The following is a 52954-nucleotide window of genomic DNA, read 5'->3' as shown; positions in this document are numbered from 1 at the left end:
CTTACGCACCTTTAATGTAATAATAATTTATACTATAAATTGTTCGGTGCTAACGCACCTTTTTGCACTTTGATCAGCCATAAACTACACGACACACGACACGCAACACGCAACACGCAACTCGCAACACGCAGCACGTACCGCCAAAAGCTAAAATCTAAAAACCTCTTCAATCTTCAAGCCATCCCAATTCCCACCGCTCGCTCGATTTTGCAAATCGAGCGCGGTAAACATTGGCTTTTAAGGTTTCAATCTTTTTATATTACGTCTCAAAATTTTATTTCGGGATAATCATCCTCATCCAATCCCCAAAATGATTGATAGTCCAAGTTAATTTTTACCACCTGTATATTTGCATTTGTGTTATCAATTGCGTCTTTTTCCATAACATTAACTTGTTCTTTGTTTAGTTTGCCAACATATTTTGCCCAATAAATAACAACTATAAAGTCAGCATTATTATCTACGGTTATTGTGGTTGGGTTACCTTCTAAGTCGCACAACCCTGTGTTAATATCGTCAAAATTAAAATTTTCGTTTATCTTATATGTTTTATTTTTATCTAATCCTAAAATGGCTCTAAAAGCAGGCGCATTACAATCTAGAATAGTATCGCGATAAGTGATATTATCTAAATTTTTACTAAATATTAAAACTTCTGGTACACCTCCACCTGAAAGAGACATTTGATTTTGAAAACTATCTAAATTCTGAGTTGTAAACACATTATCCGATGTCATATCTTTCTTTTGCATGTATTTGCGTAAAGACTCTGTGGTTTCAATTCTCGGCTCATGCGCTCCTGAGTATACCAAGAGTAATTTGGTGCCTATTTTTTTGCAACCGCCTGTCATTAACAACACTAATACTAGGCTAAATATTGTTATCTTTGATTTCATAGTAAAACAACTGTTTAATGATTCATGATTTAATTAATTGACACAAAATTAACAAATTAACATTAATTTACAAATCATTTCAAATTATTTTTTCGTTATGTGATTATGAAATATCTAAAAAATGAAAGCACAACACAAACCACTTCAACAACAGCTAACAGCCAACGGCTAAAGGCTAACAGCCAAAAGCTAAAAGCCAAAAAACTCTTCAATCTTCAGTCCATCCCAATTCCCCGAACTCATCATCAACAAGTTGGTATTGTTGTAGTTTTGGTTTAGTAAAAATTGTTTTAAATCAGTCGGGTTGGTTACGACGTTAAGGTCGTTTCGTCCGAATTGCTCTTTTACATATTCCGCATCTAAATCGGGTAATCGTTTGAGCTGTAGTGCGTGTGGCGAAAAGTACACAAGTGCGACATCGGCTTTTTGCATGGTGTTTTTATAATTTACCAAAAACTCTTTGCTCAGACTGCTGTATGTGTGGAGTTCAAAACACGCAATCAATCTGCGTTCGGGATATTGCTCCTTGACAGCATTTAGCGTTGCCATAAGTTTTGAAGGCGAATGAGCAAAATCTTTATACACCACCGATTGAGAATTTTCATACACTTTTTGCAATCGGTTTAAAGCTCCTTTAAAATCGGAAATAGCATTGTAAAAATCTTCTTCGCTTACGCCAAGTTGCGAACAAACATTTTTAGCCGCCTCTATATTAAGCAAGTTGTGTTTACCAAAAACCGATATAGTATATTGATTTCCGCTGTCGCTGGTAATGGTTGTTTTTCCGTTTCTGACTTCGTGTTTTGGTAAATTGTACGAAATAATGTTTTTGCAAGCAAAATCATTATTTTCAATCAGTTTTACGATATTTTCGTCGTCGTTGCAGTAGATTAATGTTCCGTTTTCGGGAATAAGTTGCATAAATATTTCAAACTGCCGCAAATAGTCTTCAAAAGTTATAAACACGTTGGCATGATCCCAAGCTATACCGCTAACAACTGCGACATCTGGCATATATACGTGAAACTTTGGACGTTTGTCCATGGCTGAAGTCAGGTATTCGTCTCCTTCCAAAACAATGTATTTATTGTCAGTGGTGAGTTTAACCATAACTTCGTAACCTTCTAATTTAGCACCAACCAAGTAATCGACATCTATGTTCAGTTTGTTTAGCACGTGAAGTATCATAGCTGTAATTGTGGTTTTGCCATGACTTCCACCAATAACAACACGGGTTTTATCCAAACTTTGTTTGTAAATATATTCGGGAAAAGAGTAAATAGGTATTCCAAGCTCCTTTGCTTTATGCAACTCGGGATTATCGCCTTTGGCGTGCATGCCAAGTATTATCTCATCGATTGAATTATCGATTTTATCGGGAAACCAGCCCACATTTTCAGGTAGTATGCCGTGTTTGCTGAGATTTGTACGAGCCGGATCAAAAATCTCGTCGTCGCTACCTGTAACGTCGTATCCTTTAATTTTAAGAGCAATAGCCAAGTTATGCATGGCACTGCCTCCTATTGCAATAAAGTGTACTTTTTTACTCATTACTAATTTCTTTCTCCAAAAATAGATGAACCAATTCTGACCATTGTACTGCCTTCGGCTATTGCTATTTTGTAGTCGTTGCTCATACCCATAGATATTTCGGCAAACGAATCTCTGTCTGAGAAGAACTCGTTTTTTAATCTATCAAAATAACTTCTCAATAGTTTAAACTCTTTTGCAATGGCAATTTCATCGTCTGTAAAAGTAGCCATTCCCATAACGCCTTCAATATCAACGTTTGGATATTTTGCAAAAAAATCTTTATCAAATAGTTTCAAAACTTCATCAATATCAAAACCTTGTTTGGTTTCTTCTTCGGCAATATGAAACTGTAATAGGCATTTTGCCTTAAAATTATTATTCGAAGCAACTTTATTTATCGTGTTTAACAATCTAACATTGCTTACACTATGTGTTAGCGTGATTATTGGTAGAATTTGTTTTACCTTGTTGGTCTGAAAATTACCAATAAAATGCCACTGAATATCCTCAATGTTGATATTTTCGTTTTTAACAACCAACTCCTGAGCTCGAGACTCGCCAAATATGCGATGTCCGGTGTTGTTGTACAAACAAAGAATATCTTCAAGGGGTTTTAGTTTTGAAACTGCAACAATCTTAACATCAGACGGTATAGATTGTCTGATGTTAAGAAAATTATCTACTATTTTCATTTAATAAAAATTTAGTCCAAAGTATGAACAACCAAACCGCTTCTTAATTTAGGTTCAAACCAAGTAGTTTTGGGTGGCATAATATTGCCGCTATCGGCAATATTGATAAGTTGTTGCATAGTAACAGGATAAAGTGCAAAAGCAACTTTCATTTCGCCCGAATCGACTCTGGTTTTAAGCTCGCCCAAACCTCTGATACCGCCAACAAAATCGATACGCATGCTGGTACGTAGGTCTTTAATGCCAAGTATTTCGTCTAATACTAAGTTCGACAAAACAGTAACATCAAGCACGCCAATAGGATCGTCGTCGTTGTATGTTCCTTCTTTTGCAGTCATACTGTACCATTTTCCGCTTATGTACATTGAAAAGTTATGCAATTTGTTTGGTCTGTAAATTTCGGTTCCAACTTCAACAATATCGAAGTTCTTTCTCAATTTCTCAAAAAATTCTTCCTCTGTAAGTCCGTTCAAATCTTTTACAACTCTGTTGTAATCAATTATTTTAAGTTGGTCGGCGGGGAAAATAACAGCCATAAAATAGTTGTATTCTTCATCACCTCTGTGATTAGGATTATTAGCCCTTTTTTCTTGTCCTACTAATGCAGCTGCAGCTGTGCGGTGGTGACCGTCGGCTACATACAAGTAAGGAATATCTTTGTCGAAAATATCAACTATTTCGTTTATAACATTGTCGTCGTCTATAATCCAAAAGTGATGTCCAAAACCGTCGTCGGCAACAAAGTCGTACAATGGTTTCTTGGTATCAACCACGTTGGCTATAATTTCATCAATTCTTTTGTGAGGAGGATAAGTAAAGAAAACAGGCTCGACGTTGGCATTTGTAATTCTAACGTGAATCATTCTGTCTCTTTCTTTATCTTTACGAGTAAGTTCGTGCTTTAAGATTTTTTCATTAAAGTAATCATCGATATTTGCACAAGCAACCAAACCGTATTGAGTACGACCATCCATTGTTTGAGCATACAGATACAAATTCGGCTTTGTATCTCTAACAAGCCATTTGTTATCCTGAAACATTTGAAAGTTTTCAACAACTTTTGCATATACCTCATCACTGTGTTCGTCAACACCTTCGGGTAAATCGATTTCAGCTTTTGTAACCCTTAGCAATGAATAAGGATTTCCTTTAGCTTCAATTCTAGCTTCGGCAGAGTTCAACACGTCGTACGGACGCGATGCAAGTTTTTTAGCAATTTCTACAGGTGGTAGTAGTCCTTGAAAGGCACGAATTTTTGTCATATTTGTTTTAATTTATTTAAGTTAAAAATTTATTTATTTTTACTCACATGAGTTTGAGTTATTGTTATTATTATTTCTTCGTAATGAATTAATTAAGGCTCCTATCATCTTAACCAACTCTATTAATTGATTTCTTAATTCTGTTTCTACATCTGACGTGATATAGTTCAAATTGGCAGCAATGGTAACATGTACCACGCTTTCAACCAAAGTGTATTTTGCACGTTTTAAACCTTTTATAAATTCCATTTTACTTTTCAAACAGCCTGATGCAATGTAAACAGGTATTGCTACCGAGGCTTCCAAAATTTTATTGATAAATTCGGCATCAGAGCTTACCGAACTCGACAATACTTGTTTCGCAAAAACACTATGTTCAATAGCTTTGTTGTATACTCTTAGGTTTTCAAACCTAAAGAGATTTTGTTCATTGGGAATTTCGGTATCTGTTGTTTTCATAATAATAAATATTTAATAAGTGTGATAAAATAATTTGCTAATTTAACATTTTCCTAAAATAAATTTATTTTAATAAAATGTTTTTTAAAATTTATTACATTTGTCAACTTGCAACAAAGTTATACATATTAATAATATTATATAAAATTATTGTTAAATAATGAATTTGATAAAAAACATATTTGTCAATTATTACTTAAAAAAAACATCTGAAGTCATTGATAAACCTATAAACTTCGACTTCAACGAAGTTTCAGATGTTTTGTTGATTGGGCAAATTAATAATGCTACCAATTTGGGAATGTTCAATAACATAATAAATCAATTTAAGAGTTTGAATATTAACGCCATGTGTATTGTTTTTTCAGAAAAGAAAAAATTGAATGCACTAAATTCTAACGAAAATATACACACAATCGGATTATACGATTTTTCATACAAATTGCAACCAAAAATTGATAGCATAAAAAAAATCCTATCCGATTCATATTATTTAAGCATATGCTACCCTATTGATTTTACTCCTTTTCAGAAACTTATAATAAAAAAAATAAATTCCAACTGCAAAGTGGGTCCCTTCACCGAAAACCACGATTGTTTTAACTTAATGATACACTACGACAAAAATGACGACACTTTTGCAGAATATACACAAACGACAATAAATTATTTACAAAAACTAAAAACTGAATAAAATGAATAATGTATTTAAAGGCACCGGTGTTGCCATAGTTACACCATTTCACAAGCACGGCACTGTCGACTTTTCGTCCTTAGAAAATTTAGTCGAGCACATAATTAAAGGCAAGGCTTCATACATTGTAGTACTGGGTACGACAGGCGAAGCGGTAACTTTGTCGAAAGAAGAAAAACTAGCCGTTTCTTCATACATAGTTGAAGTTGTTAACAATCGACTGCCTCTAGTTTTGGGAGTTGGAAGCAATAATACCCAAGAAGTAATAAACACGTTTCATCACTCCACGTTAATAGAATCCTTTCAAGCTATTATGTCGGTTACGCCTTGTTACAACAAGCCTCAGCAAAAAGGTTTGTATTATCACTATAAAAATATTTCGGCTGCTTGTCCTTTGCCAATCATTATGTACAATGTGCCGGGACGAACTTCGGTTAATATGACTGCCGAAACTACACTTAAAATTGCTCAGGAGTTTCCGAATATTATAGGCATTAAAGAAGCCAGCGGAAATATGGCTCAAGTTATGAGTATTATTAAAAACAAACCCGATAACTTTTTGGTAATTTCCGGCGATGATCTTTTGGCGTTGCCTATTATCGCCGCCGGTGGCGATGGCGTTATATCGGTTGCTGCAAACGCATTTCCCGATATTGTATCACAAATGGTTAACTTTGCCTTAGACAAGAACTTGGAAAAAGCTGTTCCGCTACACTACAAAATGTTAGACTTTGTCAATGCTATTTTCGAACAAGGAAATCCATCGGGAATTAAAGCTGCTCTGGAAATATTAGGACTTATACAACAATATGTCAGACTACCTCTCGTTAAAGTAGAAAAAACTTTATACAATAATATTGCAAGCATAATTGAAACTTTAAACAAAAAATAATTACACAAATCTATAACACACAACCATGCGCAAAAATTTATATTTACTATTCTGCTCCTTGTTCGTGTCGCTATTGATGTACACAAACAACTCCAATAGCCAAAGTTTAACCGAATACCAAAAAGCTCAAAACTATATTTCTCAAAGAGGTGAAGTGTTTTTCTGCTTCCCTAATAGCGATGTAGAGCTGACTAAACAAATCTCAAAATACATTTCTATAGACAAGATCGTTAATGATACGGTTTTCGCCTATTCTAATCAAAAAGGATTTGATAAAATACTCGACTATAATATAGATATAAAGACTTTGACACCGCCTTCATTGCTTTACAGCGTAAAAACTGCCGATTATGTCAAAGGAAGCTATGCTTGGGACTACTACCCTACTTACGAGGGCTTTGAGACTATGATGCATGATTTTGCCAACGACTACCCCGATATATGTAAACTTCTGATTATAGACACTTTACAAAGCGGTAGAAGGCTCATAGGTGTCAGAATTTCAGATAATGTTAACGAACAAGAAAACGAGCCGGAGTTTTTATACTCAGCTACAATGCATGGCGACGAAACAACAGGTTATGTGCTTATGCTCCGACTCATAGATTACCTGCTGTCTAATTACGGCGTATTGCCGCGTGTTACCGATATTGTTAACAACACCGACATTGTCATTTTCCCGTTGGCAAATCCCAACGGCACGTACCGCGCAGGTAACCACACCGTTAACGGAGCTACCAGATACAATGCCAACAACGTCGACCTTAACAGAAACTACCCCGACCCAAAAGACGGTCCGCACCCCGACGGAAACCCATGGCAAGAAGAAACTATTGCGTTTATGAACCTTGCCGATAATAATAATTTCGGCATGGGAGCTAATTTTCACGGTGGAGCCGAAGTTGCCAACTACCCATGGGATACATGGTCGAAACTTACTGCCGACGACAACTGGTGGAAGTTTATTTCGAGAGAATACGTCGATACCGTCCACAAATACTCGCCTTACAACTATTTCAGCGGCTTTAATAACGGTATAATAAACGGATACCAATGGTATAGCATAAACGGCGGAAGGCAAGACTATATGAATTATTTTCAAAATTGCAGAGAATTTACTCTAGAAATTTCAAATACTAAGCTACTGCCAACAAGTCAGCTCAATAACCATTGGGAATATAATTATCGCTCGTTTTTAAATCATATAGAGCAAGCCCAATACGGACTGCACGGTGTTGTTACCGACTCCATCACCGGCGCCCCTTTATACGCCAAAGTTAATATAGCTTTGCACGATAAAGATAACTCGTTTGTGTATACCGATAAAGATGTAGGTGATTATCATCGATATTTAAAAGCCGGTACTTACGATGTTACCTATTCGGCTTTCAGTTATACCCCTAAAACTTTTCAGGTTACCGTTAATGATTTTGAAACTACAATTCTAGACGTACAACTGTACAATGGCGCGTTACACGCCAATTTTACTTCCGATACAAACAGAACCTATATTGACGGCAGCATTGCGTACGAGAGTTTGGTTGCCGGCAACCCCGACAGCTTAAGATGGCACTTCGAAGGCGGAATCCCAGCTACATCAGTGAACTTCAATCCTGTTGTTACGTATCCCGAAAGTGGAAACTTTTCAGTAAAACTCATTGCTTACAAAGGTTCTTTCACCCATAGCGTTTTTGAAGATAATTATGTTGAAGTCATGCCTTGGCATATATCCAACAACAAAACTTATAGCTTATGCGAAGCTAAATTTGTTGACGACGGCGGCTTGGAAAATAACTACAGCAACAACCAAAATAGAACAATCACTTTTGTTGCAGACAGACCCAATCATAAAATTTGTGCTAAGTTCAACAGTTTTAATACCGAAGAAATTGGTGGCAACTGCATTGACAAACTTATTGTTTACAACGGAGCTGACACAAATGCTGCAGTTATTGCAGAACTTTGCGGAAGTACATTGCCCAACGATATTAGCTCATCAAATTCGGATAATGCACTAACCTTTCAATTTATATCTAATGATGCTGTAACCGAAAGCGGATGGGATATCGACATTACATGTGTTGATTATACTAATATCAATGACTTTGAAAATCCGGAAGTAAACATTTATCCTAATCCTGTTACAGGAAACATTATAAATATTGAAACCCTGTCGCCTATAAAATCGGTAATATGTTTTGATGTTTCAGGCAGATTTGTTTTCGGAAGCAAAAATATTAGCAATAACTGTTTATATCATAACTTAGATAACGGAGTTTACAGTCTGAAAATTGAAACGCAAAACTGTACGGTTACTAGGAAGGTTATTGTAAATAGGTAGTTTTTTATTGTTATCTAATAAATATCTTTAACTACAAGGTGGCTGTTGGCTATTGGCTCTTAGCCTTTGGCGGCACGAGTTGCGTGGTGCGTGGTTCGGGGAGTTTCTAGTTATGAGTTTCGAGTTTTGAGTGTTTGCGATTTTGTTTGGCTGTTTTGTGATAAACGAACTTCACTCTTTTCGTTTAGATTACCTGTTATAGTAAGAAAAGCAATAGCCAAAAATTTAGCTTTTAAAAGATGGCATACATTTCTTCTGAATGGAGTTCGAAATAAATCCTTAGTGAGAACGGGAAATTCCGAGCTTGCTCGGAAATCACCCGCACGAACTTAGGATTTATGAGAACGTAATTCAGAAAAGAAATGTCAGCCTTGACTTTTTGGTTCTTTTGTGTCACCCGAGTACCGTATAAACGGTACGAGAGCATTGAGTACCTTTAAAATTAATACTGAACGAAATAACACAAAAGAACATAAAAGGAAATAGAATAAAATTGCCAAAAGAAAGGCTGTAATGAATTGGTATACCGACTATTTAATGACCTGTTAAGCCTTATTATCAATAATAACAAAAAAAAGAGCCGTCTCACATCAAGACAGCTCTTTTGGGGAATTAACATTAACAATTTTATTAACTAAAATTTGGTAGCACTGTTTTTAGCCAGTTATCAACCCTACCTTCAGTTAAATCGCTTTCATTGTCTTCATCAATAGCCAATCCGACAAATTTGTCGTCGATAACCGAATCCGACTCATCGAAAGAATAACCTTCAACAGAAACTCCTTCAATAATTTTAGGACCGTTCTCTTTTATTGCATTGTACAAATGACTCATGCTTCCGCAAAACGAATCGGAGTTGCTTTGCGAATTGCCAACTGCAAAAAGAGCTACGTTTTTTCCACTCAAGTCCAATTCTTCCAAATCAGATAGTAACACTTCCCAGTCGTCTTGCAAATCGCCAAAACCCCAGGTTGATGTTCCTAAAATTAAGTTGTCGAAATTTACTAATTCGGCTATATCTATATCAGCTACATTAAATACTTCTACTTTATCTCTGCCTATCTTGTCGGCTATAATATTTGCAACGTTTTCGGCATTTCCGGTTGTTGACCCGTAAAAAAGTCCAATCTTTTTCATAATGGTTTATAGTTTTTAAATTAATATTTACAAATTATTTCATTGCAACTTAAACAAATACTTTGCCAAATTTTGACGAAAATGTTTACAGCACAAAACAGATTTGTTAAAAAAACATAATCATATATTTATATGTATCAAAATCGTAGTAATTTACAGTTGTAGCATGCTATCGCGAAACAAATTAAAATATTCCTTGTCCAATGGTTTTGAAGTTATGCTAACTTCTTGCTTGCTGACCGGATGGATAAATTTAAGACTATACGCATGAAGCGAAATTGAACCATCGCCGTTTGTACGTTTTGAGCCGTATTTAACATCGCCTTTTATAATGCAGCCAATGTTGGCAAGCTGACAACGTATTTGATGATGACGACCGGTAAGCAACTCAACTTCCAATAACGATAGTGTTTTGCCTGTAGCTAGTAACTTGTATTTCAATTTAGCTTCTTTTGAATTTGGAGTTCCCGACGATACAACAAAGCTCTTGTTTTTATCGCTGTTGCGAAGCAAATGATTTATAAGCATATCCTCTGTTTTGGGTGGAGTTCCTTCTACAACAGCTAAATATTTTTTCGACACTTCCGAACTTCTGAACATATTATTCAATCGGGTTAATGCTTTTGAAGTCTTGGCAAAAACCACAATACCGCTTACAGGACGGTCGATACGATGAACTACTCCCAAAAATACATTGCCGGGTTTGTTATACTTAACTTTCAGATAATTTTTAACAAAATCGCTTAACGAATCATCGCCGGTACGGTCGCCCTGCACAAGTTGCGACGATTTTTTATCTATAACGATAATATGATTATCCTCAAAAAGTATTTCTAATTCTTTATCTATTCTATTGTTATTTGATGTATTGCTAACGCTATTAGTATTGCTCATCGGCATTAGGAAAATTAACTGCTTTTACATCGGCAATGTATCTTTGCACTGCGTCTATTATATCAGTATTAAGATTGGCATATCGGCGTAGGAAACGTGGAGAAAAATCTTGAGTAATGCCTACCATATCCTGAAAAACTAAGACTTGCCCATCTACACCGCTACCGGCTCCAATACCTATAATAGGAATTTCGGCATTGCGAGTTACTTCTTCAGCCAATATTGCAGGAATTTTTTCTAAAACAATTCCAAAACATCCAAGTTCTTCCAACAGACGCGAATCTTCTATTAATTTTTTACTTTCCTTATCGTCTTTTGCTCTAACGGTATATGAACCGAATTTGTTTATCGACTGCGGTGTGAGTCCCAAATGTCCCATAACAGGAATTCCTGCATCAATAATGCTTTTAACAGAATCGGCTATTTCAACGCCACCTTCTAATTTTAAAGCACTTGCACCGGTTTCTTTCATTATTCTGATGGCTCCGTCTAAAGCCTTTTTCCAATTTCCCTGATAGCTTCCAAAAGGCATGTCAACTACAACCAATGCCCTACTTACGGCACGCACAACTGATTTAGCATGATAAATCATTTCGTCTAAGGTTATAGGTAGGGTGCTTTTATAACCTGCCATAACATTTGCAGCCGAATCGCCAACCAAAATAGAATCTATTCCCGCTTTATCCATAAGCTTCGCTGTTGCATAATCATAAGCAGTGAGCATAGAAATTTTTTCACCGCTGTTTTTCATTTCTTGTAGTACAAGAGTTGTTATACGTGGTAGTTGTTTGAATTTACTTTCCATTTTTATTCTTTTTAGAAAACGCCACAAAGTTAAACTTTATTTTTAATCGGCATTATGCTTTTGGTTTTAGATTTTTTTTAACTTTGCAGGTTTGTTACTTAAAACATTAAACAAGCTACACTGACCGTATATTATGAATAGAATTTTTTTTAAAATCTTTGGCATAACCCTTATTATTTTTACATTTTTATCGTGCAAAAACGACTTCGACCTTAATGCGGAATATAAGGAAATAAATATTGTTCATGGCATATTAGACTATCAAGATACAACTCACTACCTTAGAATTAACAAAGCATTTTTGGGAGAAAATAGCGCTATTGAATATGCCAAAATTTTAGACTCTTCGTTTATAAACAACGCCGTTGTTAAAATTATGGATTCTTCGGCTAATGGTGTTGTTGAAATTATCTTCGACACTATTACTCTGTACAACAAAAAAGAAGGCGATTTCTACGCACCAAAACAAATAGTATATAAAGCCGACTTCTTAATCAATAATGACCATACGTACAAACTTATTGTCGATAATTCTGCCAGCGAAAACATTACTTCTGCCGAAACAAAACCCCTTGGCAACTTCAACTTCACATCGTATAATGTTACCGGCTACACATTTAGCATTAATAATAGCAAAGACAGAAGAACCGATATTGAATTTTCAAATTCAAATCATGCTAAACGCTACAAACTTGATATAGTTTTTCACTACAAGGAATTAAGAAGTAATTTTGACACAAGCTATTCGAAAATTAAATGGAGCCTACCCGAAGTTATGGGCTCTAATACTTCCGGAAGCGGACGTTCGCGTGTCTCATTTTTAGGAATAGAATTCTATAATTACTGTTTATTCGCTATTCCCTACTCCGACCCAAACATAGAAAATGCTATAAAAAAGCGTTTGGTTCACAAATTTGAGCTTACGCTAACTGCTATTGACGAAAATTTGAGCATATACTTAGATGCCGCTAAAAACAGCGGAAACTCAATTATTGAAACACCAATGTACACTAATATAAATAATGGATATGGTATTTTTGCTTCGCGAAGACAAATAGTCAGAACATACGATGTAAGTAAAAGTACCGAATTTATATTAACATCCGAAGAAGCTATGCAACCTCTTAAATTTATCCCTTATTAATTTAAAGTAATAACTGTTTAAAAGTCGTATTATTTCACTTGTCAAAATCGGAAAGTGTCATTTTGTCATTTGCCGTATTTTTCTCGTTTTTTACTTCAATACACTGATTTTCAATCTGTTGAAATTAACACAGCCTTAAAATTTCAGTTTTTAGGTTAAAAAATTGCATCGTGGCATAATGATTGACAACATAAGGGTACGAAATCGAAATAATAAACTTTTAATAAAATTTTAAATAATATAAATAAAATGGGAAAAATAATAGGAATAGACTTAGGAACAACAAACTCGTGCGTATCGGTTATGGAAGGCAATGAGCCTGTAGTAATTCAGAATAGCGAAGGAAAACGCACGACACCTTCAATAGTTGCCTTTACTGACAACGGCGAAAGGAAAATCGGAGACCCGGCAAAACGTCAGGCTATAACAAACCCAAAAAAGACAGTTTTTTCAATCAAACGTTTTATGGGCGAAACCTACGACCGTATAGCAAGCGAATTGCCACGTATCCCTTACGAAGTTGTTAAAGGCGAAAATAATACTCCACGTGTTAAAATCGACGACCGCAATTATACTCCGCAGGAGTTATCGGCAATGGTTCTTCAGAAAATGAAGAAAACCGCCGAAGACTACTTAGGACAAACCGTTAACGAAGCTGTTATTACAGTACCGGCTTACTTTAACGACTCACAACGTCAGGCTACAAAAGAAGCCGGCGAAATTGCAGGACTTAAAGTCAGACGTATCATCAACGAGCCTACAGCAGCTGCATTGGCATACGGTCTTGATAAGAAAAACAAAGATATGAAAATTGCCGTGTACGACTTAGGTGGCGGTACTTTTGATATATCTATATTGGAATTAGGCGATGGAGTTTTTGAAGTAAAATCTACTAACGGCAACACTCACCTTGGCGGTGACGACTTTGACCATAGAATTATGGATTGGCTTGCCGAAGAATTTATGAAAGACGAAAACATAGACCTCAGAAAGGATCCTATCGCTTTGCAACGATTGAAAGAAGCTGCAGAAAAAGCTAAGATAGAACTTTCAAGTTCAACTACAACGGAAATAAATCTTCCGTACATTATGCCTGTTGACGGTATTCCAAAGCACCTTGTCAGACAATTAACCAGAGCTAAATTTGAACAACTTATCGACGATTTGGTAAAAGCTTCTATAGAGCCGTGCCGCATAGCCGTTAAGGATGCAGGCATTGATGTGAGCGACTTAGACGAAATCATTTTGGTTGGAGGTTCTACACGTGTTCCGGCTATACAGAACGCAGTAGAAAAATTCTTCGGAAAAGCTCCTTCAAAAGGCGTTAATCCCGACGAAGTTGTGGCTATAGGTGCTGCTATTCAAGGCGGCGTTCTGACAGGCGAAGTAAAAGACGTACTTCTTCTTGACGTTACACCTCTATCGCTTGGTATTGAAACCTTAGGCGGAGTTATGACAAAACTTATTGACGCTAACACTACCATCCCGACAAAAAAATCGGAGATATTCAGTACCGCAGCTGATAATCAGCCTTCAGTTGAAATACACGTGTTACAAGGAGAAAGATCTATGGCTAAAGACAATAAGAGTATAGGTCGTTTCCACTTAGACGGTATTGCTCCGGCTATGAGAGGTATTCCACAAATTGAAGTTACCTTCGATATCGACGCAAACGGTATTCTAAACGTTTCGGCTAAAGATAAAGGAACAGGCAAATCGCAACAGATTAGAATTGAAGCATCTTCGGGACTTTCGGATAATGATATCAAACGTATGAAAGAAGAAGCCGCAGCAAACGCCGAAGCTGACAAGAAACTCAGAGAAGAAGCTGATAAGATTAACCAAGCCGACAGCATGATTTTCCAAACGGAAAAACAACTTAAAGAGTTTGGCGATAAACTTCCAGCCGACAAAAAAGAAGTTATACAAAACGGTGTAAATAAACTTAAAGAAGCTCACAAAAACAGAGATATTGCTGCTATCGACGCTGCTATGGCTGAACTAAACCAAATATGGCAAGCAGCCAGCGAAGAAATGTACAGAAATACTGGCAGTGCCGATGCAGGTCAGCAAGGACCTACCGACAGCTCCGCAGGCAGCGATAGCCCTAACAACGACGAAGTAACCGATGTGGACTTTGAAGAAGTAAAGTAATCTGTAAGCATAATCGATAATTAAAAATAGCGGAAAGACAGAGTTTTACCGCTATTTTTGTTTCTACTCTGCGTACAGAGATTGGTTTTTCAAATTTATAACTATTAACCGTAATGTTAACTAATCACCTTCTCTCCATTCGAATGCACAAACAGAACATTTCCAACATTGTCGTATCCTTCGAAAAATGAAATATCATCGTCTTTCTTAAATGCGTTTTCATTAAAGCCAAGCATGGTTAGTCCGGCATCCAACGACCTTTTGTTTATGATTTCCTTTACCGAAACGTTTTCGTCACGCTCAATAATTTCTATATTGGTTTCGGTAATTGGCAAACGACCGCTGCTAATCAGCTCGTTCATGTTTTTCCTGATTTCTTCAGTCTCATGAGGGTAGCAGATATTAAAGATTTTAATATTGGCTTTTTTCCAGCTTGGGTGACCCATTATAATAAAGCCTAATAAAATCATCAGGTTGGTATTTTCGGTATCGAAGCTGGGAACCCAAATGTGAATACCGTTCTTGTATATAATTGGCTTGCGACTTGTACCCAAAATACAGACATCAAATCCTCCTGCATTTACCATGCGGAAATTGGTTATTATATCTTTCAAGTCTGCTTCAGGGTCGCTTTTCAAATACTCGAAAATAACCATGTTATTTTCCATTCCTGCAATTCCGGGAGTTTGTATAGACTGCGATATAGCCGAAGTGGTCGAAGGCGAAATAAGTGTATCGATATACACCTGATTTGATGTGTCTAGATTATTAAGCAAACGCTCTAACTCGGCTTTAGCCTGTTCGTTAGTCTTTTTTGAGTAGTAGCCGTCTATCAGATGCAAATATGTGCCAAATCCGTATTTGTACGAAATCCAGTTGAGTAGTTTTAAAGCAGCATCGCGTCTAAAAGTGTTTCTGGAAATACATATTGCACTAGGACGCCACTCTTCTTCCGTTGTAGATTCTTCAGAGGCTCTTTTTCTCTTGTTTTGAAGATATATTTGCAAGCCTCTATTCATTTGGAAAAGCGTATTGGCAAATATAGCCGAAAATCCTTTGCGGTCGCTGTGATAATGCTCCATGTAGATATACAAACCTATTATGGCTATATACGCTATAACTGTGTATATAAAGCTGATTTGGAACATTGCCCATATAGAAATAATAAATCCTGCAAGCGAGATATACCATTTCGACTTAAATGTAGGACGGTACGACGGAGAAGAACCGAAGTGGTGTAGAAAAGATATCAAACACAGACTTCCGTATGTAACTAAGAAGAACATAGATATGATTTGCGCAACCGAGTCAACACTTCCGAATGCAACAAAAACTATTGCAATCAAGCAAGTAACTATTGAAGCATTAACGGGTTCATTATCTCTTTTTCGGGTTTGGCTAAGCCATTTATTGCTTTTCCTTATAGGTAGCGAATCGTCTAACGCGAGAGCCTGCAAGGTGCGAGGTCCAACCATAACGGAACTTAAAGCCGACGTAAAGGTACAAGCAGCTAAACCAAGAGGAATTAGAATTTTGCCGCCAATAGCGATATTAGCCATAATCAATTGATTATCCGATAAAGCGTCCGGCGAAGCCGAGGATGCAAGTTTTATACAAATAATCAGATATAAAACAAATCCGGTAAGAGTAGCCAAAGTTGTACCTATAGGAATGGATTTCCCTGGATTTTTCAAATCGCCTGACAACCCCACTCCTGCGGTTATACCCGTAAATGCAGGAAATATAATGGCTAAGACCAAAAACATACTTCCCGTATTCTTTAAAGTGGCATTAGCTTCGTATAAATCTACACCTGCTCCACCAACGGGTTTACCTATGAAAAACATAAACAAAGCAAGCAAAACAAGTGAGCCGGCTATGTACAAAACTTTCAAACCCATATTTGCTCCCTTTGTCAGTACAATTACCGACAATATTAGCATAGCGGGTATGCTTATTACCTGTTTAGGAAGGATGATACCGTAACTAGCTTGAAAGTAATTAAACAAAAACTCAAAGGCTTCGGTAAAAGCCACAATATAAAAGGCTACGCTAATTGTTTGCGAAAGATAGAGTAACATACCCAAAGTTGCGCCAATATTGAGCCCGAACGAGCGCGAAATAATAAAATACTCGCCTCCGCCTTCAACGCGTTTGTTGGTAGCTAATTCGGATATAGCCAAAGCCGTAGGAATGGTAACCAAGTGCCCGATTATAATTAATATAAATGCTCCCCACAAGCCGACAGTACCCACAGCAAATCCAAAACGTAAAAAAACAATAGCGCCAACAATTGTAGAAAGGGCTGTGAAATAAACAGCAGATGTACCGAATTTTTTAGTTTCATTCATAATTATATTGTTTTTGGGTTTAGTTAAAACAGTTTTCAACTTGGGTATTTATTCAGAACACAATATTAATGTTTTTTTATAAACCAAGTCATATGCAACTTAAAATTTAACAATTTATTTATTTCGAATACTTTAATGCTTTTAGACATCTATGTGAAACTAAATGCCATTTTTAGGGAAAATTAGGGGAAATTAAGGGAAAATTTCCTCTAATTTGAAAAAGATGATAAAAAATGAGTTTGCAGGATTGCTGTTTTATACTTTAAAAGGTGCTACCTTTGTACTTTACTTTTGAATATATATATAATGAATTAAAATATTAAAAAAAACAGTTTTAAATATCTATTTGTAAACTTCAAAGAACTATTAATAATTTATACTTAAAAATTCTACAATTTAAAAAAAAACGATAAATAAGAAAACTATTAATATTATAAATATCTAACATTACAAACACATAACCAAATTGTGATATGAAAGATAAGATAGAAAATTTATTAGCAGAAAATCCTTGGCTTGAAGTAGCCAAAAAGGTAAAAGACAATTCGTATTTCCCTTTAAAAAAAAACGTTTATTCAGGTGACAAAGAGTATATAAAACGCTTTAATGATAAAATTCAAGATAAAGACAAAAAACTATACAAATATAGACTTAAATTATTACCTGAGCCATTTTGGGGTAATGTACTTGATGCAGAAATCGTGATTTTAACACTAAATCCAGGATACGTTAAAGCAAAAAACAACGATATGTATAAGTCTTTACATGAAGATGAAAAAAAGAAGTTTATCAAGGAACAATGTGAAGCAATGTCTCTGAAAAGCACGGAGTTTATTCCCAGTAATCCTGTCCGAAATAGTATTAGTGATTTTTATTGGGATAAAAGGACAAAACACTTGCGTGATAAATTTAAAAATGCTAATTCAAAAATTGCTTTGGTGCAGTATATCGGCTATACTTCTCAAAATTACAAAAATATGTACAATACGATAACTACTGAACTTTTGGACACCCAAAAATTTACAGTTCGTCTTGTAAAATACCTTATTGAGCAAGAAAGGGTAATTATAATTGCACGTGGCAAAAAATTGTGGCTTGAAGCTGTGAAAGAACTTAATGATAAAAATGCAAATTTAATAACATTAGATAATTATAGAAACACTTATATTACTCCAAATAACTGTAAAAAAAGTGGGAAATGGAATTTGATTGAAGAAAGGTTGGATAATAAATGATTGTTTCCAACAAGATTATCAACATTTTTTTTATAATTTTGTACTCGGAAAGAAATTAATAATAAAATACAATTACACAATGAAAAAATTAACAGTATTATTACTATTGGCGACGCTTTCAATAAGCGTTTTTGCTCAAGACAAAAAAGAAAAAGAAGAAGGTTTTGTTTTTACAACCGTAAAAGAAATTCCTATCACTTCAATTAAAAATCAAAACCGTTCGTCAACCTGCTGGGCATACTCTACCCTATCGTTTATTGAAGCTGAGTTGCTACGTATGGGAAAAGGCGAGCAGGATTTTTCCGAAATGTTTGTGGTGTATCACACCATGATTGACCGTGCAACAAATTACGTGCGACTACACGGAGAGTCAAGTTTTTCGCCCGGTGGTAGTTTCTACGACGTTATGTATTGCTGGAAACACTACGGCATCGTCCCCGACCACATTATGCCTGCAGGTGTTATGTACGGCGATACCTTGGCTAACCACAACTACGTTGACGCTGCAGCAAAAGGATACGTTGATGCTGTTGTGAACACCAAATCTTCGAAAATTTCACACCTATGGAAACAACCTTTAGAAGCAATTTACGACACATATTTGGGCAAACTTCCTACCGAATTTACCGTTAACGGCAAAACATATACACCCAGAAGTTACGCCGATAGCTTTGGTCTTAATCCCGACGACTATATTTCGCTGACAAGCTACACACATCACCCTTTTTACGAAAAATTTTCTATAGAAATTCAAGATAATTGGCGTAATGGTTTGTCGTACAATCTGCCTATAGAAGAACTTATGGAAGTGATGAGAAACGCTGTAAACACAGGTTACACCTTTGCTTGGGGCTCCGACGTTAGCGAAGACGGTTTTACACGCAACGGTATAGCTGTTATGCCCGATGCTGAACGTGGTGCAGAACTGACAGGCTCGGATATGGCTCATTGGTTAGGAATGTCGAGAACCGACAGACGTGCAGAACTCACTTCTAAACCACTACCAGAAATGGAAATAACCCAAGAAATGCGTCAGAAAGCATTTGATAACTGGGAAACCACCGACGACCACGGAATGGTAATTTACGGCGTTGCCAAAGACCAAAACGGTAAACCTTATTTTATGATGAAAAACTCATGGGGAAAAGCCGGTAAATACGAAGGTATATGGTACGTTTCGGAAGCTTTTGCAGCATACAAAACCATGAATATATTAGTGCACAAAGATGCTATTCCTAAAGATATTCGCAAAAAATTAGGAATAAAATAATCCTATTTTACTCAAATTGAAATTTGGAGAAGAGAGCTAATGAATTTCGTTGGCTCTTTTTTTTATTGTAAGGTTTTGCTGTTGGCTATTGGCTGTTAGCCATTGGCTGTTAGCTTTTGGTGATGGGTGATGAGTGATGGGTGATGAGTGATGGGTGATGAGTGATGAGTGATGAGTGATGAGTGATGGGTGATGAGTGATGGGTGATGAGTGATGAGTGATGAGTGATGAGTGATGGGTGGGTTTCGAGTTTCGACATTTCTGTTATTGAGTCTTAAAAAACTTCGGTCGCTGAGTGCCGAAGGCGTATCGAAGCGCCGAAGTTTTAATCGTTCTCTATTTTCGGCATTTCGATACACCGATATTTCGCTATGCTCAATATCGGCACTCAATGACCGAAAATGTCGCACCCGCAACATCCCGAAACTTCTGGGTTAATTGATAATTGCCACGTAACCCGAAACACGTAACCCGAATCACGCACCACGCAACCCGCACCACCATTCACCAACCACCAATCACCATTCACCAATTAAAAGGTCATAAAAAATAATTTAACTTTGTTATTTGCATTTATATAAGGTATTTTTTATAAGTTTGCACTTTTATCATTTCTATGACTGCAACTATAATTATTCTGGTAGTAACAGCTGGTTTGCTGGTTTGGGGCAAAATCCGCTCCGATATTGTCGCATTGTGTTGTTTGTTGGCATTGGTTCTAACAAACGTGCTTACACCCGCCGAGGCATTGGCAGGTTTTTCCAACTCTGTTGTAATAATGATTGCCGCTCTATTTGTTGTAGGTGGTGCTATAACTCAGACCGGACTTGCAAGTACCGTTAGCAACCGATTGCTGAAATTTGCAGGCGACAGCAATTTAAAACTCTTCCTTTTGGTTATGATTGTAACCTCACTAATAGGCTCGGTTTTAAGCAATACCGGAACGGTTGCTATGCTGATGCCAATAATAGTGAGCATGGCTACAAAATCGAATGCTAACGTCAGCAGATACTTGATGCCTATGGCTTATGCCAGCAGTTTGGGCGGAATGATGACTTTAATCGGGACTCCGCCTAACTTAATAGTGCACAATGCTTTGATTGAAGCAGGTTACGAAGGATTGCAGTTTTTCACTATTTTACCTGTGGGACTAATTTTGTTGACTATAGGAATTTTTATGCTTTGGCCACTTTCAAGGGTACTTGAAAAAAAAGGTAAAAGAGACGATGCAGAAGGTAAAACCACTGTTAAATCGCCGGAACAATTGGCAAACGATTACAATTTGCTCGATAATATATACAGAATAGTTGTTCAAAAAGGTTCGCCTATTATTGATAAAAGCCTTGCCGACCTTGACATAACCAAACGCTATTCGCTGATTATAAGCGAAATTCACGTTCGTTCACTTTCTCCGCTAAGTCGTTCGGTTCGTGCGTTTGTCCCCGATGCAAATACGGTACTTTCTGAGAATGACATATTGTACGTTTTGGGCGAGTATAAAAACATCCTTAACTTTGTTAAAGAAAATGAACTCAGCTTTGTTGACAAGCAAATTGATGAAGAAATTGAGCGCCCGAAATTTGGCGGAAAATTCAAATTCAACGAAATCGGTATGGCTGAAGTTGTAATTCTTCAAAATAGCCGTTTGCACAACCGAACTGTAAAGGACTCGGAATTTCGCAAAAATTATAACATCAGTATTATTAGCATTCAACGTAACGACCACTACATTATACAAAACATAAAGGACGTTAAAATGCACGCCGGCGACATGCTTTTGGTACAAGGCACTTGGGAAGATATCGATCGTTTCAGTCGTTTGGAAAAAGAAGTCGTTGTAATTGGACAACCACAAACCGAAGCCTCCAAAGTTACACTCAGTCATAAGGCTCCATACGCAGCCATAATACTGTTATTGATGGTGTTATCTATGGTATTCAATTGGTTGCCTCCTGTAATTGCAGTTCTGTTGGCGGCAGTTCTTATGATCTTAGGCGGTTGTTTCAGAACTGTAAGAGATGCCTACCGCACTATAAATTGGGAAAGCGTTGTGCTATTTGCCGGAATGATGCCTTTGGCAACTGCTATGGAAAAAACCGGAACATCGGCATTGGTTACAACAAACATAATAGGCTTAGTTGGCTCGTACGGACCTTACGCCGTACTTGCAGGAATTTTATTAGCAACTTCTACACTTACCATGTTTATTAGCAATACCGCCACAGCTATTCTGTTCGCTCCAATTGCTATACAAGCAGCTATTTCAATGGGATTGAGTCCGTATCCTTTCCTTATAGGAGTGACGGTTGCAGCCAGTATGTGCTTTGCCAGTCCGTTTTCTACACCACCAAATGCAATGGTCATGTCGGCAGGAAAATATAATTTTATGGACTACGTAAAAGTTGGTTTACCCCTGCAGATAGTTCATCTGGCAGTTATGGTCTTTGTATTGCCACTTATTTTCCCATTCTAAGAGTCAATTTCAACACATAATTCTTGGAATTATTTGTAATTATTATTTTTTGCACAAAATAGATTGAATGATAATAATGTAAAAAACACTACAGCCGTGTAATTGTTTCGATAAAATTTTCACAATATGAAATTTTGTTAATAACTATAATGCTATTCTCTTCTATATTTTAAAATTTTTTGTAAATTTGTTGTGAATATGCAGTGGTGGTTCCAAAATTAATTGCAGATTATAAGGTATTTTATCTTTATTCTTAATTGTGGAGCAGACTGCAAAACCTAAATATTATGAAATTGTTATATTTTTATTACTAAAAGATGAACGGTAACATAAAAACACTATTAATCAAAACATTACAAAACAACTTAAATTTTACTTAATCATTTTTTATTGGGGCATTAACAAAAAAAGCAGATTTTTGCAAAAAATAAAATTGACTTAGAATAAATAATTAAATTAGATAAAATATGAAAAAAATTCTATTCACACTTTTGTTCGTAAATCTATCCTTGTTCGTGTTTTTCACAAACAGTATAAAAGCTCAAACAACCGAAGATTTTGAAGAACAAACAGCACTAACTACGTCGTACGCCGACGGCTCATTTACAAACTCTGTAAGTGGAATTACATGGACTTACGGACATTCAAGAGATGAAGGAAGTTACTCAATTACAAATAAGGGCTTAATGCTAAGAAGGGCTTCCGACAGCTATCTTGAAGCCACATTTCCAAATGGTGTAGGCACATTTACTTTTCAGTACAGAAAGGCATTTACAGGTGCTAATACCAGACAACTGGAATTAATAGTAAATAGCACTCAGGTTGCAACGACACCTGAGTTTGGTGGCGTTTCCGGAGAAGATCCAACCATTCATGATTTCACACACGCAGTCAACACTTCAGGTTCAGTAACAATAAGAATAAAAAATGTTGGTACTACTACGTCAAATAGACAAACTACTATCGACAATATTTCTTGGACAGAATATGGTGGTGCAACCCCAACAATAGCCATTACCTCTCCCACCGCAGGAGCCAACTGGACACAAGGCACTTCGCAAAACATTACTTGGACTGCTTCCAACACGAACAGTAACGTAAAAATTGAATTTTCTGATAACGCATCTGCAGGTTCTCCAACATGGACTACACTTGCAGCTTCGGTTGCCACAACAGCAGGTACATGGACATGGAACATTCCTGCTACTCAAACTTTAAGCAACGATTGTAAAATCAGAATTAGCGACATTCCTCAAACCGTTTCGGCACAAAGCGGTACTTTTAATATTGTAGCTCCAACTCCTACCGTTGCTACCATAGCCGAACTTAGAGCCGGTACTATAGGTAATACGTACAAACTCACCGGAGAAGCTGTTGTTACTTACATGCAAAATTTTAGAAAACAAAAATACATTCAAGATGCTACAGCTGCTATATTAATTGACGACAATGCCGGAAAAATTACAAGTACATACCAAATTGGCGACGGCATGACAGGTCTTACCGGAGTTTTGAACGAATACGGTAATATGATGCAGTTTACCCCAACAGCTGACCCTGGTGCTCCTACTTCTACCGGAAATGTTATAACTCCCGAAGTTGTTACTATTACACAGCTTATAAATAATTTTGATAATTATGAAGCCGAACTTATTAAAATAGAAAACGTTAGATTCCAAGACCCTACAGGAAACTTTGCTACAGGTCAGGTTTATCCTATAATTGATAATAACAACAACACCTTCAATTTTAGAACAACATTTTATGATGCAAACTACATAGGCACAGCTATTCCTGCTAATTTGATGGATATGGTTGTATTGCCAAACTCCAGAAGCGATGGCGACTACGTTACCAGTAGAGATAGTGACGATTTTCTGTTTGTAACACAAGTTATAACTGTAACAAGTCCCAACGGAGGCGAATTTGTACAACAAGGTACTAACTTCAACATTACCTGGACATCGGCAAACGTTACCGGCAACGTAAAAATTGAACTTATAGGCACAAATGCCAGCGTAATAGCTGCCTCTGTTGCCAACAACGGTTCATACACATGGGCAGTACCTGCCAACCAAGCTATTGCAAACGACTATAAAGTAAAAATATCGAGTGTTGCAGATGCCAGTATTTTTGACGAAAGCGACGCTGTATTTTCGGTTATTGCTCCTGTTGTTTTACCCGACTTGGTAATTACCGAAATAATGTATAATTCGCCTGGACCTGACGAAGAATGGATTGAAATATATAACAACGACAATATTGCCGTTGATATGGAAGGCTACTGGCTGATTGACAACGTTGCTACTCATACCCCAATAGTGCTTCCTCAAGGTGCAATATTAGATCCGGGTGCAAGATATACGGTTAAAATTGCTACAAACGGAAATTTCCCATTTGTTCCCGATTTTGACGGTAGCGGAAACTTTAGCTTGAACAACAACCAAGATGAAATAAAATTATACAATAATTATAATATGTTAATCGATTCGGTTGCATACACAGATAGTGCACCATGGCCTACAGCACCCGACGGTGGTGGTAGCAGTTTGACATTTTGCGACCCATCTTTAGACAATAGTTTAGCCGAAAACTGGTTAGCATCAAGTGAACCTTTTATTACGCTTCAAGGCGATACAATTTATGCAACTCCCGGTGAAGGTTGTTATTTTTCAAGCGATAATATCATTATAAGCGAAATTATGTACAACCCGCCTGATAATGGTAACGATACCCTTGAGTTTGTTGAAATTTACAACAAAGGAAACGCAATAGTTGACCTAACGGGTTGGAAATTTACTTCGGGCATTACCTACACATTCCCCGATACTACACTTATGCCAAACAACTATTATCTTGTTGCTCTAAATCCCGTTTCTATGCAATATGCTTTTGGTGTTAATTGCGCTCAATGGGAATCGGGTATGCTTGACAATACAAGCGATATAATAACTTTAACCGATGCTATAGGTACTGTAAAAGCCGAAATATCGTATACAAATCAGTCTCCGTGGCCCGAAATTCCTTTAAGCGGCGGTCCTTCAATTACGTTCTGCAACACATCGTTAGATAATAGCGACCCTGCAAACTGGTCTGCATCGACAAACCTTATCGGATACAATGGTGCCAATGAACCTCTGTATGCTTCACCTGGCACAGGTTGCATGAGCGGTGCAAATATAGTTATTACCGAAATTATGTACAATCCGCCTGAAACAGGAACCGACTCTTTAGAATTTATTGAACTTTACAACTTGGGCGAAACTGCTATCAATTTAAAAGATTTCAAATTCACACAAGGCGTTCAATTTACCTTCCCCGATATTACATTAGACACTGAACAGTATTTGCTAGTTGCAGTTGACTCATCAGCTATCAGAAACGTTTTTAACGTAGGAAGTTTGCAATGGACAAGCGGTGCATTGAGCAATAGCGGCGAAAACATCAGATTAGTTGATAATTTCGGTGTTATTATTGACGAAGTTCACTACATGCCTTCAAGCCCATGGGATAGCTTAGCTAACGGAACAGGTCGTTCGCTTACACTTTGCGACCCAACTTCAGATAACAGCCTACCAAGCAACTGGACTGCTTCTATCGAATTTGCAGCTATTAATAATATTGGTGATACTCTTTGGGCTACACCACTTGGCGGATGCATTGACCCACTTCCTATTGCAAACTTTATTGCCGATATTACAGATATTTTTGAAGGAGATATGGTTAGATTTACTGATTTATCTACAAATTCGCCTACACAATGGAATTGGACATTTGAAGGTGGTACTCCTGCAACTTCTACCGAAAGAAATCCTGAAGTTGTTTACAATACTTTCGGCGACTATTCGGTAACACTTGTAGTAGCAAATGAAAACGGCTCCGATTCTCTTACATTAACAAACTATATACACGTTGATATTAGAGAAGGTGTTGACTATGATAAGAGCGGTATAATTGTATATCCGAATCCAAGTAACGGATTGGTAAAAATAGAAAATACCGCCAACAACAACTTGAAAATTGATTTGATTTCATTTTCGGGTAAAATTGTTGATACAACTATAGACAACAGTTCTATTATCACACTCAACTACAATAAGCAAGCAAAAGGCATATATGTATTGAGAATTACAGATACCAAACTAAAAAAATCAGAAACAATTAAACTTATTTTACAATAATAATTTAAGGGTATAGAGATAGGTTTTAATCTATACCCTGTAATTTAAAAACTCTTTGAAACATGAAAAAAAACGTATTCTTTATTACATTTCTTGTAAGTTTAGTAATAAGCATTACTTCTTACGGACAAGCACACTCGTTTGTTGCTGGCAATTTGAATTACTTTGAAAACTTCGACGGTTTAGGTCCCGACGGAACAACCTATTTAACAGGCTGGCAAGGAGTTAGAGCCGCCGGCACCGGTACAATAGGCGAAGCGCTACCGCTAAAAGTTACCGATGGCTCGGCAAATACGGGCGCAGTTTACAATGTTGGTACAACTGGCTCGACCGAAAGAGCTATGGGAACAATAGGTTCAAACTCTACATCTCCGGCTTTTGGAGCTAACTTCACCAACAGCACCGGTTCTACTATTACAAAAATAGACTTCTCGGGCTTTTGCGAACAATGGCGTACCGGAACTAACAGCAGCGTGAACGAAGTTCACAAATTTGAAGTTAGCTTTAACGCTACCGACCTTTTGACAGGTACTTGGACTGAAGTAAGCGATTTTAATCTTATTGAAATTGTTACAAATTCAACTCAAAGTGAAGCTTTAGACGGTAACGCTGCCGAAAACAGACAAGCTATTAATGCAACTCTTGAAAATATTGAATGGCTAACAGGTACAGATATGTGGATACGCTGGACTGACGATAATGCAGTTGGCTCTGATGCTCTACTCGCTATTGACGAACTTAAAATTGATGTTAGTACAGGTTCAACCACAATACTGCCCGAACCATCGAATTATCCTACCAACTTAGCCGTACAAGTTAAAGGCTTTGATGTAACCGTTACATGGACTGACGCTGTTGGCGAACAACTTCCAACAGGATACTTAGTTATGTTTTCAAGTGGTAATATTAATGTACCAACCGACGGCAACTTTGTTGCTAACGACTTAGATTTCTCCGACAACAACGGAGCAATTAACGTTGCCTATGGCGTAGAAACTTGTACTTTCGCCGACTTGAATGAAAGTTTGCCGTTTAAAGTTGCTATTTTCCCATATACTAATGGTGGACCTAATGTTGACTACAAAACAGACGGAAACTATCCAACTATTATTTCAAAGACTCAAACTATAGTTTTTAGTGAAGATTTTGAAGAAGGTATGGACGATTGGACAACATATAACGAACTTGGCAGTCAAGTTTGGACTTTAGACCCAATACACGGTATTGATAATTCGGCTTGCGCTAAAATGAGCGGATATGAAGGTGCTCCATTTGCAAATATTGACTGGCTAATTTCACGTGAAATCTCTATACCTATTGGCTTTAAAGATAATCCTGATATACATCTAAGATTTTTCTCCGCTAAGAATTTCGCAGGCGAAAATATAAAAGTTCTTTACTCAATCGACTATATTTCGGGAGACCCAAATTTAGCAACTTGGGTTGACATAACCGATCAAGCTAATCTTTCAACAGGTTCTTGGAATTGGACGAATTCGTCTTTTATAGCAATTCCTGAAAATGTATGGAATAGGCTAAGAATAGCGTTCAAATACACGTCCACAGATACCCAAGCAGCTACCTGGGAAATTGACGATGTATGTGTTACTTCGTACATTATAGTTGGTGTGCCGAAAACTGAAGTAAGCAACATTAAAGTATATCCAAACCCTGCTACAAACTATATTTTTGTGGAAAATGCAAAACCAAACACCATGTATAAAATAGCTGACATGCAAGGTAAGACTGTAAAAGCAGGAAGTTTGAGCGACACAAAAATAGATGTTAGCAACCTGAATAAAGGTTTGTACGTGATAATGCTCACCGACCCGAAAACAGGCTACACAGAAACTGCGAAAGTTGTTATACGATAAATAATTTTAAATTCTGATTTTAAAGACGATAAAAAGGAAATCTTTTTATCGTCTTTTCGTTTTAGCATCTCAAATATACCTACCTTTGCACGAAATTATTTAGATAAATTAATTATGTCTTGGTTATCGAATTTGTTTTTAAATGAAGGTATCGCTCAGGCGGCTGTGGTTTACGCCTTGATAATTTTTACAGGTTTACTGCTTGGGAAAATTAAAATATTCGGTGTTTCCCTGGGTGCAACATTTATTTTGTTTACAGGCATTATTGTCGGGCATTTCGGCATAAGCGTTAATCATAATGTTTTAGAGTTTATTAAAGAGTTTGGATTAATACTATTTGTGTTTTCTATAGGTCTTCAAGTTGGTCCCGGATTTTTCGCTTCGTTTAAATCGAGCGGGCTTAAACTTAACATGTTGGCTATAGGTGTTGTGTCTTTGGGTGTAGCTGCTACAATTGCCTTTTATTATATTCTGAACAAGCAAATTGAGATGCCAATGTTGGTTGGTATAATGTCGGGAGCTGTAACTAACACACCCGGACTTGGAGCGGCACAAGAAGCTCTCAGACAAGCATTGGAAGCCGGACAAATTACACAAATACCCCAAATAGGCATGGGCTATGCCGTTGCCTATCCGCTTGGAGTTGTGGGTATTATTTTGTCAATTATCGTATTAAGAATTATTTTTAAAGTTAATATCAAAAAAGAAGTAGATAAACTTGAAGCTGCCAGTGAAGAAAGCGGCGAGTTGCCCGAATTGTTTTCGGTTTGCATGAAAAATGCATCGCTTGACAATCACACAGTTAAAGAAATAAAAGATATAATTAACCGAAACTTTGTAATATCTCGTCTTTATAAGGACGGAAATTTTTGCATTCCTAATGCAGAAACTAAAGTTAAAATAGACGATGCAATGCTTATAATAGCTTCAGCCCATGACAAGGATGCTATAATTGCATTTTTGGGAAACGAAGTTGACGATATTAACTGGGCTGCTTCGGAAAAGAATTTAGTATCGAGAAAAATACTTATTACTCAAAGCAAAGTTAATGGTAAATCTCTGAAACAATTAAAACTTAGGCATTTATACAACGTTAACATAACACGTGTAAATCGTGCAGGCATTGATATTGTAGCAAATAAAAACATGGCTCTTCAATTAGGGGATAAAGTTACTGTTGTTGGAGAGATTGAAAACATTAAAAAGGTAGAGAAAATTCTTGGTAATACCCAAAAGAAACTAGAACATCCTAATCTTATAACACTGTTTTTAGGTATATTTGTAGGTGTTATTTTTGGAAGCATTCCTTTTTACATTCCAGGAATGCCAATGCCCGTAAAATTAGGACTTGCCGGTGGTCCACTTATCATCGCTATTTTAATAGGCAGATTCGGGTATAAATTTAAAATTGTTAGCTACACCACCAATAGCGCCAACCTTATGATTAGAGAAATAGGAATTAGTTTGTTTTTGGCAAGTGTGGGATTAGCAGCCGGAAAAAACTTCTTTGAAATAGCATTTTCATCGCAAGGGTTGAGCTGGGTTGCAATAGGTTTTGCCATAACTGTTATACCATTACTTATAATGGGATTTATCGGATATAAATACCTAAAAATTAATTACATAACCTTATCGGGCGCTCTTTCAGGAAGCTCAACCGATCCGCCTGCTTTGGCTTATTCGAGTTCGCTAACCGATAGTCAAGAGCCTGCTGTTGCCTACTCTACGGTATATCCGCTTACAATGTTCTTAAGAGTTATCGCTGCCCAGTTAATAATTTTATTTTTTATTTAAACAGAATAATACCTGTTTTCTTAATATTTTTCTATTGTTATTTTTTTTGTAAAAAGGCTAACAATTGAAATATTTATGTACTTTTGTGCTAACTGTTTCTGTGATATTTTTATGAACCTATCACTCTAAAAGTTTATTAAACATTTAAGTTACATATAACCTTAAACCTATAATATTATTAAATTATGAAACGAGCAACACTTTTAATTTCCTTAGTATTATTGATGAATGTTGGTATGGTAGCACAGGAGTTTTTCCCGTTCACCGCTCAACCGTATTCCGGAGCATTGGGAGCACAATTCCAACCTGCATCTATAGCAGATGCCGAATACAGACTTGATATGACTTTTTTGGGACTTAGTTTAGACCTAAGCAACAACCTTTATTCTATTGAGCACAAGATGTTACTTCTTCCTTTTAAAACCGATAAATCGGAAGTAACGCCTGTAGAAGTTGTACCTAATACCAGAGAAGGTGCTAAGAAAGGCTTTTTAGGTACAAAATTTGACCTGCTATCATTTATGATTAAACTTGACGAAAAATCATCTATAGCTTTTACGCCATCTATAAGGACAAAGTTAAGCATAACGAACTTATCGCAAGACTTAGCTAAACTTGTTGTCAGCGACTTTAATGAGTTGACTTTGCATAATATTGAATTAAATAACGCCAACTTGAATTTAAGTATCAATACTTGGGCTGAGTACGGGCTTACTTACGCAAGAACAGTGTACAACGACGGAAATCACTTTGTTAAAGCAGGTGCTACCGTAAAACTACTTCAAGGCTTGGGAGCCGGATACATAAACATTAAAGACCTTAGCTATAAATTTCCAAGCGAAGACACACTCTCAATTTTTAAAACTTCAGTAAGCTATGGTACATCAGAAGGTTTTGACATAGACGAAAAAATTAGGTATAAATTTGCTGGTAAACCATCTTTAGGCTTTGATTTTGGAGCGGTTTACGAATACCGTACCAGCGACATTGAATATAACCCGCCTACAACCGGCTACACTTCACTCAGACTACAAGATGCTGCTCACTACAAATATAAAGTTGGTATAGCCATTACCGACATTGGTAAAATAAATTATAAACGTAATCCCAAAAGTGCCGACTTTATTGCCGACATAGAAAATATGTACTTCAGGGGTATTAGAATAGACAATGTTAATGATTTTAACAAATTTGCCGATAGCGTGTTTCACGTAAAACGCGACTCCAGTAGCTTCAATATGGCACTTCCAACTTCAATAAGTTTTCAGTTTGACGCTAGAGTTTCTAAGGGTGTCTATATCAACTTTATACCATATATAGCATTGAACAAGGGATATAGTTTAGTTGCTAAATCAAGTTATTTTACTTCGCTTAACCTGATACCTCGTATAGAACTTGGTAATGTAACAATATCGCTACCTATTCAATATAACGAATTAAACCAACTTAAAACAGGTTTGGCAGTTAGGGCTTTGTTTTTATGGATAGGCTCCAACGACGTTATAAGTAATCTTGTTAGAGGCGATATCTATAATACCAACATATATTTTGCATTAAAATTCCCTATTTTGTTTAGCAAAAAGGTTCCAAACTAAAAACTAAAAACTAAAAACTAAAAGCTAATTGCTAAATAATACGTGCAATTTCTTAATATTGACGTGTTATTAAATACAAGATAAATATTGTTATATTTGCATAATCCGGATAGGGTTAATATTTATAATTATGTAGAAAAATAGTTGATTAGGTAACAAACATCTGAAAGTAATTATGGAAGTAATTGACGAATATTTAACAATAAATAAACCATCGGAAAGCCTATACAAAGTTAAGGGTAGTAAGTTTTTAGGATACGGCTATCAGGTAAACGACGAAGATGAAATAAAAGAAATACTGTCGGGAATAAAAAAAGAACACTACAAAGCTACTCACCACTGCTACGCATACAAATTAGGTTTAACCGAAGATAACTACAGAGCCAACGACGATGGAGAACCCTCAGGAACAGCGGGTTTGCCTATTTACGGACAAATTAGGTCGTACAACCTTACTAATGTGTTAATTGTTTCTGTTAGATATTTTGGTGGTACTAAACTTGGCGTTTCGGGTCTTATAAGTGCGTATAAGAAGTCGGCAAAACTTACAATTGAGGAAGCGGAAATTATTACAAAAATAATTAACAGCAGTTACCTGCTTGAGTTTGACTACATTATGATGAATGATGTAATGAAAATAGTCAAAGAATTTAATATTAATATTAATAATAATTTTTCTGGCACAAATTGTGCTTTGGAAATCGACTTCAGAAAAAGTATGGAAGACGAAATAATCGAAAAATTTGAAAATATAAGAGGGCTGATTATTAGAAAGTTGTAATTTTTATTTTAACTATTTCTTAATGATTTCTTAACAAAGAGTATTTAAAAAAGACAAAAGTTCTATACTAATTTTTTTTCAAAAAGTCAATAGATAAATTATTTTTTTTATAACAATTTTATTAAGACCTTTGACATCTGAAATTTAAAAGCAATAACGGATGCGAAAATAATGCCAAAAGCTCTAATTGCCCGTTAATTATGCCTTGATTTTATTAATATATTGACTAAAAATTTATTTATTAAGATATAATCAAAAAGATGGAACACGTTGAAATTTGGAAAAATTGCCTAGAAGTAATAAAAGATAATATAAGTCCGCAAGCGTTTAAAACATGGTTTACGCCTATAGTACCTATACGTCTGAAAAAAAATGTTCTTACCATTCAGGTACCGACTTATTTCTTTTACGAATGGCTCGAAGGACACTACATTGATATAATTCATCGCACACTAATACAAGAAATTGGCAAAGACGCTCGATTGGAATATAGCATAGTTATGCAAAACAATCAAACTACGCCACTCACAATTAATTTACCTACAAACAAAAGTAACGTTACCAAAAACCCAAGCGTACAAATGCCTTTAGACCTTAACTCAGGCAACAACAGAGAAATTCCTAATCCTTTTATAATTCCCGGTCTAAAAAAGATAGAAATAAACTCGCAGCTCAACGGAAGTTTTTCGTTCGATAATTTTATTGAAGGAGATTGCAACCGCCTTGCTCGCTCAGCCGGATACGCCGTAGCTTGTAACCCTGGCAAATCGGGTTTTAATCCGCTATTTATATATAGCCAAACCGGATTGGGCAAAACCCATCTTGTGCAAGCAATAGGTTTGAAAGCCAAAGAACTGTTTCCCGAAAAAATAGTGCTTTACGTTGGTATTGAACAGTTTATGCAACAGTTTTACGATTCGGTTAAAAACAATAACCAAAACGACTTCATTCATTTTTACCAAATGATAGATGTTTTGATAATTGACGATATCGAATTTTTAAGTGGTAAAGAAAAAACCCAAGACGTTTTTTTCCATATTTTTGATTTTCTACACCAAAAAAACAAACAAATTATTATAACCAGCGATAAATCTCCTGTTGACCTAGTTGGCTTTGAACAACGACTACTATCGAGATTTAAATGGGGATTGGCTGCCGACCTGCAAATACCCGATGTTGAAACACGCATAGCAATACTAAACCAACTTGCATACAAAGACGGAATCACGCTTCCCAACGAAATAATAGAATATATAGCTTACCGCGTTACGAACAATGTTAGAGAACTTGAAGGCGCTTTAAGACAAATTATTGCTCAAACCACACTCAATAAAAAAGAAGTAACTATAGAGCTTACCAAAAATATTATCGATAAGTTTATAAAAAACACCGAAAAAGAAATATCTATAGACTTAGTCAAAAAAAGTGTTTTCGACTACTTCGACCTTCCGGTTGAAATTATTAATAATAAATCGCGGAAAAGAAACATTGTTCAGGCAAGACAATTGGCTATGTATTTTGCGAAAAAATACACTCAATACTCGCTGGCTGTTATTGGAAAACATTGCGGAAACAAAGACCATGCTACCGTGCTACACGCCTGTAAAACAGTCAAAAATTTAATTGAAACCGATAAACAGTTTAAGGTGTATGTTGAAGAAATAGATAAAAAAATTAAATTTTGATACATTTTAAAAATATTGTAATTTAGCGGAAGCATAATAAAATAGGATAATCATGAAAAAGATTTCCAAAAAAAACAATATAATTAAACTTATAAATAAACTCAAGATATTTAACCTTATTAATATTTTGATTGTAAGTTTACTTGTAACATTGGTTCTAACGGTTTATAAGTTTATTCACGATAGCGTTGAAGATACAAGAATGTTAAAAAACGCTGTCGATGAAATTTCGCAACCTTCTGAAGTTTTTGACGCAATTAATAAATGTTCGATAGAACTTTACAACGCCGACAACAACTTTAGATTGTACCTTGCAACAAAATCCGATCACTATTTTGATAATTATATTTTAAAACTTAATGAGGTTAAAAGTGATATAGATATGCTTTCGGCTACCATAATAGGCAACGCATCATCTGATGATATTGGCGTTGAAATTAGCAGTAAACTTAGCCTTTCTAATAAAATAATTGAACTGAAACACGAAATAGATTCAATCACGTCTAACCCTAAACAACTTAAACTTGCTCCAAATGTCCTAACTGCTCCGGCTTTCGACATAAAAGAAATTGAGTATTTTAGCCAATCCATAAAAACCGATAGCGTCATTCCGGTATTTGACACTGCCAGCAAAGATACACGTTTCATTACACGACTGAAAAATTTATTTGTAAACAAAAAAGATGATACACCAAAATTTGAATACAAAACTGTTAGCTCATTAATAACAAACGATTCAGTTACGGTTACAGAAACAGATTCGGCTAAGATTGCAGATTTTCAAAAAGCCATTCAGGTATACTACCAAAAAGTTTTCAACACGTACAACAATAAGTTTAAAGTCCTAGATACCGAAGAAAAAAAATTGGCTGATATCAACTCTAACATTATTGACAATATTAACCAACTGCTTATTGAAATAAAAAACTACGAAAATAGCAGAGTTGACCATTTAAGATATCATGCAAAAATAAATTCCGACGATGCGCAAAAATCTATAAAAAACAACTTAATTATTTCTGTTTGCATGTTTGCTTTTATGGCTTTGGTTGCCATGTTTTTACTTCATAGGATAAAGAAACGTGATATAGCGCTAAAAGCAGAATACGAAAAACTGAATAAAATATCTAATTCCAAATCAAAACTGATAAATGTTGTAACCCACGAGATTAAAGCGCCCATCAGCAATATCCCGCTTCTTATAAAACAATGCAAAAACGATATACAAAACACCGAAAAATATCTTAATGTTATTGAAGATTCGGCACTACATATTCAAACCACTGCAAATCATATACTTAACTACAATTTGTTGGAAGACCAATACGTTAATATTTCAGTATCGGAATTCAATTTGTACAATACCCTAAACGAAACCATTAATTTAACTAAACCAAAAGCTGTTGGAAAGGGTTTGAACATAGAAACAATATTTACAGATAATACTAAATGCAGTGTTTCGAGCGACAAATATAAAATTCAGGAAATATTAATAAACCTTGTTGACAATGCTATAAAATATACCGAAACAGGTACTGTGAATGCTTTTTTTGAAGTTGTTTGCAAAGAACAAGGTTCGCATTTTCTAGAAATTGTTGTAAAAGATACCGGTGTTGGTATCCCAAAAGAAAAACAGGGTAAACTATACGACGAAAAAACTAGTGTATCTGACAATATCAATTTTGGTAGTAGCACCGGCTTAGGATTAGCCATTACAAAAAAACTTATCGACTTGCTAAAAGGCAGCATTGAATTGGTAGAATCGAGCAATAAAGGTACTACTTTTAAAGTATTGATACCTATTACTGTAATTGATGACACCCGCGATAATGCTACAACAAATGACAATACCGAAAGTGAAATTGCTAATATATTAGTAATAGACGACGACGCAATTTCTTTAACGGTGCTGACCAACATCCTGAAAACAAATAACTTCAAAGTAATAAGCGCCAAGTCATACAAATCGGCGATTACAGCCATAGAGGAAAACGATTTAGACCTTGTAATAACCGACATAAACCTGCCCGACGGAGATGGTAAGGAAATTATCGCAGAAACGAAACAAATAAAACCTAACGTGCCTGTTATGGTTGCGACCGCCCACACTAACCCTGATATAATAAATGATATTATAAACTCAGGCGCTTGCTCTGTTATAAATAAGCCTGTATCTACTAAAACTGTTCTAAAAGAAGTTAATAAACACCTCAAAAAGCAATAATAGTTGGAATGTAAAAACGCTAAAAGTTTGCTTATGAATAGTAGTCGCGTTTATCTGATACCCACTCCTATTGCCGACGGCAATACCTGCCAAGCCATTCCTAAAAGCACTATAAACATAATACACAGTCTTAATATTTTTATTGTCGAAGAATTGAGAACAGCTCGGCGGTTTTTGTCAAGTATATCCTATCCACGACCGATAAACGAAGTTGTATTTTTTGTTTTAAATGAACATACAAATAAGTCGGATTTTATTTCAGAAATTGCCACAACTATATCAGCCGGAAACTCTGTTGGAATGATGAGCGAAGCAGGAACACCTTGCATTGCCGACCCGGGTAATTGGTTTGTTTCATGGGCTCATAATAACAACTACAAAGTAATACCTCTTTTAGGGACATCGTCGATTACAATGGCTCTTATGGCTTCGGGACTAAACGGGCAACAATTCACTTTTAACGGATATTTACCCGTTAGGGCAGAAGAAAAAATTCCGTTTATAAATAGTTTGGTAAGCAGAATTAGCAAAAATAATTATTCGCAAATATTTATAGAAACGCCCTATCGAAACAATAGTATTATCGACACCTTGCTAAAAACCGTACCTAATCATATTTACTTGTGCATAGCAAGCGATATTAGCGGTGAAAATGAGTTTATAAAAACTTTAACCATAGCCGATTGGAAAAAACAAAAGCCGATCCTTGATAAAAAACCTACTGTTTTTATTTTAGGACTGCCGTAATTTTGATTGATTAGCTGTTGGTGGTTGGCTCTTAGCTGTTGGCTATTGGCTGTTAGCTGCTGGTGGTCAGTGGTTGGTGATGAGTGATGAGTGATGAGTGATGAGTGATGAGTGATGGACACAATTAACAATTAACAATTAACAATGTATTAGGGTTGGAAGAAGGAAAGTAAGGAGTTCTGAATCGGGAGTTGAGAAACCCGTAACACGCAACACGTAACACGTAACACGTAACTCAGAACTCAGAACTCGGAACTCAGAACTACCTCGCACCACGCAACACGTACCCCGTACCCCACAACCCGCAACCTAACAGCTCCCACATCCGCAGGAATGCACATGTCCGTGATTCAATTCTTCTTCTGTTGCTTCGCGGATTTCAACAATCTTACCCGTAAAATGCAAATTCTTACCTGCCATAGGGTGATTAAGGTCCATTACTACAACCTCGTCTAATATTTCAAGGACTTTAGCGTTAAAAATTCGTCCGTTTTGCGACTGCAAAGGTAGCATCCTTCCTACCTGAAGAAGGTCGGTATTTAGCTTACCATCTACCATAAAAATGCTTTTGCTAACTTCAATTAAAGCTCTTTCATCATACTCGCCGTAAGCATCTTTGCTATCTAAACCGAAAGAAAAATTGTCTCCTACTTTTAAACCTTTAAGCTGTTTTTCAAATTCGGGTAACATTTGTCCAATTCCGTAAATAAATACCAAAGGCGAATTTTCACCTGTTTTTTCAACAAAAGTTCCTTTCTCGTCGTTTTCTCTCAATTCGTAATGTAGTGTAACTACTTTGTTTGTAGAAATTGTCATAAATAATTGTGTTTAAATTTAATATGAACCGAAATATTTTCGCATAAACCATTCAAATCCTAACAAAAACACAATTAAGAACAAAATAAGTTTAAAGTCAATCAACTGTGTGTATTGTTTTTGATGATGAATAAGTGTTTTGTATTCGGTATTGTTCATCAAATATTCGCTTAATGAATCTAAATCGTCGTAAGTAAATAAACTCCCATTACCGGCTTCTGCCAACTGGTATAGCAGATTGTGATTTGCTATAAGATTACTGCCTTCAACCTCGATTGCCTCAATCATTATTTTTCCGTTTTTTACAAAATCCTCATTTTCAAAACTAGTAGAAACATTGTAGGTATATTCGCCTGCCGATAAGTTGTTTATATTCAGAGTGTAATAATTGTCGGTTCGTGAAAATGTGTAAGTATACTGATTGGAAGCTGTGTCGAAAATGTCCATAACCACTTCGGGAGTATTTATAAGCTGGTACGATTTATTGTAAAACTCAACATCGAAAACAACTTGTTCATTTTCGGCAAAGCTTGCCTTACTTTTAACTCTAAATCTGCCTTTGTCGCCTTTTACTGTCAGATATTGAATTACGGAATTAACAAAGTCGTCAAATGCTTTATAATCGCCAGTTTTAACAAAGGTGTTCATTCGCCAACGCCAAATTCCTTCGCCCAAAATGTAAGCCATTTTATTGTTAAAATCCTGTCCCACAAGCATAATCGGCGATTGAGTTACATACGAACCTACTTTTTGATACAGCACCGGCTGCAATACCGAACTAGTTTTGTACTCTCCTATTATCGATTTCAATGGTGGATAATCGTTTACAATATCAATGAAAGAAGAATTTATTTGAAACCACGAAAAACTGTTATTATAAACGGGTGTAACTGCATCCCACAACATAGATTTTGAAGGGATTTGAACCATTGGGAAATACTTGTTAAAATAGCCAATATCCGTTGAAGTACCTACAATGCTCAGATACGGAATATTTAAGTCGGTGATTTTTTCGGCAAATTCCGACGTAATACCATAAATATCAGGCACTTGATGCAATATTAGCATATCGTAATTCAAGTTGTTTTTGTTAAATTCTTTATACGAAAAGACCTCAACGGTTAGGTTGTCGTTGTTGTTTATTGCCTGTCTCAACGCAGCAATATCGGGGTGTGGCGACGAATATATAATTGCAACTCTTTGCTTGTTTTCAATAACATCTATATAAAAACTTTTGTAATTATTACTGATATTTCCTTCGCCTTCGGCAGGTTTAATCCTAACCCTATAATGATTAACTCCAGCATCTTCAGCTTTAATATTCGTTTTTATCTTTGTATAAAAATCGTTGTTATCGATTTTAATTTTATTGGAATAAAGCACTTTTTCTGCTTTAATAATATCAACAATAATGTCTCTGTCTTTTAGCTTATCGGCTTTAATTTCAACCTCAACAGGAAATTCGTTGCCCAAAAATGCGTAATCGTTGGCATTTATTTTAAGTATTTTAATATCGGGGATAACATTGGTATCGCCCATGGCAACAACTTGTGCCGGAAATTTAAGTTCGTCGCTGCTCAGATAAACCGGATTTAATCCTTTGTTGTATATACCATCGCTAAAAAGCAATACTGACGCAATATTTCTATTGTAGTATTGCTTGTTTACGTACTTGAAAACATCGGAAATATTTGTTGTTTTGTCGGTCAAAGTCAAAGAGTCGTCGCTTATATCTCTAACCTTATCGCCGAAAATTACTCGTTGAACTTCAAATTTGTCCGAAAGCTGATTTACTAAATTGCCTACTCTATTTTCGTAATCGGACTTAAATTTTATTTTATTGGAATTATCATGTCCTAAAATAGATTCGGAATTATCTTGAGCTACAATTAGAATAGGTTTCTCTTCTATTGTCTTTTTTCTTAGCAAATACGGCGATAACAACAAAAAACACAAAAATGAAACCGTTAAAAACCTTACGGCAAACAATATTGGAGTTAGTTTTTTGGTAAAAACTCCCTTATTCTTGAAATAATACAAAAAATACGCATAAACAAAACCTGCCAACAAGCACAAAAGCACTAATATAAGCGGTTTAGAAGTATATATAATATTTAGTGTTTGCATTTCAATATCTTTTTATCAAATGCTTTGTTTACTGAGATAACAGTAGATTTCTTTAAAAGCCTTATAAACAACAATGCCAAATAAGGTTCCAATAGTAGCCCCAACAATAATATCGCCAGGATAGTGTACTCCGAGATAAATACGACTAAAAACCGTAATTACTGTAAAAATCCACAAAAGAATAAACAGATATTTTGGTTTATTCTTAAAAATCAACGAAAAAAACGTAACAACGGCAAATGTATTTGAAGCATGTCCCGAATAAAAACTATACAAACCTCCCCTGTATCCGTTTACAGTGTTGACAACATTGCTTATTGCATCTTCATGGGTCGGACGCAAACGCATGAAATAATACTTACTCAGATTGCAAAATTGGTCGTTTATTAGTATTAATACTCCCAACATTATAAAAACGAGAACGGAATACTTTCCGAAACGCTTAACAATAATGTAAAACAATATGATAAAAAGGGGAATCCAAAAAGTGTATTTAGTAAAATGCCACATTATAAAATCAAGTGTCGAGCTTCGAAATGAATTGAGCCACAAAAACAGCAATTCGTCGAGTTCTTTAATTGATTCAATGATTTGCATTTTATAAACAATTTTATTTCTTCATTACCGAAATAGCCGTAACTCCTGGTCCTGCATTCACTCCGAGAACCGGACTGGCAAATCCTATAAAAACAGGTTCCATTCCGTACTTATCTTTCATTTTATTAATGAATTTTTGAGTCATTTCGTCATTTCTAACACTGGTAACTGCATAGCTATATACTTCTCCCCCACCTATCAGTTTTTCAATGGCATCAAAAACAACTTTTTCGGCTTTTTCAATCCTTCTAAACTTTTTTATAGTCTCAGGTTTGCCTTCGGTATTTATTGTTAGTACGGGATTAATATTCAACAGTCTAGCAAAAAAACCTTTGGTATAACTCAAGCGTCCGCTTTTAACAAGGTATTTTATAGTTTTTGTTGTGGCAAAAAGTCTTGCCTTTTCGTTCATATTTTGAAGTTCGGCTTTAATTTCTTCAAAACTTAGTCCGCTCTCAATTAAATTAGCCGTACGCAATACAATTAAACCCGTAGCTGCCGTTAGATATGTGGCATCGTGTACGTAAATAGGAACACCCGTTTGCTCCGAAACAAACTGAGCAGCCTTTTTGCTGTTTGAAAAAGTTCCGCTAAAAGTCCCCCCCATATGTATGCCTATTACATATTTGAAATGCGAAGCCAAATACGAATACTTGTTGACAAAGTCTTTGTACGAAGGCTGAGATGTAGAAAGTGGTTTTTTACAATTATCTAGCCTATCGTAAAACTGAGTGTTAGAAATTGTAACATTATCCAAAAACTGGTTATCGCCAATGTGTAAGTTCAAGGGAATAACCGAAATAAAATGTTTTTCCAACAAGTCGGCAGGAATATCGCAGGTTGAATCGGTTAGAATAGCTATTGAGTTTTTATTTTCGGTGGTCAACGATTGCTGAAATACCATATCGTCAACTTTTTGATATAATACATCGGCGTATTTGCTAATAGTATCAAACAATTCTTGTGGCTCGTCGGTGTGAATATGCAGTCTTATCTTTTTTGTAGAGCCTGCTATTACAAACGAATCGCCGAAATGCTTTATAGCATTTGAAATTGTTTCTTTATCCGAGTTTTTATGTTTTTCCACCGATATCAACGCTTCGCAACAATATCTATAAGTAAGTTCTCCATGTACAACCACCGGAAGTGCTTCAAAAGCAAGCTCCTCTTTGGTTATACTCAGCGATTTAAGAGTTGTATTACCTTTTAAGAAATCTAACATTCCTTCCAAAAAACAAACAAAACCTTTGGCACCTGCATCAACTACCTTATTCTTTTTCAAAACTTCTAACTTCTCAGTAGTTTCAATTAAAGCTGTTTTGGCTACCTCAAAGGCTTTTAGTAGCAGCTGGATAATGTCCTCAACAGTATCTTTAAATTCGTTGATAGCTATTGCCCACTCTTTTATAACCGTAATCATGGTTCCCTCAACAGGATTTGCAATAGCTTCGTAGGCGTACTTAACGGCTTTGTTTACAGATGTAGCAAAAGCCTTCAACGAAAATTCGTCGTATTTGCTTATTTCGTCTCCGAAGCCGTACAAAAATTGAGCGAAAATAATTCCAGAATTTCCTCTTGCTCCAACGAGAGCCGCATCGGCTATGGCAACAGCAACGTTTTTTATGCTGTCGGTCGGAACCGGACTATCAATAATGCTACGAATTGTGCTTGCTAAATTTGTGCCGGTATCGGCGTCGGCAACAGGAAATACATTTATTTTATTTATAATAGTCTGATTGGCAATTATTCTCTTAGCTCCCGATATGAAAGCGTAATAAAAATACTTGCCATCATTTATTTTTTCAGTAATATTATTGTTTGTAACAATCATATTATTAAGGTTTATCTTTGTCAAAAATACAATTATAAAAAGGTATTTATTTTAAACGAACAAAATCGGAAAAATCGTTCTTTAAAATCTTTGCATTTAGCTTTTCAGTTATATCAATATCTCTTGGCAAAGTTCCGCCCTTGTACATTCTCTTTAAAGGTCTTTTAGCAATAATTTTATCGTACAGTTCTTCAACTCTGGGCGTTTTATCCAAATTTGAGTACTGCTCGTACGTGTAACTCAAAAATGCAACATTTTCGTTTATTCCTCTTTTGTCTAGCCAATATCCTTTTTCTAAAGCCACCGGCTTTGTGTAATTCCCATCAACAACAAGGTCTCCTTTATCGGGAAACGAAACTATGGTCTTCTTGTCTTTACTAAGTATTACTGGAACATTATTACTGTAATCAGCTTTGGTTTTGTAGATTATTATTCTAGGTCCCGGAGCCGACATTTGTCCATCGGTTTCTTTTTGATTTGCAACATTAATAGGTGTTTTACAAGAAAAAATCAATAAAAATATCGATGAAAATAACAAAACCGTTTTAAATGTTCTCATATGCCTTATTTTTTATTATTTAGTATGAAACTCAATCGTTCTATATTCACCCAGTTGCAGTAAATTCAGACTTTCGAGTTAGTTTCATACTTATATTCTTTTATCTATATAACTGAAATTGTTTCGCAAAAGTACAATTTATTTCCATAAAGCAAAATCTATTATTGTTGTCCGATAAATATCTTTAATCTCAAAGTCGCCGTTAGCTATTGGCTATTGGCTCTTAGCTGTTTAGGGTTACGCGGTGTGGTTTCGGGGTACAGGGCAATTAGCAATTAACCCAGAAGTTTCAGGATTGAGTTTAGCCAATGGCTAAAGGCTAAAGGCTAAAGACAATTAACACAAAGCCTAACACACAAGCTTTACAGCATTTGCAATTAATATTAATTAACAATTTACAGCTTTTAAAAAACCAAAAGAATAACATAAAAATAGTATCTTAGCCATTAGAATGTCAAAATTGGTATTATTATTGTTAGTCAAAGAATAAAAAACAATTTTTATGTATAAAATAAGAATCATAACACTAATAAGTTTACTACTGATAAGCGTAGTTGGGTTTTCGCAAAGTAGCGATAGTGCCACCGATACATCCAAACAGGCAGTTATAAAATTTGAAAACACAACACATAACTACGGTAATATAATAACCGGCTCCGATGGCATTGCCGAATTCAGATATAAAAACACCGGCAATTCGCCTCTAATAATAACCAATGTTGTTGCAACCTGCGGCTGCACTGTTCCTCAATGGGACAGAGCCCCCGTAATGCCAGGCGGCACAGGCACATTGGTTATAAAATACGATACCCAAAGATTGGGCACAATTAACAAATCGGCAACCGTAAACTCCAACGCAAAAAATTCGGCAGTGGTTTTATTATTGAAAGGCAACGTAGTTAAGCCTTCTAACACACAGCTACCCACAAACAACCCTACTGCTGCTCCATTTGCCGAATAGTACGCACTAAAAAGCTTTATTTTGCTTAACTTTGCTGCTTTGTTGATAAATAATAGTGGCAAGAATTTGTGTTTTTTGCGTTATTATTATACTTTTGAATTAAAAATAAAAAGTAAAGAAATAGAAAAATGAGTAACGTTGAAAATAAGACCAGAGTAGCAATTAGAAGCAATACAGCAAGACTAAACAAAGATTTTCCTTTGGAATACGGAAAAATTCCGCCTCAGGCTATTGAATTGGAAGAGATTGTTTTAGGCGAATTGCTTCTTGAAAAAGATGCGGTGTCAAATGTTATTGACCAACTATCGGAAGAAGTTTTTTATAAAGAAAATCATCAAATTATTTTTAAAGCCATACACGATTTGTTTCACGCAAACGAACCTATCGATGTGATGACAGTTATTGAAAAGCTGAAAAAAAACGGCAAATTGGAAATAGTGGGTGGACATTACTACATTGCACAACTCACGGCTCGTGTTGCATCGTCGGCTAATATTGAATATCATGTTGGTATTTTAAAACAAAAATATTTGCAACGCTGCCTTATAAGCACGGCAACCGAAACTATAAGAAAAGCATACGACGAAACTATTGATGTGTTCGACCTTTTGGATGAAACCGAAAGAAATTTATTTGAAATAAGCGAAGTTAACTTGCGACAAAAAGCCTCAAGCATGAATGCGCTGGTATCAAACGTAATGCATAACGTTAACCACTTACGCTCCAATGAAGATGCATCGACAGGGCTTTTGACAAGATTTGACGTTATTGATAAAATCACCGGTGGTTGGCAACCCAGCGACCTTATTGTCGTTGCTGCTCGTCCAGGTATGGGGAAAACTTCGTTTGTGCTCAGTATGGCAAGAAATATAGCTATAGATTTTAATAACCCTGTGGCTTTTTTCTCTTTAGAGATGACTGCCGAACAGCTTGTATCAAGACTTATTGCTGCCGAATCGGAGATAGGAGTCGGAAAACTTCGTTCCGGCGACTTGCACGATTACGAATGGGAACATATTAACTCAAAAATACAAGCGCTTAGCAACGCACCAATGTTTATTGACGACTCGCCCGGACTTTCGCTATTTGAACTGCGTGCCAAAGCAAGACGTCTTAAAGCCCAACACGATATAAAGCTTATTATTATCGACTACATTCAAATGATGACCGAAGGTGGCACCAAAACTTCCGGCAACAGAGAACAAGAAATTGCAAATATTTCGCGCTCGTTAAAAACTTTAGCAAAAGAGCTTAATATTCCTATAATAGCTTTGTCGCAACTCAACCGTTCGGTTGAAACCAGAGGAAGTACAGGTGGAAGAGCCGCTAAAAAGCCCGTACTGTCCGACCTTCGTGAATCTGGTGCTATTGAGCAAGACGCCGACCTTGTTTTGTTTATCTACCGACCGGAATATTACGAAATTAACGAAGATGATTTAGGCGATACCAGAGGCAGAGCTATGATTAGCATTGCTAAACACCGTAACGGTAAAACAGGCGACGTATGGCTCAGATTTGTTAAAGAGTTCACCCGATTTGAAAACATGCCTCAACTTCCAACTTTCGATAACTTTCAAGGTCATCACGGCGAAGGTGCTGTTATACTTCAATCTAAAATTAACGACCTCGACCCAAACGATAATTTCTTAAACAATACTAACGATTATCCCGAAGAACCTGATTTTTAAAAATGACTAGAAGACTCTTATTTATTATACTAGTACTTTTATCTTTAAAAGTACAAGCTTCGTACATCTTAATTCCAATGGATAACACCCAAACCAACCACTTAAAATCGTACGGAATTGCGTATTGGGTTTTGGAAAGAGATGTTGAAGTCAGCTGGCTTTTGAACTACAAGGGCGGCTCTTTTTTATTCCGACACACAAACTTGTTTGAAAACGAATGCATTGTCAGAAACGTTAAGTATCAAGTTATTGCCGACGTTCAAGTGTTGGCTATACGCGAGCATATTTCCTCGCCCGAAATAAATATGGATGAAGTTAAACTCAATAAAGCTCCGAAAATCGCAGTTTATTCACCCAAAAACAAATTACCTTGGGACGATGCCGTTACTCTTGCCCTTTCGTATGCCGAAATCCCTTACGATTTGATTTACGATGAAGAAGTGATGAATAACGTTTTGCCCTTGTACGATTGGCTTCACCTGCACCACGAAGATTTTACCGGACAATACGGAAAATTTTGGGTTGCATACAAAAACAGCGATTGGTACAGAAATGACCAACGCATAAACGAAGAAACTGCTCGAAAGTTAGGCTTCAATAAGGTAAGCAAACTTAAATTGGCAGTAGCAAAAAAAATAAAAGAGTTTGTTGCCGGTGGCGGATACATGTTTGCAATGTGCTCAGCACCCGATAGCTACGATGTGGCTTTAGCAGCCGAAAACACCGATATATGCGAAACCATGTTCGATGGCGACCCCATGGATAAAGATGCACAGGAAAAACTTGACTATAGTCAATGTTTGGCTTTTCAGAACTTTAAATTGGTTACAAATCCTTACGAATACGAAATTGCAGATATTGATGTGCCACACGCGAGAAGTATTTCGGAAAGAAATGACTTTTTCACCCTTTTCGACTTCTCTGCTAAATGGGATCCCGTACCTACCATGCTTTGCCAAAATCATTTTCAAGTTATTAAAGGCTTTATGGGGCAATCAACGGCTTTCAGAAAAAAATATTTGAAACCTAATGTGGTAATTATGGGCGAAAATAAAGCACTCGACGAAGTTAAATACATACACGGCGAGTTTGGAAAAGGAACATGGACATTTTACGGTGGACACGACCCCGAAGACTACCAACACAGAGTTGGAGACCCTCCAACCGACTTAGAGCTATTCCCTAACTCTCCAGGCTACCGACTTATACTCAACAATGTCCTATTCCCTGCAGCTAAAAAGGAGAAACAAAAAACTTAAATGGTGGTGGGTGATGGGTGGTGGGTGATTGGTGATTGGTGATTGGTGATGAGTGATGAGTGATGAGTGGTGGGTGGTGGTGATGGGTGATGGGTGTATGCAATGAGCAATGTGCAATGTGCAATGTGCAATGTACCCGAAATATCGGGATTAATTACTAATTGTTAATTGATAATTGTTAATTGCCCCTCACCCTCCAACAGCTAAGGGCTAAAGGCTAAAAGCCAACTAAAACGTCCAAGCTATTCCTAAACTCGGCATAATAGGCAACTGATAAATTCTTTCGGTTGAAAGCCTTTCGACGTAGAATATGTTTTTTCGATTATATACGTTTGTTAGAGAGAAGTTTGCCTCTATTTTTGAATGCTCGGTAATAATAAACTTACGCGACAAGCCGAAATCTAAACGATGATAATCAGAAAGTCTGCCTTTATTGTAATCGGCGTAAATAGTTTCAATTCTGCCGTTTTCGGCAATAATATCACTTGAAATTCCGTCAACTAAAATCAACTGCTCGTAGTATCCCTGATTTTGAGTAAATGGAAATCCTGAACCGAAGTTCCATTTCAAGTTTACTTCCCATTGGTCGAAAGTGCCCCACTTGTAGACTCCCAACAATGTTACGTTATGTCTTCTGTCGTAGTGCGGTGCATATGTAATCATTCCGTCGTATCTATCCACCCACGAAAGCGAATAAGCTCCCCAGATATACAAGTTGTTATGGTCGTATTTTAAAGAAACGTCTAATCCGTAAGCTCTTCCGCTTTCAACAATAAAATCTTTTCTCTGATATTCGGGTTTATCGCTGTACTGCGGTATGTCGTTATATATTTTATTTCGGTTCAGATTAATAAGCTGAGAAAAGTTTTTGTAGTATCCTTCAATATTAAACGTCAGATACCTCAATGCATCGTATTCGGCGCCTACAACAATATGTTCGGCTTTTTGAATCTTGTGTTTTAATGATTTGCCATCAAAGGTCGAAGGTAAATCCCTTGGTCCTGATAAAAACCCGTAAAATAGGTTCACAACTTCTCTATCGCTGCTTGTAGCTAAAAAGTTTTGCGAGTAAATTCCCGTTGCTAATTTAAAACGTAGCTTATCGGTCAACAAATACTTTAAAGCAAAGCGTGGTTCAAATGAAGCATACGAGTGCGAAGCGTAGTATTGAAGTCGCATTCCGGGCTCCAATAAAAACTTATTAAAGCCCATTTTATAAGTTACGTAAGGTGCTACTTCGGTTGTATATTGTTGAAGTGTTGTTCTTAATTTCAGTGAGTTGTAGTAAACAAAGTCGGTGCTAAAGCCCAACATTTCTACTCCAGCCTTAAATTCGTCTTTCCCAACAAACGATGTAACACCAATAGATGCACTAAAACCGTCAATTTTACTCGAACGTGGCAAATTGTTTTTTTCGTCCATTGAAATAGCATAATTCGAGTACGCAATGCTACCTTCAATCATTACAGGACTTATACCCGGAATAACAACAAAGTGAGTTCCGCCCCCGAAAGTATTCCAACTAAAATCGGAAAGAGCCTTGTATTTTACCCTATCGGCAAAGTTAAAACCAAAAAAGTTTATTTTAGAACCATTATTTGTATTAATAGATACCTTTCCGTACAAGTCGTCGAAATTATAAGGCAATCCGTCTTCATCTATATATTTATAAAACACTTTTGAACTTTGTTCAAGATATGATGTTTTATACGATAATAAAAATGATGTGCCACCATGCGATTCATCTTGCTTTACAAAAGGACCTTCGAGCAGTAAGTTAGCACCAAAGGTAGTACCGCTAACCTTTCCCGACAATCTTTGCTTGTTTCCGTCTCGAGTTTTCAAGTCCATAACAGCCGAAATTCTTCCACCATGCTCGGCACTAAATCCGCCCGAATGCACATCGGCAGTACGCAACAGGTCGGTTTCAAACACTGAGAACAAACCTATTGAGTGGAAAGGATTGTAGATAACCATTCCATCTAACAAAACCTTATTTTGTATAGGTGCACCTCCTCTTATGTATAATTGTCCACCTTGGTCGCCTGTAAAAACCACACCGGGCAATACTTGCAAGTACTGCGCAAAGTCAGCCTGACCGCCAATTGTTGGTATTTGTTTTATCAGTTTTGGTGTTACCTGAGTTACCGAAGTTCTAATATCGGTTCGAGCCGAAGTATACTCGGCTGATACCGACACCGCTTCAAGCTGAATAACCGATTCCTCTAGTATCAATCGAAGTTGCACGTTATCGTTAACATTAAGACTTACCGGTTTGACAGCAGTATCATAGCCCACAAAAGTCGATATTAGCGTGTAATCGCCTTTAGGGATACGCGTAATGATAAAATATCCGTTTTCGTCGGTTGTGCTACCTATTGTTGTGCCTTTTAAGAACACACTAGCAAACATAACAGGCTCGCCTGTTGATTTTTCGTAAACAAAGCCCTTTATTGTATTATTCTGCGAAAATAAAGCTGTTGTTAGTATTAATAAAGCAAAAAGAATTATACTTTTTTTCATTGATAATTAAATTAAATTCACTCAAAAACCCTTGACACGCTTTCGTTTAAGAAAAACCTAATCCGGTTTTACTGCGTTTTAGTAGTTTATTTTATACTTTTTGTATAGCGTGCAAAAGTATAAAAAATTAATAAATATTTGAGCAATTTTTATGCTATGGTTTTAAGCACTTCTAAAGTTAAATCCCAAAACATTTCAACTGTTGCAATTTCAAGCCTTTCGTCGGGAGAGTGAGCCCCTTTAATTGTCGGTCCGAACGAAATCATATCCATTCCGGGGAATTTTTCGCCAATCAAACCGCACTCTAATCCTGCGTGAATAGCCAAAACTTTTGGTTCTTTACCAAATAGCTTGACATAGGCTTGTTTTGTAACTTCCATTACGTGAGAGTCGGGATTAGGCGTCCAACCAGGATAGCCGTCGTCGTGTACAACCTCGCAACCGGCAAGATCAAACAGACTCTCAACCATGTTTACGACGTATTCTTTTGAACTTTCAACCGAACTACGCTGACTTGTGCCTATTTCAAAATATTTTTTGTGCATTTTTACCGATGCCAAATTTGTAGAAGTTTCAACAAAGTTGGGAATACTTGCCGACATAGCAATAACGCCATGCGGACAAGCATACACGGAGTTTATTAGTCTTTTCTGTTGTTTCTTTGAAATAACTTTGCCAACCTTATTATCAACAAGACAAGTAATTTTCAAATCGGGTTCGTTTAAGTTAAATTCAGCCAGTATTTGAGCTGAATATTCGTCGAAAAATTTCAAAAACTTTGCTTTTTTAGATACAGGAATAGCTATTTTAGCCGATGCCTCGCGAGCTATAGCATTTCGCAAGTTTCCACCCTCGAAAGTTGAAAGACGCATTCCGAATTTTTCTTGAAACAACCATAAAAGTCTGACAAGAATTTTAACGGCATTGCCTCTGTTTTTGTTTATATCGTCGCCCGAATGTCCGCCAATCAGACCGCTGACATTAATATTGTACGCTTTGTACTTAGCTTTGTCAATATCTTCAAGTTTGTAATCCAAAAATGCTCTTGTGTCTCTTCCACCCGCACAACCAATAAACAGTTCGCCTTCGTCTTCTGAGTCAAGATTTAGCAAAATTCTACCTTTTATCATACTTTTTTCAAGCTCTTTTGCTCCTGTAAGTCCGGTTTCTTCATCGACTGTAAAAAGCATTTCCAAAGGACCGTGCTCAATATCGTCGGAAGCCAATATTGCCAATTGCGTTGCCACTCCTATTCCATCGTCGCCGCCCAATGTTGTTCCGCTTGCTTTTACCCAACCGTCCTCAATTCGGGGAACTATCGGGTCTTTTTCAAAATCGTGGTCAACATCGCTGTTTTTTTCGCCAACCATATCCATATGGCTTTGCAAAACAACTATTGGAAAATGTTCGTAGCCTTTGGTAGCAGGCTTTCTGATTACAACATTACCTATTTTATCCTGCTGATAATCTAATTTTTGAGATTTAGCAAAATCAACAAGGTATTTTATTATTTTTTCTTCTTTCTTCGATGGTCGTGGAACTTGAAGTATTTCATAAAAATATTTCCACAACAATTCCGGCTTTAAATTTTCAAACAAATAACTCATAGTATTATATATTTATTGATTCATCTTTTATTGCTTCCATTTTATTAATAACCTCAATAGGATTTGGCGAACCGAATACACTATTGCCTGCAACCAAACAAGTAGCACCGTCGTTTGCCAACTCTTGAGCATTTTCAAGGTTTACGCCTCCGTCAACTTGTATTATCGCCGAAGAGTTAAATATCTTAATCATTTCGTTTAGTTCACGTACTTTTGAGAAAGTATTTTTAATAAAATTCTGTCCTCCAAATCCGGGATTAACCGACATAAGTAGCACCAAATCCACATCTAAAAGGACCTCCTTTACACTAACAAGCGGTGTGTGCGGATTTAGCACAATTCCTACCTTCTTGCCCAATTCTTTAATTTGGTATATACATCGGTGCACATGATTTGTAGCCTCTACGTGAAAACTTATTAAATCGGCTCCGGCATCCGCAAATGCAGCAAAATACTTTTCAGGTTCAACAATCATCAGGTGTACGTCCAAAATTTTGTCGGTAGCTTTGCGAACCGCCTTTACTATTGGAATACCAAAGGAAATATTAGGAACAAACCTGCCGTCCATTATATCAAGATGAACCCATTGAGCCCTGCTTTTGTTTATCATTTCTATGTCGGCTGCTAAGTTTAGCATATTTGCCGACAATATTGATGGTGATATTATCATTGCATTATTTTTTTGTAAAGGTAAAACTTTTGTATTAAAAATCAGTATAATTACTCAATTTTTTGTACGATTTTGTTTGTAACCATAAATACGCAAGCATATTATTCGGGAGCACTACATGTTTTATAAAATTATTATATTTGTTGCTTGAAAAATATTAATAAATTTCCAACTTTACCTTGTGAAACCAAACTGTACATACAAGCTGAAAACAAACACTTATTTTTCAGACCATGATGAAACTATATAAATACTTATTTTACAGGCTGTACACATGGAATTTAAATAAATGGGGTGAAAATGACTTACCTCAATGGAATGCCATGTTTATTGTTTCATCTATGATGTTCCTAAATTTGATTTTGATTGGAATATTATTGCAAGCAATTGGTATAAATATTTTTTACCTTGAAAAAACACCAAAGAAAGAAATAACGTTTATAGCGACTGGATTAATGATCATGAATTACTTTTTATTCATTCACAAAGGAAAGTATTTGGAAATTACAAGATTATTGGAAAAAGAAACTCCAAAGAAACGGAAAATAAACACAGCCCTTATTTGGCTATATGTAATTTTATCATTTACCCTTTTTGTAATTGGGATAATAATATTGAAAGAATTAAAAGGATATTAATTTTAGAGTTATTTTTCTTCATAAAATGAAAAAACAACAAAAACCACTAACTTTGCCTTATTAAACAAACACGCATGCAAACTCCAAAAAAATTAACTGTAAAAAGAGTTGTACTATCGTTAATTTATGCATTAATCATTTATTTGGTTGGTTTGACTCTGTACGTCTCAATTAGTATTCACACATGTATGGTATTATATGACTACAAAGAAAGCATATATCAACAAGAGTTAAATTTTTTATTTCGTAAAGAAGTTCTGCCAACATTGGGTGCAAAATATGTTTATAAGTATAAAAATAAGGCAGGCATTTATTTTATGGAACAAAATGGTAATAATATTACAATCGTGGAGTGTTCTAATTTTAAAAATATTGACTTAGAAAACGTACAAATAATAGAAAATGTTGAAATAGAATCAACCAATAGAATAACATATGTCCAATATTACCACCCACCATTTGCTGCAGTACAACAGGCTTCGAAGCCAAAGAAATCAAGCTATTTAAATGTTGTAATTGATAATAAAGACCCCATTCCCATGAAGTCTATAGGTAAAAAAAG

At 36.1% G+C, this 52954-nt stretch carries 39 protein-coding genes; 21 read left to right on the top strand and 18 right to left on the bottom strand.

All coding sequences use genetic code 11. From position 1 onward, the window contains the following. Positions 1–269: 269 nt before the first annotated feature. The 5 genes from PHP31_02475 to PHP31_02455 form a co-directional block, all read right to left on the bottom strand. Positions 270–899, bottom strand: a complete 630-nt coding sequence (locus tag PHP31_02475; protein ID MDD3738146.1) for a hypothetical protein — start codon at positions 897–899, stop codon at positions 270–272. A gap of 189 nt (positions 900–1088) precedes the next feature. Beyond that, the gene (locus PHP31_02470; protein MDD3738145.1) at positions 1089–2450 is read right to left on the bottom strand and encodes a Mur ligase family protein; all 1362 of its coding nucleotides are present in this window, start codon (positions 2448–2450) and stop codon (positions 1089–1091) included. A gap of 2 nt (positions 2451–2452) precedes the next feature. Continuing rightward, positions 2453–3124: a YggS family pyridoxal phosphate-dependent enzyme gene (locus tag PHP31_02465; GenBank protein ID MDD3738144.1), complete on the bottom strand. Its 672-nt coding sequence runs from the start codon at positions 3122–3124 to the stop codon at positions 2453–2455. An 11-nt stretch (positions 3125–3135) separates the two neighbouring features. Continuing rightward, entirely contained in the window at positions 3136–4386 is a 1251-nt protein-coding gene (locus PHP31_02460) for a DUF1015 family protein (GenBank protein MDD3738143.1), read from the bottom strand. A 39-nt stretch (positions 4387–4425) separates the two neighbouring features. Then, the gene (locus tag PHP31_02455; protein MDD3738142.1) at positions 4426–4845 is read right to left on the bottom strand and encodes a four helix bundle protein; all 420 of its coding nucleotides are present in this window, start codon (positions 4843–4845) and stop codon (positions 4426–4428) included. Positions 4846–5005: 160 nt separating this feature from the next. Between PHP31_02455 and PHP31_02450 the strand changes: the two genes are divergently transcribed. The 3 genes from PHP31_02450 to PHP31_02440 are packed head-to-tail and all read left to right on the top strand — an operon-like array spanning position 5006 to position 8772. After that, the gene (locus tag PHP31_02450) at positions 5006–5539 is read left to right on the top strand and encodes a hypothetical protein (GenBank protein ID MDD3738141.1); all 534 of its coding nucleotides are present in this window, start codon (positions 5006–5008) and stop codon (positions 5537–5539) included. 1 nt (position 5540) lies between these two features. After that, the gene (gene dapA, locus PHP31_02445; protein ID MDD3738140.1) at positions 5541–6431 is read left to right on the top strand and encodes a 4-hydroxy-tetrahydrodipicolinate synthase; all 891 of its coding nucleotides are present in this window, start codon (positions 5541–5543) and stop codon (positions 6429–6431) included. Between the two features lie 25 nt (positions 6432–6456). Then, the gene (locus tag PHP31_02440; GenBank protein MDD3738139.1) at positions 6457–8772 is read left to right on the top strand and encodes a M14 family zinc carboxypeptidase; all 2316 of its coding nucleotides are present in this window, start codon (positions 6457–6459) and stop codon (positions 8770–8772) included. Positions 8773–9402: 630 nt separating this feature from the next. Here PHP31_02440 and PHP31_02435 read toward each other — a convergent pair. The 3 genes from PHP31_02435 to panB all read right to left on the bottom strand — a co-directional run bounded on the left by PHP31_02435 (position 9403) and on the right by panB (position 11608). Continuing rightward, positions 9403–9909: a flavodoxin gene (locus tag PHP31_02435; protein ID MDD3738138.1), complete on the bottom strand. Its 507-nt coding sequence runs from the start codon at positions 9907–9909 to the stop codon at positions 9403–9405. Positions 9910–10062: 153 nt separating this feature from the next. Next, positions 10063–10803: an RNA pseudouridine synthase gene (locus PHP31_02430; GenBank protein MDD3738137.1), complete on the bottom strand. Its 741-nt coding sequence runs from the start codon at positions 10801–10803 to the stop codon at positions 10063–10065. After that, on the bottom strand, positions 10790–11608 hold the full coding sequence (gene panB, locus PHP31_02425) for a 3-methyl-2-oxobutanoate hydroxymethyltransferase (GenBank protein MDD3738136.1): 819 nt from the start codon (positions 11606–11608) through the stop codon (positions 10790–10792). The genes PHP31_02430 and panB overlap by 14 nt, the downstream gene beginning before the upstream one ends. A gap of 133 nt (positions 11609–11741) precedes the next feature. Here panB and PHP31_02420 point away from each other — a divergent pair, with 133 nt between their 5' ends. Both PHP31_02420 and dnaK read left to right on the top strand, forming a co-directional pair. Next, positions 11742–12752: a DUF4249 family protein gene (locus PHP31_02420; GenBank protein ID MDD3738135.1), complete on the top strand. Its 1011-nt coding sequence runs from the start codon at positions 11742–11744 to the stop codon at positions 12750–12752. Between the two features lie 249 nt (positions 12753–13001). Continuing rightward, positions 13002–14906, top strand: coding sequence for a molecular chaperone DnaK (dnaK, locus tag PHP31_02415; protein MDD3738134.1), 1905 nt, complete (start codon positions 13002–13004; stop codon positions 14904–14906). Positions 14907–15022: 116 nt separating this feature from the next. Here dnaK and PHP31_02410 read toward each other — a convergent pair whose 3' ends face one another. Next, positions 15023–17257, bottom strand: a complete 2235-nt coding sequence (locus tag PHP31_02410; GenBank protein MDD3738133.1) for an amino acid permease — start codon at positions 17255–17257, stop codon at positions 15023–15025. Positions 17258–17730: 473 nt separating this feature from the next. On the opposite strand from PHP31_02410, the gene PHP31_02405 reads away from it, so the two are divergent. Together PHP31_02405 and PHP31_02400 are read left to right on the top strand one after the other, a co-directional pair. Further along, positions 17731–18492: a hypothetical protein gene (locus tag PHP31_02405; GenBank protein MDD3738132.1), complete on the top strand. Its 762-nt coding sequence runs from the start codon at positions 17731–17733 to the stop codon at positions 18490–18492. A 79-nt stretch (positions 18493–18571) separates the two neighbouring features. Then, entirely contained in the window at positions 18572–19762 is a 1191-nt protein-coding gene (locus PHP31_02400; protein ID MDD3738131.1) for a C1 family peptidase, read from the top strand. A gap of 95 nt (positions 19763–19857) precedes the next feature. Here PHP31_02400 and PHP31_02395 read toward each other — a convergent pair whose 3' ends face one another. Then, positions 19858–20154, bottom strand: coding sequence for a hypothetical protein (locus PHP31_02395; protein ID MDD3738130.1), 297 nt, complete (start codon positions 20152–20154; stop codon positions 19858–19860). Between the two features lie 224 nt (positions 20155–20378). Between PHP31_02395 and PHP31_02390 the strand changes: the two genes are divergently transcribed. The 9 genes from PHP31_02390 to PHP31_02350 all read left to right on the top strand — a co-directional run bounded on the left by PHP31_02390 (position 20379) and on the right by PHP31_02350 (position 37116). After that, positions 20379–22235, top strand: coding sequence for an SLC13 family permease (locus tag PHP31_02390; GenBank protein ID MDD3738129.1), 1857 nt, complete (start codon positions 20379–20381; stop codon positions 22233–22235). 467 nt (positions 22236–22702) lie between these two features. Further along, positions 22703–26416 (top strand): lamin tail domain-containing protein, encoded by a 3714-nt coding sequence (locus tag PHP31_02385; protein ID MDD3738128.1) that lies wholly within the window; start codon positions 22703–22705, stop codon positions 26414–26416. A 62-nt stretch (positions 26417–26478) separates the two neighbouring features. After that, positions 26479–28290: a choice-of-anchor J domain-containing protein gene (locus PHP31_02380; protein ID MDD3738127.1), complete on the top strand. Its 1812-nt coding sequence runs from the start codon at positions 26479–26481 to the stop codon at positions 28288–28290. A gap of 114 nt (positions 28291–28404) precedes the next feature. Beyond that, positions 28405–30084: a putative transporter gene (locus tag PHP31_02375; protein MDD3738126.1), complete on the top strand. Its 1680-nt coding sequence runs from the start codon at positions 28405–28407 to the stop codon at positions 30082–30084. 185 nt (positions 30085–30269) lie between these two features. After that, positions 30270–31679, top strand: a complete 1410-nt coding sequence (locus tag PHP31_02370) for a DUF5723 family protein (protein MDD3738125.1) — start codon at positions 30270–30272, stop codon at positions 31677–31679. 175 nt (positions 31680–31854) lie between these two features. Continuing rightward, on the top strand, positions 31855–32460 hold the full coding sequence (locus tag PHP31_02365; protein MDD3738124.1) for a YigZ family protein: 606 nt from the start codon (positions 31855–31857) through the stop codon (positions 32458–32460). A gap of 260 nt (positions 32461–32720) precedes the next feature. Further along, positions 32721–34145 carry a chromosomal replication initiator protein DnaA gene (gene dnaA, locus PHP31_02360; protein MDD3738123.1) on the top strand — a complete coding sequence of 475 codons (1425 nt, stop codon included), beginning with the start codon at positions 32721–32723 and terminating at the stop codon, positions 34143–34145. A 52-nt stretch (positions 34146–34197) separates the two neighbouring features. Beyond that, the gene (locus PHP31_02355) at positions 34198–36369 is read left to right on the top strand and encodes a response regulator (GenBank protein ID MDD3738122.1); all 2172 of its coding nucleotides are present in this window, start codon (positions 34198–34200) and stop codon (positions 36367–36369) included. A 33-nt stretch (positions 36370–36402) separates the two neighbouring features. After that, complete coding sequence (locus tag PHP31_02350) at positions 36403–37116, top strand: SAM-dependent methyltransferase (GenBank protein ID MDD3738121.1); 714 nt, start codon at positions 36403–36405, stop codon at positions 37114–37116. A 309-nt stretch (positions 37117–37425) separates the two neighbouring features. On the opposite strand, the gene PHP31_02345 is transcribed toward PHP31_02350, so the two are convergent. Genes PHP31_02345 through PHP31_02325 form a run of 5 tightly spaced genes read right to left on the bottom strand, consistent with a single transcriptional unit; the run spans position 37426 to position 43046 of the window. After that, positions 37426–37932: a peptidylprolyl isomerase gene (locus PHP31_02345; GenBank protein MDD3738120.1), complete on the bottom strand. Its 507-nt coding sequence runs from the start codon at positions 37930–37932 to the stop codon at positions 37426–37428. A gap of 18 nt (positions 37933–37950) precedes the next feature. After that, complete coding sequence (locus PHP31_02340) at positions 37951–40059, bottom strand: hypothetical protein (GenBank protein ID MDD3738119.1); 2109 nt, start codon at positions 40057–40059, stop codon at positions 37951–37953. 15 nt (positions 40060–40074) lie between these two features. Then, positions 40075–40656 (bottom strand): phosphatase PAP2 family protein, encoded by a 582-nt coding sequence (locus tag PHP31_02335; protein ID MDD3738118.1) that lies wholly within the window; start codon positions 40654–40656, stop codon positions 40075–40077. A gap of 13 nt (positions 40657–40669) precedes the next feature. Next, complete coding sequence (locus PHP31_02330; GenBank protein ID MDD3738117.1) at positions 40670–42487, bottom strand: DegV family protein; 1818 nt, start codon at positions 42485–42487, stop codon at positions 40670–40672. Between the two features lie 46 nt (positions 42488–42533). Then, entirely contained in the window at positions 42534–43046 is a 513-nt protein-coding gene (locus tag PHP31_02325) for a hypothetical protein (protein MDD3738116.1), read from the bottom strand. Positions 43047–43548: 502 nt separating this feature from the next. On the opposite strand from PHP31_02325, the gene PHP31_02320 reads away from it, so the two are divergent. The 3 genes from PHP31_02320 (at position 43549) to PHP31_02310 (ending at position 46954) form a co-directional block, all read left to right on the top strand. Continuing rightward, complete coding sequence (locus tag PHP31_02320) at positions 43549–44007, top strand: DUF1573 domain-containing protein (GenBank protein MDD3738115.1); 459 nt, start codon at positions 43549–43551, stop codon at positions 44005–44007. Positions 44008–44135: 128 nt separating this feature from the next. Next, complete coding sequence (dnaB, locus tag PHP31_02315; protein MDD3738114.1) at positions 44136–45695, top strand: replicative DNA helicase; 1560 nt, start codon at positions 44136–44138, stop codon at positions 45693–45695. Between the two features lie 2 nt (positions 45696–45697). After that, positions 45698–46954, top strand: coding sequence for an asparagine synthetase B (locus tag PHP31_02310; GenBank protein MDD3738113.1), 1257 nt, complete (start codon positions 45698–45700; stop codon positions 46952–46954). Between the two features lie 228 nt (positions 46955–47182). Here PHP31_02310 and PHP31_02305 read toward each other — a convergent pair whose 3' ends face one another. From PHP31_02305 to rpe, 3 genes are all read right to left on the bottom strand, one after another. After that, entirely contained in the window at positions 47183–49477 is a 2295-nt protein-coding gene (locus PHP31_02305) for a TonB-dependent receptor (GenBank protein MDD3738112.1), read from the bottom strand. Positions 49478–49626: 149 nt separating this feature from the next. Beyond that, complete coding sequence (locus PHP31_02300) at positions 49627–51084, bottom strand: aminoacyl-histidine dipeptidase (protein MDD3738111.1); 1458 nt, start codon at positions 51082–51084, stop codon at positions 49627–49629. Between the two features lie 4 nt (positions 51085–51088). After that, positions 51089–51754 carry a ribulose-phosphate 3-epimerase gene (rpe, locus tag PHP31_02295; GenBank protein ID MDD3738110.1) on the bottom strand — a complete coding sequence of 222 codons (666 nt, stop codon included), beginning with the start codon at positions 51752–51754 and terminating at the stop codon, positions 51089–51091. A 233-nt stretch (positions 51755–51987) separates the two neighbouring features. Between rpe and PHP31_02290 the strand changes: the two genes are divergently transcribed. Both PHP31_02290 and PHP31_02285 read left to right on the top strand, forming a co-directional pair. Further along, positions 51988–52392, top strand: a complete 405-nt coding sequence (locus PHP31_02290; GenBank protein ID MDD3738109.1) for a hypothetical protein — start codon at positions 51988–51990, stop codon at positions 52390–52392. A gap of 74 nt (positions 52393–52466) precedes the next feature. Further along, positions 52467–52954: hypothetical protein (locus PHP31_02285; protein MDD3738108.1), on the top strand; the 488-nt coding region annotated here is incomplete at its 3' end.

It is taken from the genome of Lentimicrobiaceae bacterium (assembly GCA_028697555.1).
Classification (GTDB): Bacteria; Bacteroidota; Bacteroidia; order Bacteroidales; family UBA4417; genus UBA4417.
The sequence above is the reverse complement of the archived record's forward strand: the minus strand, read 5'-3'. Positions and strand labels throughout refer to the sequence as shown.

Excerpts from the sequence above, each read along its gene's own strand:
- PHP31_02430 (MDD3738137.1), bottom strand. The coding sequence starts at position 10,803 with ATGAGCAATACTAATAGCGTTAGCAATACATCAAATAACAATAGAATA.
- PHP31_02340 (MDD3738119.1), bottom strand. The coding sequence starts at position 40,059 with ATGCAAACACTAAATATTATATATACTTCTAAACCGCTTATATTAGTG.
- PHP31_02420 (MDD3738135.1), top strand. The coding sequence starts at position 11,742 with ATGAATAGAATTTTTTTTAAAATCTTTGGCATAACCCTTATTATTTTT.
- PHP31_02410 (MDD3738133.1), bottom strand. The coding sequence starts at position 17,257 with ATGAATGAAACTAAAAAATTCGGTACATCTGCTGTTTATTTCACAGCC.
- PHP31_02305 (MDD3738112.1), bottom strand. The coding sequence starts at position 49,477 with ATGAAAAAAAGTATAATTCTTTTTGCTTTATTAATACTAACAACAGCT.
- PHP31_02320 (MDD3738115.1), top strand. The coding sequence starts at position 43,549 with ATGTATAAAATAAGAATCATAACACTAATAAGTTTACTACTGATAAGC.
- PHP31_02380 (MDD3738127.1), top strand. The coding sequence starts at position 26,479 with ATGAAAAAAAACGTATTCTTTATTACATTTCTTGTAAGTTTAGTAATA.
- PHP31_02375 (MDD3738126.1), top strand. The coding sequence starts at position 28,405 with ATGTCTTGGTTATCGAATTTGTTTTTAAATGAAGGTATCGCTCAGGCG.
- PHP31_02335 (MDD3738118.1), bottom strand. The coding sequence starts at position 40,656 with ATGCAAATCATTGAATCAATTAAAGAACTCGACGAATTGCTGTTTTTG.
- PHP31_02355 (MDD3738122.1), top strand. The coding sequence starts at position 34,198 with ATGAAAAAGATTTCCAAAAAAAACAATATAATTAAACTTATAAATAAA.
- PHP31_02350 (MDD3738121.1), top strand. The coding sequence starts at position 36,403 with ATGAATAGTAGTCGCGTTTATCTGATACCCACTCCTATTGCCGACGGC.
- panB (MDD3738136.1), bottom strand. The coding sequence starts at position 11,608 with ATGGAAAGTAAATTCAAACAACTACCACGTATAACAACTCTTGTACTA.
- PHP31_02385 (MDD3738128.1), top strand. The coding sequence starts at position 22,703 with ATGAAAAAAATTCTATTCACACTTTTGTTCGTAAATCTATCCTTGTTC.
- PHP31_02435 (MDD3738138.1), bottom strand. The coding sequence starts at position 9,909 with ATGAAAAAGATTGGACTTTTTTACGGGTCAACAACCGGAAATGCCGAA.
- PHP31_02465 (MDD3738144.1), bottom strand. The coding sequence starts at position 3,124 with ATGAAAATAGTAGATAATTTTCTTAACATCAGACAATCTATACCGTCT.
- PHP31_02470 (MDD3738145.1), bottom strand. The coding sequence starts at position 2,450 with ATGAGTAAAAAAGTACACTTTATTGCAATAGGAGGCAGTGCCATGCAT.
- PHP31_02310 (MDD3738113.1), top strand. The coding sequence starts at position 45,698 with ATGACTAGAAGACTCTTATTTATTATACTAGTACTTTTATCTTTAAAA.
- PHP31_02440 (MDD3738139.1), top strand. The coding sequence starts at position 6,457 with ATGCGCAAAAATTTATATTTACTATTCTGCTCCTTGTTCGTGTCGCTA.
- PHP31_02345 (MDD3738120.1), bottom strand. The coding sequence starts at position 37,932 with ATGACAATTTCTACAAACAAAGTAGTTACACTACATTACGAATTGAGA.
- PHP31_02475 (MDD3738146.1), bottom strand. The coding sequence starts at position 899 with ATGAAATCAAAGATAACAATATTTAGCCTAGTATTAGTGTTGTTAATG.
- PHP31_02390 (MDD3738129.1), top strand. The coding sequence starts at position 20,379 with ATGACTGCAACTATAATTATTCTGGTAGTAACAGCTGGTTTGCTGGTT.
- dnaB (MDD3738114.1), top strand. The coding sequence starts at position 44,136 with ATGAGTAACGTTGAAAATAAGACCAGAGTAGCAATTAGAAGCAATACA.
- PHP31_02325 (MDD3738116.1), bottom strand. The coding sequence starts at position 43,046 with ATGAGAACATTTAAAACGGTTTTGTTATTTTCATCGATATTTTTATTG.
- PHP31_02300 (MDD3738111.1), bottom strand. The coding sequence starts at position 51,084 with ATGAGTTATTTGTTTGAAAATTTAAAGCCGGAATTGTTGTGGAAATAT.
- rpe (MDD3738110.1), bottom strand. The coding sequence starts at position 51,754 with ATGATAATATCACCATCAATATTGTCGGCAAATATGCTAAACTTAGCA.
- PHP31_02455 (MDD3738142.1), bottom strand. The coding sequence starts at position 4,845 with ATGAAAACAACAGATACCGAAATTCCCAATGAACAAAATCTCTTTAGG.
- PHP31_02400 (MDD3738131.1), top strand. The coding sequence starts at position 18,572 with ATGAAAAAATTAACAGTATTATTACTATTGGCGACGCTTTCAATAAGC.
- PHP31_02405 (MDD3738132.1), top strand. The coding sequence starts at position 17,731 with ATGAAAGATAAGATAGAAAATTTATTAGCAGAAAATCCTTGGCTTGAA.
- PHP31_02370 (MDD3738125.1), top strand. The coding sequence starts at position 30,270 with ATGAAACGAGCAACACTTTTAATTTCCTTAGTATTATTGATGAATGTT.
- PHP31_02290 (MDD3738109.1), top strand. The coding sequence starts at position 51,988 with ATGATGAAACTATATAAATACTTATTTTACAGGCTGTACACATGGAAT.
- PHP31_02460 (MDD3738143.1), bottom strand. The coding sequence starts at position 4,386 with ATGACAAAAATTCGTGCCTTTCAAGGACTACTACCACCTGTAGAAATT.
- dnaK (MDD3738134.1), top strand. The coding sequence starts at position 13,002 with ATGGGAAAAATAATAGGAATAGACTTAGGAACAACAAACTCGTGCGTA.
- dnaA (MDD3738123.1), top strand. The coding sequence starts at position 32,721 with ATGGAACACGTTGAAATTTGGAAAAATTGCCTAGAAGTAATAAAAGAT.
- dapA (MDD3738140.1), top strand. The coding sequence starts at position 5,541 with ATGAATAATGTATTTAAAGGCACCGGTGTTGCCATAGTTACACCATTT.
- PHP31_02450 (MDD3738141.1), top strand. The coding sequence starts at position 5,006 with ATGAATTTGATAAAAAACATATTTGTCAATTATTACTTAAAAAAAACA.
- PHP31_02365 (MDD3738124.1), top strand. The coding sequence starts at position 31,855 with ATGGAAGTAATTGACGAATATTTAACAATAAATAAACCATCGGAAAGC.
- PHP31_02330 (MDD3738117.1), bottom strand. The coding sequence starts at position 42,487 with ATGATTGTTACAAACAATAATATTACTGAAAAAATAAATGATGGCAAG.